At 64.5% G+C, this 56,713-nt stretch carries 51 protein-coding genes (2 of these 51 only partly in view); 21 read left to right on the forward strand and 30 right to left on the reverse strand.

The annotated features are described in order from the left end of the window. Positions 1 to 2,398 carry the 3' portion of a PAS-domain containing protein gene (locus JQ631_RS17730; protein ID WP_212327968.1) on the forward strand. Its footprint begins 470 nt before the window's first position, so 2,398 of the gene's 2,868 nt are visible here — the last part of the coding sequence; its start codon lies off the left edge, out of view; its stop codon occupies positions 2,396 to 2,398. A gap of 138 nt (positions 2,399 to 2,536) precedes the next feature. Here JQ631_RS17730 and JQ631_RS17735 read toward each other — a convergent pair whose 3' ends face one another. Then, positions 2,537 to 4,231 carry a putative bifunctional diguanylate cyclase/phosphodiesterase gene (locus JQ631_RS17735; RefSeq protein ID WP_212327969.1) on the reverse strand — a complete coding sequence of 565 codons (1,695 nt, stop codon included), beginning with the start codon at positions 4,229 to 4,231 and terminating at the stop codon, positions 2,537 to 2,539. A gap of 220 nt (positions 4,232 to 4,451) precedes the next feature. Between JQ631_RS17735 and JQ631_RS17740 the strand changes: the two genes are divergently transcribed. Continuing rightward, on the forward strand, positions 4,452 to 4,712 hold the full coding sequence (locus JQ631_RS17740) for a hypothetical protein (protein ID WP_212327970.1): 261 nt from the start codon (positions 4,452 to 4,454) through the stop codon (positions 4,710 to 4,712). A 6-nt stretch (positions 4,713 to 4,718) separates the two neighbouring features. On the opposite strand, the gene JQ631_RS17745 is transcribed toward JQ631_RS17740, so the two are convergent. The 3 genes from JQ631_RS17745 to mtgA all read right to left on the reverse strand — a co-directional run bounded on the left by JQ631_RS17745 (position 4,719) and on the right by mtgA (position 6,527). Then, positions 4,719 to 5,363 carry a hypothetical protein gene (locus JQ631_RS17745; protein ID WP_212328638.1) on the reverse strand — a complete coding sequence of 215 codons (645 nt, stop codon included), beginning with the start codon at positions 5,361 to 5,363 and terminating at the stop codon, positions 4,719 to 4,721. Between the two features lie 143 nt (positions 5,364 to 5,506). Continuing rightward, the gene (rpmF, locus tag JQ631_RS17750; protein ID WP_007598106.1) at positions 5,507 to 5,689 is read right to left on the reverse strand and encodes a 50S ribosomal protein L32; all 183 of its coding nucleotides are present in this window, start codon (positions 5,687 to 5,689) and stop codon (positions 5,507 to 5,509) included. Between the two features lie 163 nt (positions 5,690 to 5,852). Further along, positions 5,853 to 6,527 (reverse strand): monofunctional biosynthetic peptidoglycan transglycosylase, encoded by a 675-nt coding sequence (mtgA, locus tag JQ631_RS17755; protein ID WP_212327971.1) that lies wholly within the window; start codon positions 6,525 to 6,527, stop codon positions 5,853 to 5,855. Between the two features lie 159 nt (positions 6,528 to 6,686). Between mtgA and JQ631_RS17760 the strand changes: the two genes are divergently transcribed. Both JQ631_RS17760 and JQ631_RS17765 read left to right on the forward strand, forming a co-directional pair. Continuing rightward, positions 6,687 to 7,610 carry a polyprenyl synthetase family protein gene (locus JQ631_RS17760; protein WP_212327972.1) on the forward strand — a complete coding sequence of 308 codons (924 nt, stop codon included), beginning with the start codon at positions 6,687 to 6,689 and terminating at the stop codon, positions 7,608 to 7,610. Positions 7,611 to 7,803: 193 nt separating this feature from the next. Continuing rightward, entirely contained in the window at positions 7,804 to 8,487 is a 684-nt protein-coding gene (locus tag JQ631_RS17765; protein WP_212327973.1) for a DUF1345 domain-containing protein, read from the forward strand. A 54-nt stretch (positions 8,488 to 8,541) separates the two neighbouring features. Here the strand turns inward: JQ631_RS17765 and JQ631_RS17770 are convergent, their stop codons facing one another. Both JQ631_RS17770 and JQ631_RS17775 read right to left on the reverse strand, forming a co-directional pair. Then, a complete protein-coding gene (locus tag JQ631_RS17770) occupies positions 8,542 to 10,356 on the reverse strand; it encodes a caspase family protein (RefSeq protein ID WP_212327974.1) in 1,815 nt (604 codons plus the stop codon). 180 nt (positions 10,357 to 10,536) lie between these two features. Further along, entirely contained in the window at positions 10,537 to 10,965 is a 429-nt protein-coding gene (locus JQ631_RS17775; RefSeq protein ID WP_212328639.1) for a GFA family protein, read from the reverse strand. Positions 10,966 to 11,060: 95 nt separating this feature from the next. Here JQ631_RS17775 and JQ631_RS17780 point away from each other — a divergent pair, with 95 nt between their 5' ends. From JQ631_RS17780 to JQ631_RS17790, 3 genes are all read left to right on the forward strand, one after another. After that, positions 11,061 to 11,435, forward strand: coding sequence for a nuclear transport factor 2 family protein (locus JQ631_RS17780; protein WP_212327975.1), 375 nt, complete (start codon positions 11,061 to 11,063; stop codon positions 11,433 to 11,435). Positions 11,436 to 11,608: 173 nt separating this feature from the next. Further along, positions 11,609 to 12,466, forward strand: coding sequence for a class A beta-lactamase (gene bla, locus JQ631_RS17785; protein WP_212327976.1), 858 nt, complete (start codon positions 11,609 to 11,611; stop codon positions 12,464 to 12,466). 142 nt (positions 12,467 to 12,608) lie between these two features. Beyond that, entirely contained in the window at positions 12,609 to 14,219 is a 1,611-nt protein-coding gene (locus tag JQ631_RS17790; protein WP_249160321.1) for a Na+/H+ antiporter, read from the forward strand. 113 nt (positions 14,220 to 14,332) lie between these two features. On the opposite strand, the gene JQ631_RS17795 is transcribed toward JQ631_RS17790, so the two are convergent. From JQ631_RS17795 to JQ631_RS17815, 5 genes are all read right to left on the reverse strand, one after another. Beyond that, positions 14,333 to 15,160, reverse strand: coding sequence for an N-acetylmuramoyl-L-alanine amidase (locus JQ631_RS17795; protein ID WP_212327977.1), 828 nt, complete (start codon positions 15,158 to 15,160; stop codon positions 14,333 to 14,335). Beyond that, the gene (locus tag JQ631_RS17800; protein WP_212327978.1) at positions 15,157 to 16,053 is read right to left on the reverse strand and encodes a TauD/TfdA dioxygenase family protein; all 897 of its coding nucleotides are present in this window, start codon (positions 16,051 to 16,053) and stop codon (positions 15,157 to 15,159) included. Before JQ631_RS17800 ends, JQ631_RS17795 begins: the two co-directional genes overlap by 4 nt. A 138-nt stretch (positions 16,054 to 16,191) precedes the next feature. Next, a complete protein-coding gene (gene ispG / locus JQ631_RS17805; protein WP_212327979.1) occupies positions 16,192 to 17,475 on the reverse strand; it encodes a flavodoxin-dependent (E)-4-hydroxy-3-methylbut-2-enyl-diphosphate synthase in 1,284 nt (427 codons plus the stop codon). Between the two features lie 12 nt (positions 17,476 to 17,487). Beyond that, positions 17,488 to 18,441, reverse strand: coding sequence for a DMT family transporter (locus JQ631_RS17810; protein WP_212327980.1), 954 nt, complete (start codon positions 18,439 to 18,441; stop codon positions 17,488 to 17,490). Positions 18,442 to 18,476: 35 nt separating this feature from the next. Then, positions 18,477 to 18,971 (reverse strand): Fur family transcriptional regulator, encoded by a 495-nt coding sequence (locus JQ631_RS17815; RefSeq protein WP_212327981.1) that lies wholly within the window; start codon positions 18,969 to 18,971, stop codon positions 18,477 to 18,479. A gap of 156 nt (positions 18,972 to 19,127) precedes the next feature. On the opposite strand from JQ631_RS17815, the gene JQ631_RS17820 reads away from it, so the two are divergent. Genes JQ631_RS17820 through JQ631_RS17830 form a run of 3 tightly spaced genes read left to right on the forward strand, consistent with a single transcriptional unit; the run spans position 19,128 to position 22,327 of the window. Then, entirely contained in the window at positions 19,128 to 19,610 is a 483-nt protein-coding gene (locus JQ631_RS17820) for a MarR family winged helix-turn-helix transcriptional regulator (RefSeq protein WP_212327982.1), read from the forward strand. After that, a complete protein-coding gene (locus tag JQ631_RS17825; RefSeq protein WP_212327983.1) occupies positions 19,603 to 20,766 on the forward strand; it encodes an HlyD family secretion protein in 1,164 nt (387 codons plus the stop codon). The genes JQ631_RS17820 and JQ631_RS17825 overlap by 8 nt, the downstream gene beginning before the upstream one ends. Before the next feature lie 4 nt (positions 20,767 to 20,770). Then, entirely contained in the window at positions 20,771 to 22,327 is a 1,557-nt protein-coding gene (locus JQ631_RS17830) for an MDR family MFS transporter (RefSeq protein ID WP_212327984.1), read from the forward strand. A gap of 71 nt (positions 22,328 to 22,398) precedes the next feature. Here the strand turns inward: JQ631_RS17830 and JQ631_RS17835 are convergent, their stop codons facing one another. From JQ631_RS17835 to pcaF, 5 genes are all read right to left on the reverse strand, one after another. After that, positions 22,399 to 23,460, reverse strand: a complete 1,062-nt coding sequence (locus JQ631_RS17835) for a phosphotransferase (protein WP_212327985.1) — start codon at positions 23,458 to 23,460, stop codon at positions 22,399 to 22,401. Positions 23,461 to 23,666: 206 nt separating this feature from the next. Then, the gene (pcaG, locus tag JQ631_RS17840; protein WP_349644987.1) at positions 23,667 to 24,269 is read right to left on the reverse strand and encodes a protocatechuate 3,4-dioxygenase subunit alpha; all 603 of its coding nucleotides are present in this window, start codon (positions 24,267 to 24,269) and stop codon (positions 23,667 to 23,669) included. 1 nt (position 24,270) lies between these two features. Continuing rightward, positions 24,271 to 24,972, reverse strand: a complete 702-nt coding sequence (gene pcaH, locus JQ631_RS17845) for a protocatechuate 3,4-dioxygenase subunit beta (RefSeq protein ID WP_212327986.1) — start codon at positions 24,970 to 24,972, stop codon at positions 24,271 to 24,273. Between the two features lie 126 nt (positions 24,973 to 25,098). Continuing rightward, positions 25,099 to 25,992 (reverse strand): dioxygenase family protein, encoded by an 894-nt coding sequence (locus JQ631_RS17850; protein WP_212327987.1) that lies wholly within the window; start codon positions 25,990 to 25,992, stop codon positions 25,099 to 25,101. Between the two features lie 53 nt (positions 25,993 to 26,045). Next, a complete protein-coding gene (gene pcaF / locus JQ631_RS17855) occupies positions 26,046 to 27,254 on the reverse strand; it encodes a 3-oxoadipyl-CoA thiolase (protein ID WP_212327988.1) in 1,209 nt (402 codons plus the stop codon). Between the two features lie 306 nt (positions 27,255 to 27,560). Between pcaF and mutS the strand changes: the two genes are divergently transcribed. Continuing rightward, positions 27,561 to 30,299 (forward strand): DNA mismatch repair protein MutS, encoded by a 2,739-nt coding sequence (mutS, locus tag JQ631_RS17860; RefSeq protein WP_212327989.1) that lies wholly within the window; start codon positions 27,561 to 27,563, stop codon positions 30,297 to 30,299. 45 nt (positions 30,300 to 30,344) lie between these two features. Here the strand turns inward: mutS and JQ631_RS17865 are convergent, their stop codons facing one another. The 5 genes from JQ631_RS17865 to JQ631_RS17885 all read right to left on the reverse strand — a co-directional run bounded on the left by JQ631_RS17865 (position 30,345) and on the right by JQ631_RS17885 (position 34,570). Then, entirely contained in the window at positions 30,345 to 31,142 is a 798-nt protein-coding gene (locus tag JQ631_RS17865; protein ID WP_212327990.1) for a hypothetical protein, read from the reverse strand. Positions 31,143 to 31,179: 37 nt separating this feature from the next. Continuing rightward, positions 31,180 to 31,689, reverse strand: a complete 510-nt coding sequence (locus tag JQ631_RS17870) for an OsmC family protein (protein WP_212327991.1) — start codon at positions 31,687 to 31,689, stop codon at positions 31,180 to 31,182. Between the two features lie 54 nt (positions 31,690 to 31,743). Further along, positions 31,744 to 32,529 carry an ABC transporter ATP-binding protein gene (locus JQ631_RS17875; RefSeq protein WP_212327992.1) on the reverse strand — a complete coding sequence of 262 codons (786 nt, stop codon included), beginning with the start codon at positions 32,527 to 32,529 and terminating at the stop codon, positions 31,744 to 31,746. A 4-nt stretch (positions 32,530 to 32,533) separates the two neighbouring features. After that, positions 32,534 to 33,379 carry an ABC transporter permease gene (locus JQ631_RS17880; RefSeq protein ID WP_212327993.1) on the reverse strand — a complete coding sequence of 282 codons (846 nt, stop codon included), beginning with the start codon at positions 33,377 to 33,379 and terminating at the stop codon, positions 32,534 to 32,536. Between the two features lie 219 nt (positions 33,380 to 33,598). Then, on the reverse strand, positions 33,599 to 34,570 hold the full coding sequence (locus JQ631_RS17885; protein WP_212327994.1) for an aliphatic sulfonate ABC transporter substrate-binding protein: 972 nt from the start codon (positions 34,568 to 34,570) through the stop codon (positions 33,599 to 33,601). Positions 34,571 to 34,758: 188 nt separating this feature from the next. Here JQ631_RS17885 and JQ631_RS17890 point away from each other — a divergent pair, with 188 nt between their 5' ends. After that, a complete protein-coding gene (locus JQ631_RS17890; protein WP_212327995.1) occupies positions 34,759 to 37,548 on the forward strand; it encodes a [protein-PII] uridylyltransferase in 2,790 nt (929 codons plus the stop codon). A gap of 5 nt (positions 37,549 to 37,553) precedes the next feature. Here JQ631_RS17890 and JQ631_RS17895 read toward each other — a convergent pair whose 3' ends face one another. Further along, on the reverse strand, positions 37,554 to 38,084 hold the full coding sequence (locus tag JQ631_RS17895; protein WP_212327996.1) for a methylated-DNA--[protein]-cysteine S-methyltransferase: 531 nt from the start codon (positions 38,082 to 38,084) through the stop codon (positions 37,554 to 37,556). A gap of 91 nt (positions 38,085 to 38,175) precedes the next feature. Here JQ631_RS17895 and JQ631_RS17900 point away from each other — a divergent pair, with 91 nt between their 5' ends. From JQ631_RS17900 to JQ631_RS17910, 3 genes are all read left to right on the forward strand, one after another. Beyond that, complete coding sequence (locus tag JQ631_RS17900) at positions 38,176 to 38,538, forward strand: DUF1304 domain-containing protein (protein WP_212327997.1); 363 nt, start codon at positions 38,176 to 38,178, stop codon at positions 38,536 to 38,538. Positions 38,539 to 38,686: 148 nt separating this feature from the next. Continuing rightward, positions 38,687 to 39,913 (forward strand): ABC transporter substrate-binding protein, encoded by a 1,227-nt coding sequence (locus JQ631_RS17905; RefSeq protein WP_212327998.1) that lies wholly within the window; start codon positions 38,687 to 38,689, stop codon positions 39,911 to 39,913. Positions 39,914 to 40,107: 194 nt separating this feature from the next. Beyond that, positions 40,108 to 41,334 (forward strand): ABC transporter substrate-binding protein, encoded by a 1,227-nt coding sequence (locus tag JQ631_RS17910; protein ID WP_212327999.1) that lies wholly within the window; start codon positions 40,108 to 40,110, stop codon positions 41,332 to 41,334. A 58-nt stretch (positions 41,335 to 41,392) separates the two neighbouring features. Here the strand turns inward: JQ631_RS17910 and JQ631_RS17915 are convergent, their stop codons facing one another. Then, the gene (locus JQ631_RS17915; protein WP_212328000.1) at positions 41,393 to 41,818 is read right to left on the reverse strand and encodes a DUF1330 domain-containing protein; all 426 of its coding nucleotides are present in this window, start codon (positions 41,816 to 41,818) and stop codon (positions 41,393 to 41,395) included. 166 nt (positions 41,819 to 41,984) lie between these two features. Here JQ631_RS17915 and JQ631_RS17920 point away from each other — a divergent pair, with 166 nt between their 5' ends. After that, the gene (locus JQ631_RS17920; protein WP_212328001.1) at positions 41,985 to 44,216 is read left to right on the forward strand and encodes a transglycosylase domain-containing protein; all 2,232 of its coding nucleotides are present in this window, start codon (positions 41,985 to 41,987) and stop codon (positions 44,214 to 44,216) included. Between the two features lie 159 nt (positions 44,217 to 44,375). Here JQ631_RS17920 and JQ631_RS17925 read toward each other — a convergent pair whose 3' ends face one another. From JQ631_RS17925 to JQ631_RS17940, 4 genes are all read right to left on the reverse strand, one after another. Then, positions 44,376 to 45,215, reverse strand: coding sequence for a M48 family metallopeptidase (locus tag JQ631_RS17925; protein ID WP_212328002.1), 840 nt, complete (start codon positions 45,213 to 45,215; stop codon positions 44,376 to 44,378). 217 nt (positions 45,216 to 45,432) lie between these two features. Beyond that, a complete protein-coding gene (locus tag JQ631_RS17930; RefSeq protein ID WP_212328003.1) occupies positions 45,433 to 46,761 on the reverse strand; it encodes a polyhydroxyalkanoate depolymerase in 1,329 nt (442 codons plus the stop codon). A gap of 119 nt (positions 46,762 to 46,880) precedes the next feature. Further along, complete coding sequence (locus tag JQ631_RS17935; protein WP_212328004.1) at positions 46,881 to 47,699, reverse strand: ABC transporter permease; 819 nt, start codon at positions 47,697 to 47,699, stop codon at positions 46,881 to 46,883. Between the two features lie 88 nt (positions 47,700 to 47,787). Then, positions 47,788 to 48,591 carry an ABC transporter ATP-binding protein gene (locus JQ631_RS17940; protein ID WP_212328005.1) on the reverse strand — a complete coding sequence of 268 codons (804 nt, stop codon included), beginning with the start codon at positions 48,589 to 48,591 and terminating at the stop codon, positions 47,788 to 47,790. A gap of 135 nt (positions 48,592 to 48,726) precedes the next feature. On the opposite strand from JQ631_RS17940, the gene JQ631_RS17945 reads away from it, so the two are divergent. Continuing rightward, entirely contained in the window at positions 48,727 to 50,037 is a 1,311-nt protein-coding gene (locus tag JQ631_RS17945) for an ActS/PrrB/RegB family redox-sensitive histidine kinase (RefSeq protein WP_212328006.1), read from the forward strand. Between the two features lie 103 nt (positions 50,038 to 50,140). After that, positions 50,141 to 50,695 carry an ActR/PrrA/RegA family redox response regulator transcription factor gene (locus tag JQ631_RS17950; protein WP_283841779.1) on the forward strand — a complete coding sequence of 185 codons (555 nt, stop codon included), beginning with the start codon at positions 50,141 to 50,143 and terminating at the stop codon, positions 50,693 to 50,695. A 127-nt stretch (positions 50,696 to 50,822) separates the two neighbouring features. Here the strand turns inward: JQ631_RS17950 and JQ631_RS17955 are convergent, their stop codons facing one another. Further along, entirely contained in the window at positions 50,823 to 51,314 is a 492-nt protein-coding gene (locus tag JQ631_RS17955; RefSeq protein WP_212328008.1) for an MmcB family DNA repair protein, read from the reverse strand. 238 nt (positions 51,315 to 51,552) lie between these two features. Here JQ631_RS17955 and JQ631_RS17960 point away from each other — a divergent pair, with 238 nt between their 5' ends. Next, positions 51,553 to 53,250 (forward strand): alpha-amylase family protein, encoded by a 1,698-nt coding sequence (locus JQ631_RS17960; protein WP_212328009.1) that lies wholly within the window; start codon positions 51,553 to 51,555, stop codon positions 53,248 to 53,250. A gap of 177 nt (positions 53,251 to 53,427) precedes the next feature. Here the strand turns inward: JQ631_RS17960 and JQ631_RS17965 are convergent, their stop codons facing one another. Then, positions 53,428 to 55,026, reverse strand: a complete 1,599-nt coding sequence (locus tag JQ631_RS17965) for an alpha-amylase family glycosyl hydrolase (RefSeq protein ID WP_212328010.1) — start codon at positions 55,024 to 55,026, stop codon at positions 53,428 to 53,430. Positions 55,027 to 55,198: 172 nt separating this feature from the next. Between JQ631_RS17965 and JQ631_RS17970 the strand changes: the two genes are divergently transcribed. Beyond that, on the forward strand, positions 55,199 to 55,870 hold the full coding sequence (locus tag JQ631_RS17970; protein WP_212328011.1) for an MBL fold metallo-hydrolase: 672 nt from the start codon (positions 55,199 to 55,201) through the stop codon (positions 55,868 to 55,870). 89 nt (positions 55,871 to 55,959) lie between these two features. On the opposite strand, the gene JQ631_RS17975 is transcribed toward JQ631_RS17970, so the two are convergent. Further along, positions 55,960 to 56,328 carry a winged helix-turn-helix transcriptional regulator gene (locus tag JQ631_RS17975; protein WP_212328012.1) on the reverse strand — a complete coding sequence of 123 codons (369 nt, stop codon included), beginning with the start codon at positions 56,326 to 56,328 and terminating at the stop codon, positions 55,960 to 55,962. 131 nt (positions 56,329 to 56,459) lie between these two features. Between JQ631_RS17975 and JQ631_RS17980 the strand changes: the two genes are divergently transcribed. Then, positions 56,460 to 56,713 carry the 5' portion of a hypothetical protein gene (locus tag JQ631_RS17980; protein ID WP_249160322.1) on the forward strand. Its footprint extends 49 nt past the window's final position, so only the first 254 of its 303 coding nucleotides appear in the window; it begins with the start codon at positions 56,460 to 56,462; its stop codon lies beyond the right edge, outside the window.

Below are 56,713 nucleotides of genomic sequence, written 5' to 3' on the forward strand. Positions count from 1 at the left end.
CATGTCGCACGGCCTCATCATGTATGACGCCGACGCCCGCGTCGTCGTCTGCAATGAGCGCTTCCTGCAATTCTACAACCTCGACCCCACCGTCGTGAGACCGGGTATCACGCACAGCACGGCGATCGATCACTGGCTCTCGCGCGGCAACAGAGCAGACATGCCCGGGGAAGAGTTCCGCGATTCCCGGATCAACGACGTCCGGACCAGGAGCCCGAAGATCGTTCTGGTGACGCGATATGACGGCCGCAGGGTGCAGGCCGTGTCGCGGTTCATGCCCGACGGCGGCTGGGTCACCGTGCACGAAGACGTCACCGAACGGCTGCAGCACGAGGAGACACTGAAGCAGCAGAACCTCATGCTGGATGCTGCGCTCGAAAACATGGCGCATGGGCTCGCCTTCTACGACAGCAACATGCGCCTGCGGATCTGCAACTCCACGTACCGGGAGATCTACCGGCTATCGATCGAGGAGAGCAAGCCCGGCGCGCATCTCTCCGAGCTGATCGAGCGATCGATAGCGAACGGCGCCTTCTCCTCCGAATACAGCCCGCAGCAGATCCTGGAAGCCGCCCGCGCCCGGATCGAGAATAACGATTCCTCGCCGATGCGCCGGCGCATGACCAACGACACGATCGTCTCGGTACGCTACTGCGCGCTGCCGGAAGGCGGCTTCGTCGCCACCTATGAGGACATCACCGAGCGCGAACATGCGGTTGAGGAGCTGAGCGAACAGTATCGCCGCTTCGACGCCGCACTAAACAACATGAGCCAGGGCCTGTGCATGCTCGATGCGAGCCTGCGCGTGATCGTCTGCAACCGCCGCTACATCGAGATGTACGGCCTTTCGCCGGACATCGTGAAGCCCGGCATCTCGATGCGCGAGATCATGGAGCACAGCTGCGATCTCGGCATCCATCCGAACACGACCGGCGCAAAGCTCTACGCAGACTATGTCGAGCGGCTGCGCGAGGGCGAGCACACGCTGCACCGTCATTTGAGCGACGGCCGCATCATCAAGCTCAACCACAAGCGGATGGAGCATGGCGGCTGGGTCGTCACTTACGAGGACGTTACCGAGCGTCACAAGGCCCAGGCGCGCGTCGCGCACATGGCGCAGCACGACTCTCTGACGGATCTGCCCAACCGCACACTGTTCCGCGAGAAGATGGGCGAAGGGCTGAACCAGGTCGCGATCGCCGGCGGCGCCATGGCCGTGCTGTACTTCGACCTCGACAATTTCAAAACCGTCAACGACCGGCTTGGCCACGCCGCCGGCGACCGCCTGCTGCGCTGGGTCGCGGCGCGGCTGAAGGAAAACGTCGGCGAGCACGACACTGTCGCTCGTCTCGGCGGCGACGAGTTCGCCGTGCTCCAGCGCGGCCCGCAACCGCAATCGGCGGAGCGGCTTGCACGGCGCCTGGTCGAGATCATCGGCCACCCGCCGCCGCTGGAGAGCCAGTCGATCCATGTCGGTGTCTCCGTCGGCATCGCGATCGCGCCCGATCACGGCCTCGACGCCGACGAGCTGATGAAATGCGCCGACCTTGCGCTGTACCAGGCCAAGGCCAAGGGACGCGGCGCCTATCAGTTGTTCGAGCCCGAGATGGAAGAGCAGGCGCGCAGCCGGCATGCGCTCGAGCACGATCTGCGCGGCGCGCTGGAATCCAACCAGTTCCATCTGGTGTTCCAGCCGCAGGTGCGGCTCGACACCACCGAGCTCACCGGCTTCGAGGCGCTGCTGCGCTGGAAGCATCCATCGCGCGGTTTCGTCTCGCCGGCCGAATTCATTCCGATCGCCGAGGAGAACGGCCTGATCGTCCCGATCGGCGAGTGGGTGCTGCGCACCGCCTGCGCCACGGCGGTCTCATGGCCGGAGGTCACGGTCGCGGTGAACCTGTCGCCGGTGCAGTTCCGCTCGCGCGGACTGGTGGCGATGGTCACGAGCGCGCTGGCGGAAGCGGGCCTGCCGCCGCAGCGGCTCGAGCTCGAGGTCACCGAGACGGCGCTGCTCGACGACAGCGAAGCGACGATCGAGATCCTGCACCAGCTCCGCGCCCTCGGCGTGCGCGTCAGCCTCGACGATTTCGGCGTCGGCTATTCCTCGCTGAGCTATCTGCGCAAGTTCCCGTTCGACCGCATCAAGATCGACCGCTCCTTCGTCGGCACGCTCGGCGAAAGCCCGGAGAGCGTCGCCATCGTCCGCACCATCGCCAGCCTCGGCTCCGTGCTCGGCGTCGAGACCACGGCGGAAGGCGTCGAGACGGTGGAGCAGCTCGACTTCGTCCGCGAATGCGGCTGCACCGCGGTGCAGGGCTATTATTTCGGCAAGCCATGCCCGGCGGCCGAGGTCGAACGCACCATCGAGACCATGAACGCGGTTCGCCGCGTGGCGTGAGCCTCGTTCTCACGCGAATTTCCGCGAAAACAACCCCATGCACAGTAGAAGGACGTTGATTTCAAAGGAGAAATTCGCACCCTCGTCGCGAGATGGTGAAGCATGGCGCAAGTGCGCCTTGGCCGACCCTCTGATGCCTCACCCCGCCGCGGGCAGCGCACTGTCCGGCGGCGGGCACCAAGGGCGATCGGCTGACGCCAGCCCGATCAGGCGGCCCTGGATGTAATCGCAGCCCCAGTCGCGCAGCATGTCGGCGGCTTCTTCGTCCTGCACCCATTCGGCAACCGTCTTGATGTCGAGGCGGCGGGCGAGGTCGATCAGGGTCTGCACGAAGGCGCGGTCGTCGGCCGAGTGGGTGATGTTCTGCACGAAGGCGCCATCGATCTTGACGATATCCACGCCGAGCTTGCGCAAATTGCGGAACGAGGTGTAGCCGGCGCCGAAATCGTCGATGGCGATGCGGCTGCCGAAATTCTTGAGCCGGCCGACGAAGGCGCGGACGTCGTCGATGTCCTGGATCGCGACGGTCTCGGTGATCTCCACAATCAGCCGCTCGGCGACGCCGGGATGGGCCCGCATCAGCGATTCGATTCCGGCCCACCAGTCGGGATCCATCGTGGTATCGGGCGAGATGTTGAGGCTGAGCCGGATATCCGGCGCGGCCGCGAGCTCGGCGACCACGAGCTCGAGCACGCGGTGATCGACCAGGCGGATAAGGCCGAGCCGCTCGGCGACCGGCACGATGTCGGGCGCAAGCAGCACCTGGCCGTCGCCCTGGTCCATCCGCACAAGACATTCGTGGAACGCGCCCTCGCGCGTGGCAGCCGACACCACCGGCTCGTAAGCGAGCTTGATGCGACGTTCGTTCAGCGCGGTGACGATCTCATCGGTGACACGGATGTTGACGCGGCGCTGCGCGTCGCGCTCGGCGTTCGGACGCCATGCCGCGAACGAGCCGGCGCGGCGGCGCTTGGCGTCGTCCAGCGTCTCATGGGCGCGGTTGATTGCCTCGTCGGCATTGCGGGCATAGCGCGGCAGGCTGACCGCGCCGATCGAGACGGTGACCGAGACCGGGCCGGACTTGGTCGGCACAACCTCGTCACGGACGCCGGCAAGGAATCGCTCGGCGGCGACGTTCATGTCGTCGACGGTGCAGTTTTTCAGGATCAGACCGAACTTGTTGCCGGAGAAGCGGCCGAGCACATCGCCACCGCGCAAGCGCGCGCGAATCCGCCTGGCGACGTCGAGGATCACGGCATCGGCAACGTCGAAGCCGAAGGCGTCGTTGACGCGGGCGAGATGATCGATGCCGACCAGCATGAAGGCCGCAGTCGAGCGGAAGCGGCTGGTCTCCTCGATCGCTTCGGCCAGTGCCGCAATCAGATGGGAGCGGTTGAGCTCGCCGGTCAGCGGATCAAGCCGGGCGAGCTTCGTCAGCTCCTCGTCGCGGGCGTGCCGCTCGTTGTTGATGCGGACGGAGCCGATCGCGCGCACCGGACGGCCGTCGGCGCCGGCGAACCAGCGGCCGGTCTCCTCGATCCAGACCACGGCGTCCGAGGCGCTCACGCGCACGCCATATTCCACCCGGTAGGGCGTGCCGTCGGCGCCGTGCACGGCTGATGTCTGCGCCAGCGCGGCGCTCCGCAGCGTCTGCGCAGGCTCGATCAACTTGGCGAACTCGGCACCGGTCGCGAGCCGCTCGGCGGGAATGCCGGGGAAGATGGCGCCGGCCTGCTCGCCCCAGACGATGGCGTCGCTGGCGAGATCCCAGACGAACACGGCCTGGCCCAGGGCGGCGAGGATTTCGGAGGCTTGCGGCAATGCAGGGGTCAAAAGCGCCTCGTTTCGGGACAGCAGGGAGTCCTGAGCCGGCACAGGATACGGCCAGATTCGCCTCCGACCCTAGGCAAAGTTCATAAACAATTTGGAAACCACGTTTTCGCGGCCTGCGGAACGAAATCGGCTCGGCCGGCATAGTCCTTGCGAGACCATCACATGCACCGGCGCCAGCGTCCCAAAACGCGCCAGGTTCAACCGGATTAGCGGTGTTGCGATGGTGAATGCGGATCAGATCGAAGAGACAACGCGGGAGGCGGGTACCGCGCTGGTCCCGCTGATGCCGGTTTTGCAGTGGGCCCGCAAGGCGCCGCTGACGCGCCCCGATCCGAGCTTCGTCACCCAGCTGATCGCCAATGCCGAGCACCTGCCCCAGGCAAACCGGCTTCGCCGCGGCTCGTCCGAGGATGCGCGCATGGCCTATGGCAACAAGCGCCCGCTGCCCAGCGTCAGCTCGCGCACCCGACAGGTGGCGTAGCGCCGCTCAGCGCGGCTCTTCGGGCGAGGACGGCGTGCCGTTGCCCGGCTGCAAATGCGGCGAGGGAATTTCCGGCGACGGCGCGATGCCCTGCACAGGCTTCGGTGCGGGAGGATCCATCAGCACGGATTCGGCAACCGACTGCGCCGAGGGTGCGGGCGGCTCAGGCTGCGGTGCGGGCACGGGACCGAGCTTCGGCTCGAACGTCGACGCCGGCAGCGGCGCCTCGGCCTGGCGCTTCGCCTTGCGTGGCACCGCCACGGTCTCTGCGGCAACATAGGTGATGCGGCGGCGCGCGCGTTGGGCGATGCCACCGAGGAGATCAGCCATCGCGAGCAGCACCAGCAGGAAATAGGTGGAGTTGCCGAATTTGGGCCACATCACGAATTCGGCCGCGGCCGCGCCGAACAGGATCAGCGACAGCAGATGATCCATCAGGAATTTCGCGCCGGGCCGCGCACCCTTGACCACTTCGAGCAGCAGCAGCAGCACGCCGAGCGCCAGCAGCAGGTCGGCGAGCGTGACCGGCCAGGTCTCGCCTGTGATCATCGGCACCTTGAACAGCACGTCCGAGAAGGACACGCTGGGCATCAGGAAGGCGATGATGTTGTACACCGCGAGCGGAATCAGAAGCAGCGGGAAACCGACCATCGGCAAGGTGCCTTCTCGATCAAGACGTCCGGGCAGGACAATGCGGCGGCGAAGCATTGGCTCCGCCGCCGTCACTGTCATATCTCATGGCTGGGCCGAAATCAGGCGGGCGCGATTGGCCCGCCCAAAGAAAAGTCCGGAGCTCAGGACTCTTTCTTCTTCAGGACCTGGCGGCCCTTGTACATGCCGGTCTTGAGGTCGAGATGGTGCGGACGACGGAGCTCACCGGAGTCCTTGTCTTCCACATAGGTCGGCTTCTTGATGGCGTCTGCCGAGCGGCGCATGCCACGACGCGACGGCGAGGTTTTTCTTCTCGGAACGGCCATTTCAGTATCCTCTAGGGATTGGTGTCATCAGGGCATCGTCCGAGGACGGCTCAGCACCCAAACGGGGCGAGCGAAATGCCGATCAAGGCCGGGCTTATAGAGGAAGGCCGGCCGTAAAGCTAGGGTTCTGGGCCGGAAAAAACGCCCGAAAATGGCCCCGAAATCAGCGATTTTCCCGCCAGCAGGTCAGAAGCGAGGAGGCCTGCGCCCTTGCCACATAGGTGCCGGCCAGCCGCCGGACCCCTGGTCCCGGGGTTCTGGCGCTGCGCTTGACCGGATTCGGCAGAATCGAGGCCAGAAGCGCCGCCTCCCGGGAGGAGAGATCGGCCGCCGACTTGCCGAAGGCATAGGCGCTGCCCGTCTCCGCCCCAAACTGCCCCTGCGGTCCGAGTTCCGCGATGTTGAGGTAGATTTCCAGGATCCGGCGCTTCGGCAGGACGAGGTCGATCCACAGCGCCAGCGGGAATTCCAGCGCCTTGCGGATGAAATCCCGCCCCTGCCAGAGGAACAGGTTTTTCGCCACCTGCTGGGTGATGGTGGAGGCGCCCCGGAACGGCGTGCCGTCCTCCTTTGCGTCGTCGATGGCCTCGCGCAACGCGCCCCAATCGATGCCGTGATGCTTGCAGAAATGGGCGTCCTCGGCCGCCACCACCGATCGCGGCAGATGAGGCGACATCTCGGCCAGATCGATCCATTCCCGATGCATCGGCGCGCCCGTCAGCGAGCGCCACGCCATCAGCGTCGAAGCCGGATGACCGGTGCGGTAGAACGGCGCGATCACATAGGGCGTGAGAGCGACGACCACGAGCACGACCAGCAGGATTTTAACGATGCGCACATCGACCTTTCCGGCGCGAAATGAATGTGGCCGCCGATCCCGCCATTAAGTCTGTGATAATTCGGGCCTTTTCCAGCACTTTTTAGGCCTTCCAAACGATTGACTGGGGCGGGCGCATAAAGGATTGTCCGCCGAATTTTAGTTCTGGAGCCCCACTTGATGACCGGCACGTCCCCGTCCGATTTCGCCAAACGTCTGGACAAGACCGCTGATGATACCGAGGCCCTGCTCGGCCGCCTGCTGTCGGACGACATCCTGCACGATGAGATCGCCCGCCCCAAGCGACTGATGGACGCAATGCGCTATTCGAGCCTGAATGGCGGCAAGCGTCTGCGGCCGTTCCTGGTGGTCGAGAGCGCTGCCGTGTTCGGTGTTCCCCGCGAAGCCGCACTGCTCGTCGGCGCCGCCCTCGAATGCATCCATTGCTATTCGCTGATCCATGACGATCTGCCCGCGATGGACAATTCGGACCTGCGCCGCGGTCGTCCCACCCTGCACAAGCAGACCGATGACGCCACCGCGATCCTCGCCGGCGACGGCCTGCTGACGCTTGCCTTCGACATCGTCACCCGCGACGAGATTCATCGCGACGCCAATGTGCGGCTGCTGCTGACGCGTGCGCTGGCGCGCTGCGCCGGCATCGGCGGCATGGTCGGCGGCCAGATCCTCGACCTCGCCGGCGAAGGCCGTTTCGGAGGCAACGAACCGATCGACGTCGCCCGCATTCAGCAGATGAAGACCGGCGCGCTGCTGCGTTACGGCTGCATCGCGGGCGCGATCCTCGGCCAGGCCTCGAAGGCGGAATATCAGGCGCTCGACGATTACGGCCGCGCGCTCGGCGAAGCTTTCCAGATCGCCGACGACCTGCTCGACGTCGAAGGCGACGCGGCCGCGCTCGGCAAGCCGGCCGGCGCCGATGCTGCGCTCGGCAAGACCACGTTCGTGACCCAGCTCGGCATCGACGGTGCCAAGCAGCGCGTCCGCGATCTCTTGGCGCGCGCCGACAGCGCGGTGTCGATCTTTGGCGATCGCGCCGCCGTGTTGCAAGCCGCAGCGCGGTTCGTCGCCGAACGCAAGAACTGAGATCTTTACCTCTCCCCGCTTGCGGGGAGAGGTTGACATTCAAGCGCAGCTTGAATGTCGGGTGAGGAGGAGCCTCCGCGAGTCCAACTCTCACCGTCCTTGCGGAGGCTTCCCCTCACCCCAGCCCTCTCCCCGCAAGCGGGGCGAGGGAGCGGACTACCGCCGCGGCAACTGTGCGAGAGCCATCAACGTCATGGCCACTAACAAGGAAGACCCCGCTCTCGTCCGCTTCCGCCAGATGTCGCGGCCGATGCGGCTGATCTATTCGCGGCCGCGAACCTTCATCTCGCTCGCTGTCGGGATCGTCGTCTGCCTGCTCGTCCCCGGTTCGTACCGGCTGGTGACGCGACTGTTGTTCGGCTGGGATGCGCTGATCGCGGTCTATCTCGTGCTGGTTTACACGATGATGCTGTGCAACGACCACCAGCACATCCGGCGTGCGGCAGCGATGCAGGACGATGGCCGCTTCGTGATCCTGCTGGTGACGGCGGTTGGCGCGTTCGCGAGCATCGCGGCGATCGTCTCCGAACTCGGCGTTCATCACGGCGGCGCGGAGCTGACCATTGCCATCACCACCATCGCGCTTTCGTGGGCCGCCGTGCACACGACCTTCGCGCTTCACTACGCCCATGACTACTACCGCCATCCGCCCGGCGGATTGCAGTTCCCGGGCGGCGACAAGGAAGACCACGCCGACTATTGGGACTTCATTTATTTCTCGTTCGTGATCGGCATGACCGCGCAGGTCTCGGACGTCGGCATCACCGACAAGACCATCCGCCGCACCGCCACCGCGCACGGCATCGTGTCCTTCATCTACAACACGGCGCTGCTGGCACTGACGGTGAACATCGCAGCGAGCGCAATCGCGACATGATCCTCACAGCATTGTCCCGGACTTCGCCGGGACAATGTCAAGGGACCAACGCGCTCAGTTGCAGACCTCGGCATTGGCATCGACGTGGGGGCCCCCGCCGCCACGATACTCGAGATGGCAACCACGCTTGACCGGACGGCAGAGCAGATCGTTGCAGAAGATCTGACCGCTGCCGCCCGCAGCAGCGCGACCGCCGCCAGCCGCAGCGATGCCAGCTCCACCTGCCGCGCCGCCGGACTGACGACGCTGCCGTACGGGACGGTCATCGCTGTCGTCGCGTGTGGCGGTTGCGGGCTTGCTGGTCTTGGCCGGCTTGGCGGCCCGCTGCTTCTCGCACTCATTGTCGTCGTTCAGCGCGTATCCGTCGCCGCAGACGATCTTGGTGCATTTGTCGCCATCGGCCTTGAAGCCGTGTTCGCAGACCAGCGGACAGACGCGCGACTGCCTGGACTTGACCGTGTCGAGTGCATCCGTGCTCGCCACCTTCACGTTGAGCTTGGTGCCGGCGTAGCGATTGAACTGCGTCAGCGACCGCTGTGACGACGTGCTCCAGTTGCCATCAGCCTGACCGGAGAAACATCCGACGCGGCCGAGCTCGGTCTGCACCGAGCGGCTGAGATCGGCCGGCGTGGTCGCGGGCGTCAACGAGGCGACATTGGTGCCGGCAGGGCTCGCCGTGCTCGCGGGCGAGGCGCTCGGCGCCGTGGCCGCAAGATTGACACGCTGCTGCTCGGCAGCGGCAGCCTGCTGCTGCGCCTGCTCCTTGGCCTTTTGCGCGGCAAGCTGGGCCTGCTCGGCCGCCTTCGCGTCGGCGGCGGCCTTGGCCTGCGCATCCTTCTGCGCGCCAGCCGCAGCAAGACGATCGCGCTCGGCCTCCGCCTGCTTCGCCTTCTCGGTCGCCACGGCGTGAACCTGCTCAGCCTGCATCTTGTCGAGCTGGAGCTTGGCAAGGTTCGCGTAGAAGCCATCCGGATGCTGGGCCAGGAAGGCTTCCCACGCCGGCTTGTTGCCGACCTGAAGCGCAAGCTCGTAATCACGGCGGATATCTGCCTGCGGATTGATCGCGGGCGCGGGCGCCACCGCGGCGACGGCCTTGACCGGCACCAGCGGCACGTCTTCACCACCGAGCGAACCGTAAACGAACGGCTCCTGCTTGTTGGCGGTCGACCTGAGCACGTCGTCGCGCACGAAGCCGAAGGCGCGGCGGACGTCGAGGCCCGGCGTCGTCAGATGCTTCGACAGCGCGACCGTGAACGGGCTGTTGGCACCATCGCCATCCTGCGCGGTGAAGCCGGCCTTGGCCGAATAGGCGATCAGCGTGTTGGTACTGGTCGGCTCGACCTGGGCCAGGCCGCGGCCGATGCCGCGCGAAGCCACGGTGCGCCTCATGGTCCTGCCGAACGGATTGTCGCGGCAGGCGTCGAGGATCACCAGACGAAGCTGCTTCGCCGGCTCGACCGCGACCAGAACGCGATCGAGCGAGAGCGCTTCGTCGTAGACGTCGGTGTCGCGCTCGAGCTTGGCATCCACCGGGATCAGATAGTTGGAGCCGTCTACCTCGATGCCGTGGCCGGCATAGTAGACAACGGCGATATCGGCATCGCGGGTCGCATCGGCGAATTCGCGCAGCACGCGCCGCGTATCAAGCGCTGTCAGGTCGTGGCGGGAATCGACGACATCGAAGCCGGCATCCTTCAGCGTCTTCGCCATCACTGCACCGTCATTGACGGGATTGGCGAGCGGGGGCGCATGCTGATACGCCGAATTGGCGAGCACCAGCGCAACGCGCTTTCCGGCGAAAGCAGGCTGGGCGCCAAACATCAGTGCGACAGCGAGAAGAAGCGGGTAAATCCTGAATAAATTGCGCATGACACGCCTTCTAAAAATTCGGGGTAGTTCACACCCTCGGGACGACCTTAGCAAGATCCGCCGCGCCCGCCTGTGATGGAGGTCACGAAGACCGCGCAGGCGACAGGCCGGGACATCCCTTTTGTTAGTCGCGCCAGTGCGTTGGCGGTTCGCGGCCAAATGCGCCGGGGCCCATTTGCCCTAGGGTTCCCCAATGTGTCCCCGATGCTGCGGCAGATCATCCGTGATCTCGTGCCATGGCGCCTTGGAGCCCACGAAAATATGGGCGGTCGGGCGGATCGAGGGAGCATCGACCAGGGTTCCCATGGCGACATGGGCCCATTTTCCTTCGCGGACGCGGGAATAGAGCAGCGAACCGCAGCGAGCGCAGTGGGCGTCATGGGTGGTGTCGTCACCGTAGATGATCCGCTGGTCCCCGCCCCTGACGAGCCGGAGCCGGCTGTACGCGATGCCGGCGAACGGCTTGAAGGCAGACCCCGTGGTCCGGCGGCAGTTCGAGCAGTGGCAATTCAGTGCATAGGAGAACGCGTCCGCGACCTCGTAGCGGACCGCGCGGCAGTAGCATTCGCCGGCAAGGATACGAGCGTTCTGATGTTGCGAACCCGTCACGATGGTGCCCTCGCGCAATTGGCAGAAGACACCCATAGCGCAATTCGATGTGTACGACTAAGTTTGCGCCCAGCCATCATTCAAAGGGATGACCCATGAGCCAGAATCGGTCGAGCGTCGAAGCCGTCGTGCAATCCTATTTTGACGGGCTTTACGAGGGTGACGCCGACAAGCTGGGCGATGTCTTCCATCCGTCCGCCGATCTGCGCTGGGTGGAAAAGGACGAGCTGAAGATCCTGACTGTCCCGGACTGGCTCGCCTGGGTCCGCAAGCGCCCCTCCGCCAAGGCAGAAGGCAAGCCGCGCGAGGATTTCATCGTCACGATCGACCGTTCTGACGACAAGACCGCGTTCATCAAGGTCAAATGCCAACTGCCGCCGCGATTTTTCACGGATTACCTGGTGGCGATGAAGCTCGCCGACGGTTGGCAGATCGTGTCGAAATCGTATCGGTATGATCTGAAGGAGTGAGGCCGCTGCCCGAAATCGGGCACACTCGTTCGTCACTCTCCGTCATCGCGAGCGCAGCGAAGCGATCCAGAATCCTGCCGCGTGGACAGACTGGATTGCTTCGCTGCGCTCGCAATGACGGCGCGGATAACGCCCTCAATGCATCCCCCACCTCCTTTCTCCCAAGAGTCCCCATGCTGCTCGACCGTCGCTCCCTGCTCGCCTCGCTGTGCTGGATGGCCGCTTCACCGGCATTCGCCGCGGAGGCACCGCCTGAACTCGAATCCTATGAGCGCGACAGCGGCGGGCGGATCGGGGTCTATGCGGAGAATCTCGCGACCGGCGCAAAACTGAGCTGGCGGGCCGACGAGCGCTTCGTGATGTGCTCGACGTTCAAGGCATCGCTCGCGGCCTGCGTGCTGGCGCGGGTCGATCGCGGCGAGGACAGGCTGGCCGCGATGATCTCTTTTGGGAAGGCCGACCTGCTCGAGTACGCGCCGGTCGCGAAGCAAAATCTCACGGCCGGTGCGATGTCGATCGCGGATATGTGCAAGGCGGCCGTCGAGCTCAGTGACAACACCTGCGCCAACCTTCTGCTCGCGCGGGTCGGCGGACCCGCCGCGCTCACCGCGTTCTGGCGGTCGATCGGCGACACCGTTTCGCGGCTCGACCACAACGAGCCCGAGCTCAACCGCTCGCCGCCCGGCGACCCCCGGGACACCACGACGCCGGCGGCGATGGCCAACAACCTGAAGCAGCTGGTGGCGGGCGAGGCGCTGTCGCCGGCCTCAAGGGCCCAGCTCACCGAATGGATGGTGGGCTGCAAGACCGGCGCGAACCGGCTGCGCGGCGGCCTGCCGGCAGCCTGGAAGATCGGCGACAAGACCGGCAACAACGGCAAGGACGCATCGGGCGATATCGCGGTCGCCTGGCCCAAGCCCGATTCGCCGATCCTGATCGCGGCCTATACGCAAGGTGGCACGCCGAATTCAGCCCAGCTCGAAGCGGTGTTCGCGCGGATCGGACGCATGGTCGGGGAGCGACTGGGCTAGAGCCCCGTTCCGATTGAATCGGAACGGGCTCTGGATTCCGGCTTCAACGCGTTTTCTTCACGCGAACCGGCGTCCACTTCGCTGGAAAACGCTCCAGCCTGAGAAGATTGACCTCTTGGCCGCTTCCGGGCCAAGACAGGCCATGATCGCAGCGAAATTTCAGACCTTCCTCATCCTGCTCGCCGTGCTGGCAGGCACCGCGCTGGTTGCACGCCGCTTCAACCTCGCGCCTGCGATTCTGCTGATGCTCTCCGGTGTCGGCCTTGCGTTCGTGCCGGGCATGCCGCCGGTGGAACTGCCGCCGGAATTGGTGTTGCTGATGGTGCTGCCGCCGCTGATCTACTCGGCGAGCGTGGCGATGAGCTGGCGCGAGTTCAGGAATAATCTGCGGCCGATCGTGCTGCTCGCGGTCGGCGCGGTGATCTTCACCGCGGCGATGGTCGCGGCGGCCACGCACTACGTGATCGGCTTGCCCTGGAGCATCGGCTTCCTGCTGGGCGCCATCGTCGCGCCGCCCGACGTGGTGGCGCCGCTCGCGATCGCGCGCCGGCTGAACATGCCGCGCCGGCTGCTGGTCATCCTCGAGGGCGAAGGGCTTGCCAACGACGCCACCGCGCTGATCCTCTACCGCTTCGCGCTCGCCGCGATCGTGGTCGGGCATTTCTCGCTGCCGCTGGCAACAGGCGAATTTACCCTCATCGTCGCCGGCGAGATCGCCTTCGGCATCGGCGTCGGCTGGCTCTCGCTGCGCTTTCGCAAATGGTCCGGGGATCCGCAGGTCGAGCTGACGCTGTCGCTGATCACGCCCTACGTCTCCTACTGGCTGCCCGAGCATGTCGGCGGCTCCGGCGTGATCGCAACCGTCGCCTGTGGCCTGTATGTCAGCTGGAACGGACCGCTGCTGATATCGGCGTCGACGCGCCTGCAAGGCATCTTCTTCTGGGACCTCATCATCTATCTGATCGAGGGCTTGCTGTTCCTGTTGACCGGCTTCCAGATGCGCGCGCTCTATGAAAAATCAAAAGCGTTCCCGCTCGACGACATCATGATCGCGACCGCCTTGGTGCTGGTCATCATCGTTCTGGCGCGCTTCACCTGGCTCTATCCCGCGACCTATCTGCCGCGGATGCTGAGCAAGTCGCTGCGCAAACGCGATCCCTCGCCGCCCTGGCAATGGCCGTTCGCGCTCGCTTTCACCGGCGTGCGTGGCGCAGTGTCGCTGGCGGCTGCGCTGGCGCTGCCGTTCACGCTGCCTGATGGCGATGCCTTTCCGTATCGCGACCTGATCCTGTTCGTCGCCTTCGGCGTCATCCTCGTCACGGTGATCGGCGTCGGCCTGACGCTGCCGCCGGTCGTGCGCTGGCTCGGCATCGCGCAAGCCGGCCGCAACGAGCATGTCGCCGAGCATGAGGCCGAGATTGCGGCACGGCGCCAGGCGCTCGACGCCGCGCTGAAATCGCTGGACGCGCTGACCGAAGAGAAAGAAGTGTCGGACGAAGTGATGCGGCTGTTGCGCGCCCGCCACGAGATCCGCGTCAACCAGCTTCCTGACTCACTCGACCCCGCCCGTCACGACGTCTCCGCAGCCGGCACCGCGCTGACCCGCGAGCTGATCGAGGCCGAGCGCAAATTCATCCATGACCTCTTGCGCGACGGCCAGATCACCGACGAGACGCGGCGAAGGATCGAGCGCGATCTTGACCTGGAGGAAGCGAGCCTGGCGAACCGGGAGTATCAGGGCGCGCCGCTGTAGGCCTTCGTCATTGCGGGCGAAGCGAAGCAATCCAGATTGGCTCTGCGGGGGCAGTCTGGATTGCTTCGTCGCTTCGCTCTTCGCAATGACGGTTGTTGAAACAGCGCAGCAATCTAACGCTTTTCGCAATACGCCCGCATCGCCGTCACCACGGCCGTCGCAATCAGTTCCTGCCGATCCGGCGAGTTCATCGCCATCTCTTCGTCGCGATTGATGATGGAGCCGGCTTCGAGCAGGACCGCCGCACTTCGGGTCTGCGAGAGCACGACGAGCCCGTCGTAGCGATAGACGCCGACATCCTTGTCGAGCAACGGGTGCCGGTAGCGGCCCATCACCGGCAGGGAGTATTGCGTGGCGTATTGCAGGCCTTTGTCCTTCAGCTCCCGGCCCAACAACTTGGCGAAGGCGAGGCTGGCGGCGAAGCGCGGATTGCGCTCGGATACGAACAGCGAATGACCGCTGAAGCGGTCGCTGAAATAGCTCCTGGCGCCCTCGAACTCCCATGCTTCGAGCATCTTGTCGGGCACGGAATCGTGGTGGATCGACAGGAAGAAATCGGCATGCGCGGCGTTGGCAGTCCCGACGCGCTTGAGCAGGCTCGCCCGCGCCTTGCCATCGGTCACCAGCACACGGGTTGCGGCAAAGCCCGCGGACTTCAAGTGCTCGCCGATCAGCCGCGCCAGATGCAGGTTGAAGCCGAACTCCACGTCGTTGCGCGCGCTGGTCGCGCCCTGCGATTCCGAGGTATGCCCGACATCGAGGATGATCCTGAACTTGCGGGGATCGCATCTCTCAGGGACGGGTGACGGCTTTGGCGTGGATTTGTGCTTCGCTCTCGCGGACTTCCGCGCAGCGACCGCCCCGCCATGGTCACCTGGCACGACCAAAAGCGGGATCAGCGCAACAGCAATGGCGGCGGTGATGCGCCACGATATTTTCACACCGGCCGTTCCCCCTTCACCGTCACGCGCGTCCCCGAGCGCGTGTGCGGCCAGTAGTCCCACATCGCCCGGTGCTGGGTGCAGCGGTTGTCCCAGAACGCGATGGCGTTCTCAGTCCAGCGGAAGCGGCACTGGAACAGCGGATTCTCGGCATGCTGGTAGAGATAGGCCAGCATCGCATCGCTCTCGTCGCGCGGGACACCGTTGATGTGCCGGGTGAAGCCGCGATTGACGTAGATCGCCTTCTTGCCCGTCACCGGATGCGTGCGCACCACCGGATGTTCGGCGCTCGGATAGGCCGGGCGATCCGCGACGCCGTAATTGGCGTAGAGCCCGCGGTAGATCGGCTCGCCGTCATGCAGCGCTGTCAGACCGTCGAGATAGGCCTTCATGCGGTCCGACAGCGCGTCATAGGCCGCGTACATGTTGGCGAACAGGGTGTCGCCGCCGCGCGGCGGGCACTGCTTGATGTAGAGGATCGAGCCCAGCGGCGGCTCGAGGTCGCAGGAGACGTCGGAGTGCCAGCCCTCGCCGTTGGCGCGCGGCGAATTCCTGTCAGCGTAGATCTTCATCAGCGCCGGATCTTCGTCCTCGTGCGGCGCGGCGGGATGAAAATGCAGCTCGCCGAACTTGCGGCCGAAGGCGAGATGCTGTTTCGGCGTGATGGTCTGGTCGCGGAAGAAGATGACGAGATTTTCGGCGAGCGCGCGGTGGATCTCGTCCATCTGCCTGATAGAGCGGGCATCGCCCTCGACGAGCTTGCCGATGTCGATGCCGGAGATTTCCGCGCCGATGATCGGGGTGAGCTTCTCGACCGCGATGGTCTCGTAAGGCGCGCCGTCTTCCGCCGTGTGGCGGTAGCGCGGACCCTGCTTGCCGGATAGCGAGCTCATGGCGGTTCTCCCGGTCGTCTTGATTGGGAGCATCGTAGCCCGGATGGAGCGAAGCGCAATCGGGGGAGCGGTCGCGCAAAAAAACAGGGCGGGTCGCTCTTCGCTGACCCGCCCTGCGATTTCAATGTTTGAGAGAGCTTACTCCGCCGCGGTCACCGGCGCCTTGGCGCCCTGGCCATAGCGCTGGTCGATGTAGTCGATCACCAGCGCCTTGAAGTCGGCGGAGATTGTCGGCCCGCGCAGCGTGCGGAACTTCTTGCCGTCGACGAAGACGGGCGCGGCCGGCGCTTCGCCGGTGCCCGGCAAGGAGATGCCGATATTGGCGTGCTTGGATTCGCCGGGGCCGTTGACGATGCAGCCCATCACCGCGACGTTGAGCTCTTCGACGCCGGGATATTTCGTCTTCCAGTTCGGCATCTCGTCGCGGATGAAACCCTGGATCGAGCTTGCCAGCTCCTGGAACGTGGTCGAGGTGGTGCGGCCGCAGCCGGGGCACGCCGCAACCAGCGGCACGAAGGTGCGGAAGCCCATGGTCTGCAGCAGCTCCTGGCCGACCTGCACCTCACGGGTGCGGTCGCCGCCGGGCTCCGGCGTCAGCGAGATACGGATCGTGTCGCCGATACCCTGCTGCAGCAGGATGCCGAGTGCGGCGGACGAAGCAACGATGCCCTTGGTGCCCATGCCGGCCTCGGTGAGGCCGAGATGGATGGCGTAGTCGGAACGGCTGGCGAGATCCTGATAGACCGCGATCAGATCCTGCACCGCCGACACCTTTGCGGAGAGGATGATGCGATCCCTGGGCATGCCGAGCTCTTCGGCGCGCGCGGCCGAAAGCAGCGCCGACTGCACCATGGCCTCGCGCGTCACCACGCGGACGTCGCGCGGATTGGCGGACGCGGCGTTCTCGTCCATCAGCCTGGTCAGCAGTTCCTGGTCGAGCGAGCCCCAATTGGCGCCGATGCGCACGGGCTTGCTGTTCTTGTTGGCGATCTCGATGATGTCGCCGAACTGGGTGTCGCGCTTGTCCTTGAAGCCGACATTGCCGGGATTGATGCGGTACTTGGCGAGCGCCTCGGCGCAGGCCGGATAGGCCGCGAGCAGCTTGTGGCCGATATAGTGGAAGTCGCCGATCAAGGGCGTGGTGATGCCGCGCTTGGCAAGGCCGTCGCGGATGTGCGGGACGGCGGCCGCGGCTTCCTCGCGATCCACGGTGATGCGGACCATTTCGGAGCCGGCGCGCGCGAGCGCTGCGACCTGGGCAATGGTGCCGTCGATGTCGGCGGTGTCGGTGTTGGTCATCGACTGCACGACGATCGGCGCGCCGCCGCCGACGGCAACGTTGCCGACCTTGACCTGGGTGGTCTGGTGCCGGGGCGCGGGGCCTGCGATGTCGGAATCGATGGTGTTTTCGAGCTTGTTCATGGGGTCCAAATATCAGGTTTTGGTGACGTTCAGCAATGCATCGCTAGGCGCCGCAGCGACTTGGCTCGGACGGTTAACGAGAAAAAGCCCAGCAATTACAAGGACGGCTGCCGCCCCGAAGGCCAGACTTAGCGTGTCGTGCATGATGAAATAGCTACCCACCACGCCAAACAAAGGGGTGATGAAGGTAAAAGCCGACAATTTGCTGGCCGAATAGGCCTTCACCAGCGCGAACCAAAGCGTGAACGTGGTTCCGACCACCCAGATCGCCTGGAACGCCAGGAGGCCGATCGAGAGCGGCGACGGCGTGTGGGTGATGGATTCCCCGGACAGCCAGGCGGCCGCACCCAGGATCGGGATCGAGATCGCGACCTGGTAGCCGAGCGCCTTCTCGGGCGCAGCGAAGCGCAGCCGCGTCCCCTTGGCGACCAGCGTGGTCGCGGCCCAGAGCGATGCGCCGAGCACGATCAGCAAATCGCCGAGCAGGACGTGCGAATCCACATTGGCCTGCGGGACGCCGATCGCGAGCGCGACGCCGGCAAAGCTCACAGCCAGTCCCAGCCATTGCGTGCCGCCGAGCCGCTCGCCGAGCATCTGGTAGGAGCCGAGCGCAACGAAGAAAGGCGCGGTGTAAAGGAACACGACCGCGCGGGAGGCCGAGGTCAGGCGCAGGCCCTGGAAGATCAGCACGAACTCGATGCCGAACATCAGCCCGGCGATCAGGCCGGGCTTCCACGTGTCGTCATTCTCGAAGAATTTGACGCCGCGAAACGTGCCGATCAGGAACAGCACCGGCAGCGCGCCCATCGAACGGATCATCGCCTGCAGCATCGGCGGCACATCCGGCAGCACCAGCTTCACCGCGATCTGGTTGAAACCCCAGGTCAGGCACAGCATGAGCATCAGGGCGATGGCGCCGGCGCTGAGGGGACGCGCAGCGGACTGAATGGCTTGAGGTGAGGACATGTCTTCCTGAGGTCCGGCTTTGCGCCGTTGTTGCTTTAGGACGTTTTCTGACAATGGGTGCAGACGCCCGTGATCTCGACCACGGACAATTTCGGCGCGAAACCGGACGCGCGCGCCGCGGCGCTGAGCTCCCTGGCAAAGGACCCTGACGGGATCTCGCCGACGAGACCACAGCGCTCGCAGATCAGAAACGCCACCGCAGAGGTCGCGTCGTGGTCATGGGCGGCGCAGGCGAGATAGGCGTTGCGGCTTTCGATGCGGTGCACGAGGCCGTTCGCCATCAGGAAATCGAGAGCGCGGTAGACCGTGATCGGCGCCGGCCGCGGCATCGATTTGGCGAGTTCGTCGATCACCTCATAGGCGCCGAGCGGTCGATGGCTGGAGAGCAAGGCTCCCAGCACCTGGCGGCGGATCGGCGTGAATTTCTGCGCACGAGCCTCGCAAACCGCTTCCGCATGCGCCAGCGCGTCCGCGGTGCAGCGGCCGTGATCATGGTCGGGCGTCGGAAATGCCGGCTTTGCAAGGGTCATTTGGCCCGCCTTCTAGCATTTCGGCCGGGGAACCCAAAGCACGACCGCCATTGCGTCGGTCAGCCATGCTTTTGCTGCGGGACAGCATCGCATTAACCCGCCATGAAATAATCATAAGCTTGCTTATTATAAACAAGCTTATTGGAGACCAAGCTCATGACCCGCGGGTCTGTCGACCATAACTTCCTGTTCACGCTCGGCGAACTCTACCGCCTGTTGCGCGTCTATGCCGACAAGGAAGCCTCCCGCTTCGGCATCACCCGGGCGCAATGGGCCGTGCTGTCCAAGGTCGAGCGCAGCGAGGGCATGAAGCAGTCGGAACTCGCCGAGTTGCTGGAGATGCAGCCGATCACCCTGACGCGGCTGATTGACAAGCTCTGCGACAGCGACTGGATCGAGCGCCGCAGCGACGCCACCGACCGCCGCGTCAAGCGCCTCTATCTCAAGAAGGCCGGCCGCGCGCTGCTCGGCAAGATGAGCGGCCTGAAATCCGAACTCACGGCGAACGCGCTCGACGGCATCAGCCCGGCGGACGCCCACCGTCTCCTCACCCAACTCGAAACCATCAAAGAAAACGTGCGCAACGCGATCCAGACCGCCGGCGCGGAACAAGCACGTAAGGAGCAGCGCTATGGCTGAACAAGTCCTCAAATTCCAGCCCGAGCAGAAGATCGACAACGGCAAGCCGACCAAGAAGGTCGGCACCAATCCGCGCCGTCGCTTCATTGCCGGCCTGCGCCGCTACCGCCGCTTCCTGCTGATGGTGGTGCTGCCGATCGTCGCGATCGCCGTCGGCCTGACGCTCTATCTCAATGGCGGCCGCTATGTCGGCACTGACGACGCCTATGTCGGCGCACAGAAGGTGCTGGTGACGCCCGACATCTCCGGCAAGATCCAGAAGGTCGTCGTCAAGGAGGGGCAACTCGTCAAGCAGGGCGACGAGCTGTTCGAGATCGATCCCGTGCCGTTCCAGCTCGCGGTCGACGACGCCAAGGCCCAGCTCATGCAGGCCAAGACGACCTATGACAACCTTCGCGCCAACATCAAGATCTACGGCCAGATGGCGGACCTTGCCCAACAGGGCATGGACCTGAAGCAGCGCGACGTCGAACGCAAGCAGGCGCTGGTGAACAATAAATACGGCTCGCAGCTCGACCTCGATAACGCCTCGACGGCCTTTGTCACCGCCGGCGCGCAGGCGCAATTCGTCAAGCAGCAGCTTTCCAACGCCAAGACGCAGTTGCTCGGCAATCCCGACCTGCCGCTGGAAGAGTTTCCGCCATATGCGCAGGCCAAGGCCAAGCTCGACACCGCGGAGCGCAATCTCGACCACACCGTGCTGCGCGCCCCGATGGGCGGCGTCGCGACCCAGGTCGAGCAGATCCAGCTCGGCCGTTTCGTCACCGCCGGCATGCCGGTGTTTTCCATCATCGACGTCGCCCATCCCTGGGTCGACGCCAATCCGAAGGAGAGCGACCTCACTCACGTCACCGAAGGTCAGCCCGTCACGCTCGAGGTCGATGCGTTCCCGGACCACGTCTTCAAGGGCAAGATCGGCTCGCTTTCGCCCGGCACCGGCGCGCAATTCGCGATCCTGCCGCCGCAGAATGCCACCGGCAACTTCGTCAAGGTGGTGCAGCGCGTGCCTGTCCGGATCTATTTCGACGAGAGCGACACATACGTGAAGAAGCTGAAGGCCGGCATGAGCGTCTATGCCACCATCGACACCGGCCACAAGCGCTCGCTCGCCGGCCTGCTCGGCCTGTCGGCGACTGCAAATCAGGACAAGGACTAGGCTCATGTCCGGCCCCAATGCCAGCCTGATGGTTCCCGGCCTGCGCCGGAACATGGTGACGATCTGCGCCATGACGGCGACCATCATGCAGGCGCTGGACACCACGATCGCCAACGTTGCGCTGCCCTACATGCAGGGCACGCTGTCGGCGTCGCAGGACCAGATCAACTGGGTGCTGACCTCCTACATCGTCGCCGCCGCGATCATGACGGCGCCGGTGGGCTGGATCTCCAACCGCTACGGCCGCAAGCGCATCTTCATTATCTGCGCAGGCGGTTTCACCTTTGCATCCGTGCTGTGCGGACTTGCGCAGGACATCAACCAGATGGTGCTGTTCCGCCTGCTGCAGGGCGTGTTCGGCGCCGCCCTGGTGCCGCTGTCGCAGTCGGTCATGCTCGACTATTACACGCTCCAGGAACGCGCCACCGCCATGTCGATCTGGGGCATGGGCGTGATGATGGGCCCGATCATGGGACCGTCACTCGGCGCCTGGCTGACAGAGACCTATTCCTGGCACTGGGTGTTCTTCGTCAATCTGCCGTTCGGCATCATCACCGTGCTCGGGCTCGCCGTCTTCATGGACGAGACCGACAAGAATCTCAGCCTGAAGTTCGACTGGTTCGGCTTCGGCGCGCTGGCGATCGCGATCGGCGCACTTCAGCTTGCGCTCGACCGCGGCGAGCAGCTCGACTGGTTCGAATCGGCCGAGATCGTGACTGAGTTCATCATCTCCGGGATCGCCTTCTATTACTTCTTCGTACACTCCTTCACGACCTCGCGCCCCTTCATCCAGTTCGCGCTGTTCCGGGATCGCAATTTTCTCACCGGCTGCATCTTCATGACGGTGATGGGTCTCGTGCTGTACTCGACCATGGCGCTGGCCTCGCCATACCTGCAAAATGTCATCGGCTATCCGATCATGACCGCCGGCGGCCTGCTCGCCAGCCGCGGCTTCGGCACCTTCTTCGCCATGATGATGGTCGGCCGCATCATGCGCTACATCGAAGCGCGCACGCTGATCATCTGCGGTCTGTCGCTCACGGCGGCCTCGCTGTTCCAGATGACCGGGTGGACCGACCAGACCCAGGTGCCGGAGATCGTCGTCGTCAGCGTGATCCAGGGCTTCGGCTTCGGCCTCGTCTTCGTGCCGCTCTCGACGGTGGCGTTCCTGACGCTGCCGAACCATCTGCGCACCGACGGCACCTCGATGCTGACGCTGCTCCGCAACGTCGCGAGCTCGGTCGGCATCTCCATCGTGATCGCCCAGCTGACCCAGGGCACCCGCAGGACCTATGCGATCCTCTCCGAGCACATCAACCCGTTCAACCATGCGCTCCAGATGCCAGACGTCAGCGGCCTGCTGAACCTTTCCACCGATGCCGGCCGCGCCATGGCCGACCGTTTGGTCAGCATACAGGCGCAAATCATCGCATTCGCACACGACTACCAGGTCATCATGTTCTTCATCCTCTGCACCATTCCGCTGGCGCTGATGATCGGCTCGACCAAGGCGTCGCTGCGCAAGCAGGCAGCGGGGCCGGAACATGCGGTGATGGAGTAGTTGCTGTCGTCCCGGCACAAATTCCGTCGTCGTCCTGGACAAGCGAATCGCAGATCCAGGGCGACACTGAACTACAACAACTCCTCGCAGCCCAGATCCTCGACCGCCATCATCACCCGTTCAAGATTATTCCACCAGATCACCGGCGGGATGTTGATGGCCCATTGCCAGACCGGCTTGGTGATGTGCCAGAGCACCGACCATCGATAGTCGCGATCGAGCGCGCCGCGCGTGTATCCGGTGATGCCGCCGGCGAGCAACGTGTCGTGGTAGAGATTGAGCAGGGAGCGTTCAAGCGCCTGCCTCCGCTCGGGATACCATTGCATCGCCATCATATAGGCGAGGTCGTTGGTCGGGACATTGACGTCCCACAGGTCGAAATCGAAGATGCGCACGGTATCGGCAGTGCCGGCGCGGGGCAGCAGGAAATTCCAGGTATGAGCATCACCATGGGTGACGCTGAGATGACGGCGCGAATGGTATCGCTCGGACAGGCGTGCCGATTGGTCGATGAGCCGACGAAAGAGAATGCGTCGTTCCTCGCTGAGGCGGTCGCCGAGCAGATCGGCGAACCGGTCGTAATGGCCGGCAAAAGTCTCCATGTGCTGCGCGCTGTCTTCAGGGCTTGCCCAGGTGCCGATGGTGTCGCCGAGATCGGGGTGGTCCCACCAGGCCGCATGCCAACGCGCGAGCGTGGTGACGATCGCGAATGTCTGCTCGCGGGACGGCGGCAACGGCCAATGAGTCGCGATCTCATGACTGTCGGTGAGGTCCTCGAGCAGGAGATGCCAATTGGGCGCCTCCTCGTCGAAACGTCCGTCGAAACAGCGCGGCACCAACCCCCGCGGCATGTTCGGTGCCAGCTTCGCGTAGAAGGTCACCTCGTGCCGGCCGCCATTGGCGAGCGTCTTGGCAAAGTCGGCATGCGGCGTCTTGAAGATCAGCGATTGCGGCGCGCCAGAGGATTCGCCGACATAGCGCAGGCCGAGCCTGACGATGTGCGACACGACGGTATCGCGCTCGTGCAGCACCTTCACCTCGCGCACCGCACCGGCGTCCAGCGCGCCGGCCTTGCGCAGCGCAGCCGTGAGGTAACCGGGCTCAGCGACCGCCGGCAGTTGTGAGGTTGTCATGAATCGCGCCCCCCGGTGCCGCAGCCATACTGCATGATCACCCGGGCAAGCGCTACACCCTCCCGCTCGTCGTCCCGGACAAGCGAAGCGCAGATCCGGGACCCATACTCCGCAGCAATGGTCTGGCGAAGATAGGCCATGACCATCTCGCCAAACAATGACTGCTGCGGCGTATGGGTCCCGGCTTTCGCCGGGACGACACCGGGTCACACGTCGAAGAACACCGTCTCGTTGTCGCCCTGCAGGCGCAGGTCGAGCTTGTAGACGGCCTTGCCGGCTTCGCGCACCGCGGTCAGCGTGGCGCGGCGGTCGGCGGGCACCAGCGCCAGCACGGGATCGGCGGCGTTGCCGGCCTCGTCGCTGAAATAGATGCGGGTATAGAGATGCCGCAGCATGCCGCGCGCGAAGACCGCGAGAACGATGTGCGGTGCCTGCGGCTTGCCGTCGGGGTCAGGCACGACGCCCGGCTTGACGGTGTCGAAGGAATAATTTCCGTCCTTGTCGGTGCCGCAGCGGGCGAAGCCGCGGAAGCTGGCGTTCGGCAATGAACGCTTGTCCTGCGGATCGGCGTAGCGACCCTGCGCGTCGGCCTGCCAGATCTCCAGCATGGCGTCAGGCACGAGGGCACCGTCGCCGTCGAACACCCGGCCTTCGATGCGGACGCGGTCGCCGGAAACATCCGGCGTCAGGGTCGAGTTGGTGAACGCGTCGTTCCAGGCGTATTCGCCTGATGGCGTCATGCCGTATTTGAAGAACGGACCGACGGTCTGCGACGGCGTGATCCCATCGGGCTTCACAGAATCCTGCACGTTACTTGGTCTCCATGGGGGTGGCGTTCTGGCCGCGCAGCACGATGTCGAAGCGGTAGCACAGCGCCCATTCGGGCTTGGTATTCTCGAGATCGAACGACGAGACCATGCGCATCCGCGCCTTCTCGTCCGGGACCGAGTTGAAAATCGGATCGAACGGGAACAGCGGGTCGCCCGGGAAATACATCTGCGTCACCAGGCGGGTGACGAAGGAATGACCGAACACAGAGAGATGGATGTGGGCAGGGCGCCACGCATTGTGGTGATTGCCCCAGGGATAGGCGCCGGGCTTGATGGTGACGAAGCGATAATAGCCGGAGGCGTCGCTCTGGGTGCGGCCCGCGCCGGTGAAATTGGGATCGAGCGGCGCCGGATGCTGGTCGCGGACGTGGATGTAGCGGCCGCAGGCATTGGCCTGCCATATCTCGACGAGGGAGTCCGGCACGCCGCGGCCATCCTCGTCGCGGACATGGCCGTGCACGATGATGCGCTCGCCGAGCGGCTCGCCGTTGTGCTGGGTGGTGAGGTCGCTGTCGCCCTCACGCACGGTCTCATGGCCATAGACCGGGCCGGTCAGTTCCGACAGCGTGTGACGCATCGGGATCAAGGGCTTGTTCGGGGCGCGCTTGATCGAGCTCTTGTATTCGGGCGACAGCGGCAGCGGGTGCGCCTTGTTGCTGCCTGTGGGATAGATGAAGGTCATTGCCGAACTCCTCCCCGGCCATCCTGGTGCAGCCGGACAACATTTGCGCCAATCATTATAGAATATAACTAATCTAGGGAAGCGGGTTTAGCGCGCTTCCCGCACCCGGTATTTGGGCAAGCAGTCCTATTTGATCGGCGCACGCGGCAGCACGGCCTCGCCGGCTTCGAGGCGGTAGATGTGGTCGAGCGAATACCAGGGCACCGAGACGTCATTCGCGGCCGGATGCGGCGTCTCGTGGCGCACGAACTTGCCGATCAGGGCTTGTGTCACGCCGAACTGCACGTCGCTGTCGATATGGGGGTCGTTGGGATCGTAGACCTGCGAGATCAGCACCTTGAAGCCGGGCTTGAAGATCAGCGCGTGCAGATGCGCGGGACGATAGGGGTGGCGGCTTTGTGCTTTCAGCAGTCGGCCGACGACACCATCGGTCGGAATGGGATAGCCGATCATCATCACCGAGCGGAAAGCGAAGCGCCCGTCGGCATCCGTCGTGAACTTGCCGCGCAGGTTCATGTCGGCCTGCTCCGGGTCCTGGTTCTCGTAGAGGCCCACCGGCGAGGCGTGCCAGACATCGACCTCCGCACCGGCAACGGGACGGCCGTCTCTGTCGACGACGCGGCCGTTGACGAAGAGCGGCGCGCCCGGGGTCTGCGAGCGGACGATCGATCCGCCATTCTCCACCCGCGGCGAGTTCAGCCGCCAGAACGGCCCGAGCAGCGATTGATCGGTTTCGGTATTGCCCTGGTCGCCATTGTTGAGCAGGCACACAAGCGGCGAGACGCCGAGCGAGCCCGCCATCAGCACGACTTCGTTGTGCGTGTCGGTGGTCAGCTTGCCGAGTTCGGCAATGATTGCGGTAGCGTCGCGGAATTCCTTCTCGGTCAGGCGCACGTCACGGACGAAGCCGTGCAGATGCTTGACCAGAGAGATCATGATCTGCCGCATCCGCGGATCGGACGTCCGCTCCATCACCGCAAGTGCGGCGGCCGTGACGTCCTGCTCGCGCTCGATGATCATGCACGGCCCTCGAAAGCCCCTCTCCCACAACGGGGAGAGGGAGAGGAGAAGGCTTAATTCAGCTTCTCGATCGCGACGGCAACGCCCTGGCCGACGCCGACGCACATGGTCGCGAGTGCCAGCTTGCCGCCGCGCTTTTCCATGCCGTGCACGGCGGTGAGCGCGAGGCGCGCGCCGCTCATGCCGAGGGGATGGCCGAGCGCAATGGCGCCGCCATGCGGATTGACGAAATCGGCGTCATCGGCGACGCCGAGCTGGCGCATGCAGGCGATGCCCTGCGACGCGAAAGCTTCGTTGAGCTCGATCAGGTCGAAATCGGTGATCTTCTTGCCCAGCCGCTCCATCAGCTTGCGGGTCGCGGGCACCGGGCCGATGCCCATGATGCGCGGCGGCACGCCGGCCGAGGCGAGACCGAGGATGCGCGCGCGGGGCGTCAGGCCATGCTTCTTCACGGCCGCTTCGGACGCGAGGATCATCGCGGCAGCGCCGTCATTGACGCCGGACGCATTGCCGGCCGTCACGGTGCCGGGATTGCGCACGATCGGCCTCAGCTTTGCCAGACCTTCCAGCGTGGTCTCGGGGCGCGGATGCTCGTCCTTGTCGACGGTGATGGGACCGGCCTTGCCGCCGGGAATGGTGATCGGGATGATCTCTTCGGCGAAATAACCGGCGGCGATCGCCTTGCCCGCGCGCTGCTGCGACCGGATCGCGAAAGCATCCTGGTCGGCCCGCGAGACCTGGAATTCCTCGGCGACGTTCTCGCCGGTCTCCGGCATCGCGTCGACGCCATACTGCGCCTTCAGCAGCGGATTGATGAACCGCCAGCCGATCGTGGTGTCGAAAACTTCAGCGGAGCGCGAGAATGCCTCCTGCGCCTTGCCCATCACGAACGGCGCGCGGGTCATGGATTCGACGCCGCCGGCAATCGCGAGCTCGATCTCGCCGGAACGGATGGCGCGACCGGCCGCACCGACCGCGTCGAGGCCGGAGGCGCAGAGCCGGTTGAGGGTCTGACCTGGAACCGAATCCGGGAGGCCCGCAAGCAGCAGCGCCATGCGCGCGACGTTGCGGTTGTCCTCGCCGGCCTGGTTGGCGCAGCCGAAGAAGACTTCGTCGACCTGCGCCCAATCGAGATTCGGATGCTTTGCCATCAGCGCCTTGATCGGGGCCGCCGCGAGGTCGTCGGCACGCACCTTGGCGAGAGAGCCGCCGAAACGGCCGATCGGGGTCCGCACGGCATCACAGATAAAGACATCACGCATCGTTGTTCTCCCTGAATGCCGCGGTTCGGCGGAAATTCTTCAATGTCGGCGGAGTTTTAGGAGGGCGCCCGCAGCAGGTCAATTGACGGTTTCTTGCGTGTTCCGAAGGGCCAGCACGCCGCCAGCGCATGCCGCGGTGCGGACAACGTGGAAAACCCTCCCTGCCCGGCCAAAGCGATAGGAGCAGCAAGCGAAATTTTGTAGGTTGCCCAGCCTTGAAGCGCGGTCAGGACCGCGCTCCAAGATTCTTGGTTTGACGCGTTTTCTTCACGCGAACCGGTACCCACTTCACTCGAAAACGCTCTCATGACCATGCAACAGCCCATCCCCGTACCGCCACCCGACGATACGCCCGCGCCGCAGGCGGAAGCCGCCGCGCGCGTCACGCCGATGATGGAACAGTATCTGGAGATCAAGGCAGCGCATCAGGGCCTGCTGCTGTTCTACCGGATGGGCGATTTCTACGAGCTATTCTTCGAAGACGCAGAGATCGCGTCCAAAACGCTCGGCATCGTCCTGACCAAGCGCGGCAAGCATCAGGGCAACGATATCCCGATGTGCGGCGTGCCGGTGGAGCGCTCCGAGGATTATCTGCACCGCTTGATCAGCGCCGGGCACCGGGTTGCGGTATGCGAGCAGACCGAGGATCCCGCTGCTGCGAAAGCGCGCGGCAACAAAAGCGTCGTGCGCCGTGGCGTGGTGCGGCTGGTCACGCCGGGTACGCTGACCGAGGACACGCTGCTCGATGCGCGCGCCAATAATTACCTGCTGGCGATCGCGCGGGCGCGTTCGTCGGCCGGCGGCGATCGCTTCGGGCTTGCCTGGATCGACATCTCGACTGCCGAATTCACGGTGACGGAATGCTCTCACGGCGAGCTCGCCGCGACGCTGGCGCGCATCAACCCGAACGAAGCCATCGTCACCGACGCGCTTTATAGCGACAACGAGCTCGGCCAGACCTTGCGCGAGCTGCCGGCCGTGACGCCGGTGACGCGCGACGTCTTCGACGGCGCCACCGCCGAAAAGCGCCTCTGCGACTACTTTGCCGTCGCGACCATGGACGGGCTGGCGCAGCTGACGCGGCTGGAAGCCACAGCTGCGGCCGCCGCCGTCACCTATGTCGACCGCACCCAGGTCGGCAAGCATCCGCCGCTGTCGCCGCCCGCACGCGAAGCCTCCGGCGCGACCATGGCAATTGATCCCGCCACCCGCGCCAATCTCGAACTGACGCGCACGCTTGCGGGCGAACGCCGCGGCTCGCTGCTCGATGCGATCGACTGCACCGTGACCTCGGCGGGCTCGCGCCTGCTGGCACAGCGGCTGGCGGCGCCGTTGACCGATGCGCCCGCGATCGCCCGGCGGCTCGATGCCGTCAGCGCCTTCGTCGCGGATTCAGCCACGCGCGAGGACATCCGCAGCATCCTGCGCGGCGCGCCCGACATGTCGCGGGCGCTCGCCCGTCTGTCGGTCGGCCGCGGCGGCCCCCGCGACCTCGCTGGCCTGCGCGACGGGATCATCGCCGCCGATCAGGTGCTGGGCCGGCTTGCCGAGCTCGACCAGCCGCCGCAGGAGATCGCCGCCGTGATGGCGGCACTGCAAAGGCCGTCACGCGAGCTGGCCGAGGAATTTGCCACTGCGCTCGACGATCAGCTGCCCCTGATCAAACGCGACGGCGGCTTCGTTCGCGCCGGCTACGAACCGGCGCTCGACGAAGCACGCAACCTGCGCGACGCCTCGCGCCTGGTCGTGGCATCGATGCAGGCGCGCTACGCCGACGATGCCGGCGTCAAGGGCCTCAAGATCCGCCACAACAACGTGCTCGGCTATTTCGTCGAGGTCACCGCGCAGCACGGCGACAAGCTGATGACGGCACCGCTGAACGCGACCTTCATCCATCGCCAGACGCTGGCGGGCCAGGTGCGCTTCACCACGTCCGAACTCGGCGAGATCGAAGCCAAGATCGCCAATGCCGGTGACCGCGCGCTCGGCCTCGAGCTCGAAATCTTCGAGCGGCTCTGCGCCAAGGCGATCGAGATCAGCGACGATCTGCGGGCCGCCGCGCAGGGTTTTGCGCTGCTCGACGTCGCGACGTCGCTCGCAAAGCTCGCGGTCGACGACAATTATGTGCGGCCGGACGTGGATGATTCCCTCGGCTTTGCGATCGAGGCCGGCCGCCATCCCGTGGTCGAGCAAGCGTTGAAGCGCAATGGCGAGCCGTTCATCGCCAATGCCTGCGATCTCTCACCTGGCCCTGCGCAAAAATCCGGCCAGCTCTGGCTGCTCACCGGCCCCAACATGGCCGGTAAATCGACCTTCCTGCGTCAGAACGCGCTGATTGCGCTGCTCGCACAGATCGGCAGCTTCGTGCCGGCGACGCGCGCGCGGATCGGCATCATCGACCGCCTGTTCTCGCGCGTCGGCGCCGCCGACGATCTCGCGCGCGGCCGCTCCACCTTCATGGTGGAGATGGTCGAGACCGCGGCGATCCTCAATCAGGCCGGCGAGCGCGCGCTGGTGATCCTCGACGAGATCGGCCGCGGCACTGCGACCTTCGACGGCCTCTCGATTGCATGGGCTGCGATCGAGCATCTGCACGAGAGCAACCGCTGCCGCACGCTCTTCGCCACGCATTATCACGAGCTGACCGCGCTCTCGGCCAGGCTGCCGCGCATGTTCAACGCGACCGTGCGCGTGAAGGAGTGGCAGGGCAATGTCGTGTTCCTGCACGAGGTGCTGCCCGGCTCGGCCGATCGTTCCTACGGCATCCAGGTCGCCAAGCTCGCCGGCCTGCCGCCGGCGGTGATCAACCGCGCCAAATCGGTGCTGGCGAAACTCGAAGCCCAGGACCGCGGCCAGACCGCCCGCGCTCTCGCTGACGATCTCCCTCTGTTCGCAGTCCCCTCGCGCGCCGCCGCTGAAGCCGCGCCGCCGACCGAGGCCGAGCTGCTGATGGACGCGGTCAAGGCGCTGCACCCCGACGAGATGTCGCCGCGTGAGGCACTCGATGCGCTCTATGCGCTGAAGGCCAAGCTGCCGAAGCAGTAAAACGTGCCTCCGCAATCGTCATTGCGAGCGAAGCGACGACGGAGGCTAGTGAGGGAGCCGCTTCCGCCGTCCGTTCCACCACAGCGTCAGATTCCACGCGATGCAAGTGGCTAGCCCCATGCTCAGCCCGATCACCGAGCCGAAATTGGCGGCGCCGACATGCAGCACGGCGATCGCCATCCCGAAACCGAGCAAGCCCCAGGCCGAGTTGGCGAGCACGGCGGCGGTCGGCGGCCCGCCGATGCGCGGGTGCAGGATCACCATCATGCTGGTGAAGACGATCGGGTAGAGCGCGATCACGCCGGAGACGCGCGGACCGACCCAGCCCGAGGTCGAGACCACGATCGCGACCAGCGTCGCGACGAGCGAGGCGCGGAATGGAATGTCGTACCAGCGGCGCGTCACCAGCGGCATCTTCACGTGGCGGTATTGCGCGAGCAGCGGAATGCAGATGGCGAAGGCGACCAGGTTGACGGCGAGCCCGGCCGTCAAGGTCCAGTCGAACAGGCGGATGATGGACGCCAGCACGATCCACACTGCGATTGCGCTTCCGACGCTCACGGCAAAGCTGTGCCGCTGCGCCAGCACGACATAGGTCAGCCCGAGGAAGATCGTCGCCGCGTTGACCGGAAGGCTCGACAGCGCGCCCTGGGCGATGAAGGCAGCGTCATGGTCGATCGCAAGGAAGACATAAGACGGCCCCGCCGAGATCGGCAGCGTCGCCACCAGCGCACCGATCACCGGGCCGGAGCGCTCGGTGATGACCGACGCCGACACCACGAAGGCGGCCGCAACCGCCATGCGCAGCAGAAGGAAGAGGATGGTGGACAGTTCGGCCGGCATTTTGTTCTTGTTGCCTTCCCTCAAGGGAAGGTGGCAGCTACATCCGCTGCATCGACACCGAAACCTTCGGGCCGTTCTTGATGGTCTGATAGACCACGCAATAGCGCTCGGTGAGTTTCAGCAGCAGATCGAGCTTGTCCTGCGGCGCGTCGGTGTCGACCTCGAAGCGCAGGCGTATCTCGGCGAAGCCGACCGGGGTCTCCTTGTCGACGCCGAGCGTGCCGCGGAAATCGAGGTCGCCCTCGGCATAGACGTTGCCGGTCTTGAGCGGGATCTCGACTGCGGTCGCGACCGATTTCAGCGTGACGCCGGCACAGGCGACCAGCGCTTCGAGCAGCATGTCGCCGGAGCAGAGCTCGAGGCCGGAGCCGCCGGTGGCCGGATGCAGGCCAGCCATCGCGATGGCACGGCCGGTCTCGACCTTGCAGGCGATGCCTTCGCTGTCGGTCGAGCCCTTGGCCTTCAGCGTGATCATCGCGGTCTTGGGGTCGGTCTTGTAGCGTTCCTTGATTGGGGCCTGCATCTGGCGCAGTTCTGCGGCGTCCATCTCGTTCTCTCCCGGAAAAATCGCTTCCCGATGTACCGGCTCAGAGCGCCATTGTCACCACCACATGGCCTGACCGGGACCCTGGGTTGCGTCCCGGTCGGGCACGTTGCGGTCAAGCGAACGGTCGAGTGATGTCAGCACACTTCGCTTGAAATTCTCGAACAACGGCGAATTGCGATCGCGCGGCCGGCCGAGATTGATTTCGATCTGGTCGAACAGCCGGCCCGGCCGTGGCCGCATCACCAGCACGCGGTCGGCCAGCACCACAGCCTCGTCGACATCATGTGTCACGAGGATCAAGGTCGGGCGCGTGTCGGCCCAGAGATCGAGCAGGTGATCCTGCAGGTCGCGGCGGGTGAAGGCATCGAGCGCCGAGAACGGCTCGTCGAGCAGCAGCACCTCGGGTTGCGGCACCAGCGCGCGTGCAATCGCGACGCGCTGCCCCTGCCCGCCGGAGAGCTCGCGCGGCCAGGCCTGCGCCTTGTCGGCGAGGCCAACGCGGGCGAGCGCGCGCGCGACCTTTTCGCGCCGCTCGGCCGCCGGGAGATCGGCAAGACCAAAGCCAATATTGTCGGCGACGCTGAGCCAGGGCAGCAGCCGCGGTTCCTGGAAGATGATGCCGATCTTGGCATGCGGCGAACTGATCGCCTCTCTGTCGAGCGTGACGGTGCCGGAGCTGGCGCGATCGAGGCCGGCGATGGCACGGAGCAGCGTGGACTTGCCGCAGCCGGAACCACCGATGATGGCGAGGATCTCGCCCTGTCTGATCTCGGCGGAGAAGCGCGCCAGCGCCTGCACGCCGTTGGGATAGGTCTTGCTGACCCGGTCGAGCGCCAGCATTGCCTCAAGCTCCCTTCGTGCGGGCGAAGGCATCCTGCCAGCGCAGGAATGGCGCGGCGGCGACCTCGATCAGCCAGTCGGTGAGCTTGCCGAGAATGGCGAAGATCACGATCGCGGCCATGATCTGCGCGGGCTTGCCCAGTTGCTGGCCGTCGAGCAGGAGATAACCGAGGCCTTCGGAGGCGCCGATCAGCTCGGCCGCGACCACGAACATCCAGCCGAGTCCAAGGCCGACGCGCAGCGACACGACATAGGCCGGCAGCACCGCGGGCAGCAGGATGCGGCGGATCATCGCGAACCCGGACAGCCGGAACACGCGGCCGACTTCGAAGATCTTGCGGTCGACCGAGAGGATCGCACCCATCACGCCGAGATAGACCGGGAAGAACACGCCAACCGCGATCAGCACGATCTTGGAGGTCTCGAAGATGCCGAGCCAGAGGATGAACAGCGGCACCCATGCCAGTGACGGGATCGCGCGCAGCGCCTGCACTGTCGGATCGAGCAGCCGGCGCGCCAGCGACCAATAGCCGGAGATGGCGCCCAGCAGCGTGCCCGCGACCACGCCAAACGCGAAGCCGAGACCGACGCGCCACAGCGTCGCGGCGATGTGCCGGACCAACTCACCGGAGCGGGCAAGATCGGCGATGGTGGCGAACACCCGCGAAGGCGGCGGCACCAGGCGCCCGTTGGACCAGCCGGACCAGACCACGAACTCCCAGCCAACCGCCAGCACCAATGGCAGCAGCAGACCCAGCATCGGCCGCGCGTAGCGCGACAGCCGCGAGGGCGCGGCGGCGCTCTCGGCCGTATCAGAGGATTGCTGCAAAACTGGCGCGTCGGAGATCATGGCCGGTAGGAAGCGCGTCTGGGGCGGGAATGCAATATTACTCTTGCCGCGGGCTACGGCCGCTCTCTTCCTTCTCCCCTTGTGGGAGAAGGTGGCGCGAAGCGCCGGATGAGGGGTTCGCTCCACTCGCACAACCGTTCGTGAGGATAGATACCCCTCACCCGGCTTCGCGTTCCGCGAAGCCACCCTCCCCCACGGGGGGGAGGGCTAAGACCGACCTCAATTCGTCGGCAGCGGGACCTGATCGTCGATCAGGGCATCGAGCGTCGCCTTCACGTCGACCTTGGCGTCGACGACGCCGGCCTGTTGAAGCGCGAGGCCGGCGGCGAGGATCGACTCGCGCTGGGGCGCGCCGATGCGGCTGTGGGTGAGCTCGGTGCGCTCCTTGAGCTGCTTGTCGACGACGGCGTCGGGCAGCTTGGTGATCGCGATGAAGGTCTTCTTCAGCTCATCGTAATTCGCCAGCGAATACTTTCGCGCATCCTCATAGACCGCGAGCACGCGCCGGGCGGCGTCCGGATGATCCTTCAGGAACTGCTCGCGCACATTGAGGATGCCCCAGGTGTTGGCGTCCGCCTTGCGATAGAACAGCTTGGCACCCTCCTCGACCTCGGCCTGCGCCATCATCGGATCGAGACCGGCCCACGCGTCGACATCGCCGCGGATCAGCGCGGTCTTGCCGTCGGCGTGCTGGAGCAGCACGGGCGTGATGTCCTTTTCGGTGAGGCCGGCACTGAGCAGCGCGCGCACCAGGAAGATGTGCGGATCGGTGCCGCGCGTCACCGCGACGCGCTTGCCCTTGAGATCGGCAACGCTCGCGATCTTGGAATCCTTTGATGTGACCAGCGCGGTCCACTCAGGACGCGAGTAGACGTAGATCGACTTGATGGGGTTGCCGTTGATGCGTGCGACCAGCGCGGCCGAGCCGGCCGTCGAGCCGAAATCGATCGAGCCGGCGTTGAGGAATTCGAGCGCCTTGTTCGAGCCTGCCGACTGCACCCAGGTGATGGTGATGCCGTCCTTCGCAAACTCTTTCTCGAGCAGCCCCTTCTGCTTCAGGACCATCGACACCGGATTGTAGGTCGCCCAATCGATGCGGATTTCCTTGAGCGGATCCGCAGCCTTGGCCGCGGGGGCCACAGCGAGCACAACGGCTCCCGCCAGCAGAATACGTCGTGTCATCTTGATCATGCCCAGCCTCCTCAGAAATTTCATTGTTTTTCAATGAGTTATGTTTTGAGGTCAACAGGAAAATCCACCCCTTGAAAGCGCGCGGCCTGAGAACAATTTTGCCCGATGCCGGCCTTTTCCAGCATGGAACGACTATTGCCAGAGAATGGCTGATGACAGCGCCTGTCGCCTCTTATATCCGGTGAAGCATGGACAGCGTTGCGACCGAGCATAAGCCTGAGGTGGATGATCGTTTCGACACCGCGCGGATCACCGCGGCGGTCGATGCGCTCGCCGAAAAACATCAGGGGCGCGAGGACGCGTTCCGCACCGCAGTCGCGCAATTGCTCAAGGCCGAGCTGATCGCGGCGCGCGCCGCAGCGCAGGCGATCCTGCTGAAGGACCGCCACGGCCGCCGTTGCGCCGAGCGTCTCTGCCACGTGCAGGACGAGATCATCCGCATCCTCTATTCGGCCGCGACCCGCCATCTCTACCGCTCGCCGATCCCGAGCGGCGCGGAACGCATGGCGGTGGTGGCGACCGGCGGCTACGGGCGCGGCCTGATGGCCCCCGAATCCGACATCGATCTCTTGTTCATCCTGCCCTACAAGCAGACTGCCTGGGGCGAGCAGGTGGCCGAAGCCATTCTCTATTGCCTCTGGGACATGGGGTTGAAGGTCGGTCACGCCACGCGCTCGGTCGATGAATCTATCCGCCAGGCGCGCGGCGACATGACGATCCGCACCGCGATCCTGGAGACGCGCTTCCTCACCGGTGATCAGCCGCTCTATGACGAGCTGGTCGCGCGCTTCGACAAGGACGTGGTGCAGGGCACCGCGTCCGAATTCGTCACTGCAAAGCTTGCCGAACGCGAGGAGCGGCACCGCCGCGGCGGCCAGTCGCGCTATCTGGTCGAGCCCAACGTCAAGGACGGCAAGGGCGCGCTACGCGATCTGCACACGCTGTTCTGGATCGCAAAATACGTCTATCGCGTGCGCGATACCGACGAGCTGGCCGAGCGCGGCGTGTTCGACGCGCAGGAGTATCGCAGCTTCCGCCGCTGCGCCGACTTTCTCTGGTCGGTGCGCTGCAATCTGCATTTCCACTCCGGCCGCGCCGAAGAGCGCCTGTCCTTCGACCTCCAGCGCGAGATCGCGATCAGGCTCGGCTACACCTCGCATCCCGGCATGCAGGACGTCGAGCGCTTCATGAAGCACTACTTCCTGGTCGCCAAGGAAGTCGGCAACCTCACGGCCATTCTCTGCGCCAAGCTCGAGGACCAGCAGGCCAAGCCCGCGCCGGTGTTGAGCCGGATGATGGCACGGCTGCGCCCCACGCCCGTCAAGCGACGCGTGCCGGAAAGTGACGACTTCATCGTCGACAACAACCGCATCAACGTCGCCGCGCCCGACGTCTTCAAGCACGATCCGGTCAATCTGATCCGCATCTTCCGTCTGGCGCAGAAGAACAACCTCGCCTTCCATCCGGATGCAATGCGCGACGTGACGCGCTCGCTCGGCCTGATCAACGCGCAGATGCGCGAAAATCCCGAGGCGAACCGGCTGTTCATGGAGATCCTGACCTCCGACAACGCCGAGATCGTGCTGCGCCGAATGAACGAGACCGGCGTGCTCGGTCACTTCATCCGCGCCTTCGGCAAGATCGTCTCGATGATGCAGTTCAACATGTATCATCACTACACGGTCGACGAGCACCTGATCCGCTGCGTCGGCTTTCTCCAGGAGATCGAGCGCGGCGGCCTCGATGAGTTCACGCTTGCCAGCGACCTGATGCGCAAAATTCGCCCCGAGCACCGCGCGGTGATCTACATCACGACGCTGCTGCACGACATCGCCAAGGGACGGCCCGAGGACCATTCGATCGCAGGCGCCAAGGTCGCGCGCCGGCTCTGTCCGCGGCTCGGCTTCAGCGCGGCCGATACCGAGCTGGTGGCCTGGCTGATCGAAGAGCATCTGACGATGTCCACGGTCGCGCAGTCGCGCGATCTCTCGGACCGCAAGACCATCGAGAATTTTGCCGCCGTGGTGCAATCGGTCGAGCAGATGAAGCTGCTGACGATCCTGACCACCGCCGACATCCGCGGCGTCGGCCCGGGCGTGTGGAATGGCTGGAAGGCGCAACTGCTGCGCTCGCTGTATTACGAGACCGAACCGGTGCTGACCGGCGGCTTCTCGGAAGTCGACCGCGGCAAGCGCCTCACCGCTGCCTACGCCGAATTCCGCAACGCCTTCGCCGAGTGGCCGGCGGACGAACTCGACGCCTATATCGGCCGGCACTATCCGGCCTACTGGCTCAAGGTCGAACTGCCGCGCAAGATCCGTCATGCGCGTTTCGTGCGCTCCAGCGAACAGGCCGGCCACAAGCTCGCGATCAATGTCGGCTTCGACGAGGTACGCGGCGTCACCGAGCTCACCATTTTCGCCGCCGACCATCCCTGGCTGCTGTCGATCATCGCCGGCGCCTGTGCGTCAGCCGGCGCCAACATCGTCGACGCGCAGATCTACACCACGACCGACGGCCGCGCGCTGGATACGATCTCGATCTCCCGCGAATACGACCGCGACGAGGACGAGGGCCGACGCGCCACCCGCATCGGCGAGATGATCGAGGACGTGCTGGAAGGCAAGCTGCGCCTGCCCGAAGTGGTGGCGCGGCGCACCGTGCGCAGCAAGGCCAAGCCGTTCGTGATCGAGCCGGAAGTGACGATCAACAATCAATGGTCCGACCGCTATACCGTGATCGAGGTCTCCGGCCTCGACCGCACCGGCCTGCTCTACGAGCTGACCACGGCGATCTCGAAGCTGAACCTCAACATCGCCTCCGCCCACGTCGCGACCTTCGGCGAACGCGCCCGCGACGTGTTCTACGTCACCGACCTCCTCGGCGCCCAAATCAACGCGCCGACCCGCCAGGCCGCGATCAAGAGCGCGCTGACTCATGTAATGGCCGGCGACAAGGCGGTCCAGCCGGCGGCGTAAGCGGGCTAAATCTCCACCCCCTCATGCCGCAGCAGCCAGCGCTTGCGCGCGAGACCGCCACCATATTTCACCAAGGAGCCGTCGGCTCCGATCAGGCGATGGCACGGCAGCACCACGCTGATCGGGTTGGAGCCGTTGGCGTGGCCGACGGCGCGAATGGCCTTGGGCATCTCGATCTTTGCGGCCAGCGCGCCGTAGCTCATCGTGGTGCCCACGGGAATCTTCGCGAGCGCCGCCCAGACCTTTTGCTGGAACGGCGTGCCGGCGATACGCCATTCGATCCGCGCGAGCTGACCGAGGTCACCCGCGAAGTAAGCCGACAGCGCGGTCTTCATGTCCGTCGGCGCAGCCTGATCGACCAAATTCACGGCGCCATGATGCAGGCGCAGCAGCTCGCGCATGCGGTGCTCGTAATCGTCCCAATCGAGCGCGCGCAACGCGCCATCGGCATCGGTGACAAGCAGCGCGATCCCGATCGGCGTTGCCAGCCGATCGAGGCCGAAGCTTGCAAGGGTTTTGCTTGATCGCGCGGGCATTGCGGCACCATCCCTTCGAAACACGCTTCGCACTTGCCATGCCTGACATGCTAACGTCCACCCGAAAGCTGACGCTTTTGGGGGGCTCAACTTGATTCTCATCGCCAATCTTCTGGTGGCGCTGGTCGCCGCACTGCACGCCTACTTCCTGATCCTGGAGATGTTTCTCTGGGACAAGCCGCTGGGCCTGAAGACATTCCGCAACACGCCTGACAAGGCCGAGATCACGAAGGTGCTGGCTGCCAATCAAGGGCTGTATAACGGCTTTCTCGTCGCCGGCCTGGTCTGGGGTCTCATCCACGGCAACCCGGCCTTCGCGTTCCAGATCAAAGTGTTCTTCCTGCTCTGCGTGATCGTCGCCGGCGCCTACGGCGCTGCCACCGTCAGTACGCGCATCCTGATCGTGCAAGCGCTCCCGGCTGCGATCGCACTGGCTGCATTGTTCCTTGCCTGAATCTCTGGCCTGAGACGCTACGGCGCAGCGCCGCGATCCTTGCGCGCGGCCTGCCCTTCCTCCACACTCTTCGGCAGCGATGGCGACCGTTGCAACCAGCGGGAAAAGACCGTCGGCCGGAAAATTCCGTCAGGAGGAACAAGCCAACATGAAGACTCGCAGAGCCTATTTAGCTGCCACGGCGGCGCTCGCCTTCGCGTTCTCCGCCAGCCAAGCCCTCGCACAGAAAAAATACGACACCGGTGCGAGCGACACCGAGATCAAGATCGGCCAGACCGTGCCGTTCTCCGGCGCCTATTCCGTCTACGCCAACATCGGCAAGACCCAGGCTGCTTACTTCAAGATGATCAACGACCAGGGCGGCATCAACGGCCGCAAGATCAACCTGATCCAGTATGATGACGCCTATTCGCCGCCGAAAACCGTCGAGCAAGTCCGCAAGCTCGTCGAAGGCGACGAAGTGCTCTTCACCTTCCAGATCATCGGCACCGCGGCGAACGCAGCCGTGCAAAAATATCTCAACGGCAAGAAGGTCCCGCAGCTCCTCGCCTCGACCGGCGCTGCGCGCTTCAACGATCCGCAGAACTACCCATGGACCATCGCCTATAATCCCAACTACGTGTCCGAAGGACGCATCTACGCCAAGTACATTCTGAAGGAGCATCCGAACGCCAAGATCGGCGTGCTCTACCAGAACGACGACATGGGTCGCGATTACCTCGCGGGCCTCAAGAGCGGCCTCGGCGACAAGGCCGCCAGCATGATCGTCGGCGAAGTCTCCTACGAGGTCACCGATCCCACTGTGGACTCGCAGGTGGTGAAGCTGAAGTCGATGGGTGTCGATCTGTTCTACGACGCCTCGACGCCGAAATTCGCGGCACAGGCGATCAAGAAGCTCGCCGACCTCGGCTGGACTCCGGTGCACATCCTCGACATCAATGCGAGCCCGGTGTCGGCGACGCTGAAGCCGGCCGGCCTCGACATCTCCAAGGGCATCGTCTCGACCAATTACGGCAAGGACCCCGGCGATCCCCAGTGGAAGGACGACGCGGGCGTGAAAGCCTTCTTCGCCTTCATGGATAAATACTTCCCCGAAGGCGACAAGCTCAATACCGTGAACACCTACGCCTATTCGGTGGCCGAATTGCTCACTCAGGTGCTGAAGCAATGCGGCGACGACCTGACGCGCGAGAACATCATGAAGCAGGTCGCCAACGTCAAGGGCTACACGCCGAGCCTCGCATTGCCAGGCATGTCCATCAGCACCGGCCCGAACGACTACCGCGTCAACAAGCAGATGCAGATGATGAAGTTCAACGGCGAACGCTGGGAGCTGTTCGGACCGATCATCGAGGACTCCGGTCCGGCAGGTTAGTTAATAGATTGGGTGGGTTAGGCTTGCGGCTGCGCGATGCGTAGTCCGCTACCGCAACCCACCCTACGAACTGCCAGCGCCCACCCATCTTGCGTTGCAATAATGGTTCCTCCACACTCGCCCCAGCGATGGCGGCGGGTGCGCAGCGGTGCGTCCGGCAGACCATCTGCAATAACAAGCTGAGGAAATTGCGAATGAGGAATGGAGTTCTGCATCTGGCCGCGGCAACGGCGCTGACCCTGGCGCTGTCGGTCTCTGCGGCCAATGCCCAGAAGAAATATGATCCGGGCGCCAGCGACACCGAAATCAAGATCGGACAGACCATGCCGTTCTCGGGACCGGCGTCGGCCTATTCGTCGATCGGCAAGACCCAGGCCGCCTATTTCAAGATGATCAACGACCAGGGCGGCATCAACGGTCGCAAGATCAACTTGATCCAGTATGACGACGCCTATTCGCCGCCGAAAGCCGTGGAGCAGATCCGCAAGCTGGTCGAGAGCGACGAGGTGCTGCTGACCTTCCAGATCATCGGCACGCCGGTGAACGCGGCTGTGCAGAAATATCTCAACTCCAAGAAGGTGCCGCAGCTGTTCGCGGCGACCGGCGCGTCGCGGTTCACCGATCCGAAGAACTTCCCCTGGACCATGGGCTTCAACCCGAACTACTTCGTCGAAGGCCGCATCTACGGTCAGTACATCCTGAAGGAGCATCCGAATGCCAAGATCGGCGTGCTCTATCAGAACGACGATCTGGGCAAGGACTATCTGAACGGCCTCAAGGCCGGCCTCGGTGACAAGGCCGCCAAGATGATCGTGACCGAAGCCTCTTACGAAGTCTCCGATCCCACCGTCGATTCGCAGATCCTCAAGATCAAGGACGCCGGTGCCGACCTGTTCTTCAGCGCAACGACGCCGAAGCAGGCCGCGCAGGCGATCAAGAAGATCGCCGAGATGGGCTGGCATCCGACCCAGATCGTCGACATCAACGCCACCTCCGTCGGCGCGGTGCTGAAGCCGGCGGGCCTCGACGCCGCCAAAGGCCTGATCAGCGTCAATTACGGCAAGGAACCGCTGGATCCGACCTGGAAGGACGACGCCGGCTTGAAGAAGTATTTCGACTTCATGGCCAAGTACTATCCCGACGGCGACAAGGACTCGAATTTCAACACCTATGGCTACAGCACGGCGCAATTGCTCGTGCACGTGCTGAAGCAGTGCGGTGACAATCTCACCCGCGAGAACGTCATGAAGCAGGCCACTTCGTTGAAGGACTTCGCGACCGACACCGCGCTGCCCGGCATCAAGGCCAATACCTCGCCGACCGACTATCGCGTCAACAAGCAGCTTCAGATGATGAAGTTCAACGGCGAGCGCTGGGAGCTGTTCGGCCCGATCCTGGAGGATACGGCTCCGGCGGGTTAGTCGAAGGGCTCTGGAATGCAATCGGCGGCCTGCGGGCCGCCGATTTTATTTGGAACATCTATTCCGGTATCTCGCCAAAATTCTTCCCCACCGGCAGCACCGCGTGGCGGATCAGCCGAGAGTCCTCCACAGCCGCCTGTCGATGCTTCACTGCCTCGCGATAGACGGGGTCGCGGATCATCTCGACGAAGGCTGAGACGCTCGGGTATTCGGCGATGAAGCAATGGTCCCAGCGCTCCTCTTGCGGGCCGATCAGCATCAGCTCGAACCGGCCCTGCCAGACGATGCGGCCGCCGAGGCGCTCGAACACCGGGCCGCTCTCGCGGCCATAGGCGGCATAGGCTTCCGCGCCGCTCGCCTTGCGGCCGTCGGGATAGGCCGCCTCTTGGCGCAGCCGCACCAGGTTGAGCATGTGGATCGGGCCTGGGCGGTCGCTGTCCCGGAATTGCGCGAAAATCTCCTTGGTCGGATCGATATGGCCCATGCGGGTTCCCTCTTCTTTATCGCCGCGATCCTAGCCCTGCGGTCCGACGAGCGGAACTGCGGCCTTGGAAGGCCGCATCCCCTAATCAGACGTTAAGCACGGGGTAACCGAGCCTTAAACAGCGACCGCTAGCGTGCGGCGGGGCGGGATGACCGGGCGTTTGCGTATGGGGTCGGCAAAGAAAAAGGGTGGGCGGAAGGAGCCGTTGTTCGGCTTGCCCGCGGCGCTCGCCGATCTGCGCCTGACGGCGGCCGACCGCATTCCCGGCGGCGGCGACGACAGACCAAAGAAATCCGCGAGCAAGCGCAAGGCCGAACCTGTCGACGACGAGCCGCCGCGCGAGCGCAAGGCTCCGGCCAAAGGCGGCGGCGCCAAGCGACGGTCGAAATCATCGATCAGGCCCGGCCTCGGCCGCCTCATCTACTGGGGCGCCGTGCTGAGCCTGTGGGGCGTGATCGCCGTGATCGGCGTCGTGATCTGGGTTGGCGCCCATCTGCCGCCGATCCAGTCGCTGGAGATTCCCAAACGTCCGCCGACCATCCAGATCGTCGGCATGGACGGCACCCCGCTGGCGCAGCGCGGCGAGATGACCGGCGCCAACGTGTCGCTGAAGGACCTGCCGCCTTATCTGCCCAAAGCTTTCATTGCCATCGAAGACCGCCGCTTCTATTCGCATTTCGGCATCGATCCGATCGGTATCCTGCGCGCGCTCGTCACCAACGTGCTCCATCGCGGCGTATCGCAGGGCGGCTCGACGCTGACGCAGCAGCTCGCGAAGAACCTGTTCCTGACCCAGGAACGCACCATGCAGCGCAAGCTGCAGGAGGCCGAGCTCGCGATCTGGCTGGAGCGCAAGCACTCCAAGAACGAAATTCTGGAGCTCTATCTCAACCGCGTCTATTTCGGTTCCGGCGCCTACGGCGTCGAAGCCGCTGCGCAGAAATATTTCGGCAAGCCGGCCAAGAACGTCACGATCGCAGAAGCCGCGATGCTGGCGGGCCTCGTCAAATCGCCCTCGCGCCTCGCGCCGAACCGCAACCCCGAAGGCGCTGAAGCGCGCGCAAAAGTCGTGCTCGCGGCGATGGCCGACGCGCAGTTCATTACCGAGGCACAGGCCCAGGCCTCGATCGGCCATCCCTCCTACAATGTGAAGCCGGTGGGCGCGGGCACCGTGAACTACGTCGCCGACTGGATTGGCGAGGTGCTGGACGACCTCGTCGGCCAGATCGACGACAGCATCAAGGTCGAGACCACGATCGATCCGAAGCTGCAGGCCGTGGCGGAGGCCGCCGTCATCGACGAGCTCGCCGCCAAGAGCGTGAAGTTCAATGTCAGCCAGGGCGCGCTGGTGGCGATGACGCCTGATGGCGCGGTGCGCGCCATGGTCGGCGGGCGGAACTATTCCGAGAGCCAGTACAATCGCGCGGTCACCGCCAAGCGCCAGCCGGGTTCGTCCTTCAAGCCGTTCGTGTACCTGACCGCGATGGAGCAGGGGCTGACGCCCGACACCGTCCGCCAGGACGCGCCGATCGAGGTCAAGGGCTGGAAGCCCGAGAACTACACCCATGAATATTTCGGCGCGGTGACGCTGACCCATGCGCTGGCGATGTCGCTCAACAGCGTCGCGATCCGCCTCGGCCTCGAGGTCGGGCCGAAGAACGTGGTGCGCACCGCACATCGGCTCGGCATCACCTCCAAGCTCGAGCCCAACGCCTCGATCGCGCTCGGGACCTCGGAAGTCTCCGTGGTCGAGATGGTCGGCGCCTATGCATCATTCGCCAATGGCGGCTTCGCCGCCGTGCCGCATGTGGTGACGCGGATCAAGACGCTCGACGGCAAGCTGCTCTACATGCGTCAGCCCGACGAGCATAATCAGGTGATCGAGCCGCGCTATGTCGGCATGATGAACACGATGATGCGGGAGACGCTGATCTCGGGCACGGCGAAGAAGGCCGAGATCCCGGGCTGGCAGGCGGCCGGCAAGACCGGCACCAGCCAGGATTATCGCGACGCCTGGTTCATCGGCTACACCGCCAATCTCGTCACCGGCGTCTGGCTCGGCAACGACGACAACTCGCCGACCAGGAAGGCGACCGGCGGCGGCCTGCCGGTGGAAGTCTGGACCCGCTTCATGCGCGCCGCCCATGAGGGCGTTCAGGTGGCCGCGCTGCCGAACCTGCAGACCAATTGGGGGCCGTCGAACCTCGTGCAGATCTCATCGCAGATCTCGCCGCCGGCACAGGCGGCAGCGCCGGGACTTGCGCCCGGACCAGCACCGGTCAGCAATGGCGGCTATCGCGCACCGCCGCCGACGCGCACCAATGTCAATGCGCGGCCGGAGGCAGCCGCCGGGCTCGATGGCTGGCTGATGGACCGGCTGTTTGGCGGGAATCGGTAGACCCCAAAACAAAAAACGCGAAAACAACCCCATGCACAGTAGACCGCGGGCTGCGGCGTGATGCGCGGTGGATTGCTCGAAGGTCTTGATACGACGGCGCAAAATGCGATCGCCCGCTTTCGCGGGCGATGACGACGTCTTCCGGGCTAGCAGCGGGGCCTAGTCCTCGACCCCGTACCGGTGCAGGTCGTTGCCGTAAGTGTCGAGCCACTTCTTGGCGCGCTCCATCGACGGACAGATCTTGCCGCAGACGCGCCAGAAGCGGGCGGAATGGTTCATCTCGACGAGATGGGCCACCTCATGCGCGGCGAGATAATCGAGCACATAGGGCGGCGCCAGGATCAGACGCCAGGAGAACGACAGCGACCCGGCCGAGGTGCAGGAGCCCCAGCGGCTGGACTGATCGCGGATCGAGAGCCGCTTCACCTTGACGCCGAGCTCGGCGGCATGGGTTTGCGACGAACGCTGCAGATCCTTGCGCGCCTCGCGCTTGAGGAAGTCGCTGACGCGGCGATCGACATGCTCGAGCCCACCGGCGACGCAGATAATGCGTTCACCGCTGTCGCGAATTTCGGTCCACACCGTGCCGCGCGCGCCGGAGCGATGCACGATGCGATGGGACACGCCGCGCAGCGGTATCACTGTGCCAGGCTGAAACGGAGCCGCCTTCGGCAAGCGACCAAGACGCGCGGCGATCCAGGCGCCGTGACGCTGCGCGAAGTCCTTGGCTTCAGCGAGTGTGCCGCGCGGCGGGATCGTGAGGATCGCTTCGCGGTCGCTCGGATGAATCCTGAGCGTGTAACGGCGCGCTCGGCGGTGCCTGCGCAGCCGAATCGCAAAGAATTGCGATCCATGGGTGATGAGAAGGGTCTTCGGTTCGTGAGGCCGACGGTAGAGGAGCGCGCGAGTGGCCATGTCTGTCAGTCCGGGGAGCAAGAGTTGGCCCGGATTCTGCCATAACCGCCGCCACGGAAAGCGCTCGGCGCAAAAACAAATCATTTGCCCAATATACAGGGGTCTGGCGTCCGGGAGACCCTACAGACTGGGGTTGGAACCAGCTTTTTTCGCCCCCACTGGACGCATGCGCCACCCCCAAGGGGTGAGGGGTGACTCACTCCTAGAACGCTACCTAAATACCTCGAATCTGACGGGAACCCGGCCCTCCCGGAGCCTGCGGCAGGGCCTCAGATTTCGACGGGAAAGCCGAAAAACCTGGTTATTCGGCCGCAAGCGCCTGTCTTGCGATCGGATTCGCAGCCGAGACCATGAAGTCATGGATGCGCGGCACGATTTCCGATTTGAAGCGCGAGCCGTTGAACACGCCGTAATGTCCAACGCCCTTCTGAACGTAATGAACGCGGCGATGATCCGGAATCGAGCTGCACAATGCGTGCGTTGCTTCAGTCTGACCGAGACCTGAGATGTCGTCGTTCTCGCCTTCGACCGTCATCAACGCAACGCGCGTCACCTTGGAGGGATCGACGCGAGTTCCACGATGCATCATCTCGCCCTTCGGCAGCGAGTGCTTCACGAACACGGTGTCGACGGTCTGGAGATAGTACTCGGCCGAAAGGTCCATGACAGCGAGATACTCGTCGTAGAAGTCGCGATGCTTGTCGACGAGGTCGCCGTCGCCCTTCACCAGATTGGCGAACAGGCGCTTATGGGCGTCCATATGACGGTCGAGGTTCATGCTGATGAACCCGTTGAGCTGCAGGAAGCCCGGATAGACGTCGCGCATCATGCCCGGATGCGGGAACGGCACCTTGGTGATGACGGTGTTGCGGAACCAGTCGATGCCGCGCTCCTGCGCGAGCTGGTTCACCGCGGTCGGGTTGCGGCGGGTGTCGATCGGACCGCCCATCAGCGTCATCGAGCTCGGCACGAAGGGATCGCGGCGCGCTTCCATGATCGAGACGGCGGCGACGACGGGCACGGAGGGCTGGCACACCGCCAGCACATGGGTGTTGCCGCCCAGCACATGCAGCATCTCGATGACGTAATCGATGTAATCGTCGAGATCGAAGCGGCCTTCGCTCAGCGGCACCATGCGGGCGTCGGCCCAGTCGGTGATGTAGACCTCATGCGCGGGCAGGAAGGCCTCGACCGTGCCACGCAGCAGCGTCGCGTAATGGCCGGACATCGGCGCCACGATCAGCACGCGCGGCTGCGGGGTGCGCAGCGGGCGGGCGAACTTGCGATCGAAGTAGAGCAGGTTGCAGAACGGCTTTTGCCAGACCGAGCGGACCTCGACGGGGACGCGGGTGCCGTTGACGTCGGTTTCGTCGAGGCCCCATTCCGGCTTGCCGTAGCGGCGCGTGGTGCGCTCGAACAATTCGCAGGCCGCAGCCATCGATTTGCCGATCTCGGTGCGCGCCCAGGGATTCAGCGGATTCTGAAACAGCAGCTTGGTCGCATCGGAGACCGCGCGTGCCGGATTGAGAGAGGCCTGAGCCATCTCGTACATCCAGTACATCGGCGTGGTCAGGACCGGGCTGCCTTCTGCCGCCAGGGGCGGCGCGCCGCCAAACTCACCAATAGGCATGGTCGATTCCTCTTCGCATCGCAGCATACTGCCGAATGCGTAATATTGCGTCAATGCATGGTTCCGTACATCTACGTGGCCAGGAGGGCCAAACCCGCAGGAATCCACGAGAAAATGCGTTATTCTCCACCGGCGAGCAGCGAGCCGTGCTTCCGGGCACTGCGAAGAAGGGCAAGGAAGGCCCCGAAGGAAGCCACCAGAAGCACTGCATTGATGGCCAGCGCGTCCAGCATCAAATCGGTCCGGAAGCTGTTCTCGATCAGCAGCGCCCGCATCCCCTCGAACACGTAAGTCGGCGGCAGCGCCCAGGCGACATATTGCAGCCAGGGCGGCAGGACGCTGACCGGATAATAGATGCAGGCGAGCGGCATGATCGCGAACATCAGGGTCCAGACGATGCTCTCGGCGCCAAGGCCGTTCCGCAACACCAGACCCGAGACGAAGATGCCGACCGACCAGCTGGTGAAGATCAGATTGCAGAAGAAGGCGATCAACGGCACGCCGAGCGCGTAGACGTTGAAGTGAAAGAGGACGATCGCGAGCACCGTCATCGGGATGACGCCGATCGCCAGCCGGATCAGGCTCATCACCATCAGCGAGAGCAGAAACTCGATCGGCCTCAAGGGGCTCATCATGAGGTTGCCGAGGTTGCGCGCCCACATCTCCTCGAGGAAGGAGATGGAGAAGCCGAGCTGGCCGCGGAACAGGATGTCCCAGAGAATGACGGCGCCGATCAGCGTGCCGCCGGCGCGCGCGAAGAAGTTTGCATTCTGGGCGATATAGAGCTGGAGGAAGCCCCAGGTGATGACCTGGAGCGCCGGCCAGTACAACAGCTCGAGCAGCCGCGGCCAGGATGACATCAGCAGATACCAGTAGCGCAGGATCATCGCACCGATGCGCTGGACGGAGATGCCGCGGTGGAGGGAGACGTCGGTCATGACGCTCCCCCGTTGCTGTCATCCCGCGGCGCGACATCGTCGCGAGCCCGGGATGACGGGATTCGATCCGGGCTGTGGCTCCCATCCCTCATCGCGCCCCCTCCTTCGCGCCGTTGGTGCGGCCGCGCGCGACGTCGAGGAAGACCTCCTCCAGCGTGGTGCGGTTGTAGCGCGCCATGATGGCCTCGGGCGTGTCGTCGTCCTCGACGCGGCCGCGCTTCATGATGATGACGCGGTCGCACAGCCGCTCGACCTCGAGCATGTTGTGCGACGCCAGCAGGATGGTGGCGTTGTTGTCCTTGCGATAGCGCTCCAGATGCGCCCGCACCCAGTCGGCCGTGTCAGGATCGAGCGAGGCGGTCGGCTCGTCGAGCAGCAACAGTTCGGGCGCGTTGATCAGCGCCTTCGCCAGCGCGACGCGGGTCTTCTGCCCGGCGGAGAGCTTGCCGTTGGCGCGGTCGATGAACTCGTTGAGATCGAGATCGTCGGCCAGCTTCGCGATACGGTCGGCAAGGTGCCTGACCGCATATAACTTGCCGAAAATGGTCAGGTTCTGCCGCACGGTCAGCCGCATCGGCATGTCGACATAAGGGCTCTCGAAATTCATCCGCCCCAGCACCGCCGCGCTGTCTTCCGGCATCCGATGCCCGAGCACGCGGACGCGGCCGGAGGTCGGCAGCACCAGCCCCATGATCATCGCGATGGTGGTGGTCTTGCCGGCGCCGTTGCCGCCCAGGAGCCCGGTGATGCTGCCGCGGGGAAGCGAAAACGAGATGCCGTCCACTGCGCGGGTCTGCTTGTAGACCTTGACGAGGCGTTCGACCTCGATGGCCGCGGACGAAATGTCATCCGCGACAGTAGGCCGGCTTGAAGCATTGTCATTCCCGGTCATGCTAGAGGCGTTCTTCCGCCATTGCGCAGGAGAGCGCAAGACTTGATCTTCCTGATGAAAATGGCTCCTCACCGGACCGGATGGACCGGCCCGACGTGTTTGTGATCGGACACGCGCACAGCTAGATTGACCGTGATGACCGAGACCGCCGCTTCAGACTTCCGCCCCTCACAACGACACATCCGCCTGGACACCATCCTGCGGCTGCGCTGGCTCGCGGTGCTGGGCCAGCTCGCCGCGATCTTCATCGTGGCGCAGGGGCTCGAGTTCGACGTCGAGATTGTCCCCTGTGTCAGCATCATCGCCGTGTCGGCGGTGCTCAATCTGGCGCTGCAGACCGTGATCAATCCGATGCAGCGGCTGGAGCCGCTTCACGCCGCCGGATTGCTGGCGCTGAACATCGTTGAGCTGGCCGGGCTGTTGTTCTTCACCGGCGGCTTGCAGAACCCGTTCTCCTTCCTGTTCCTCGCGCCGGTCTTGATTTCGGCCACCGCCTTGCCGGCCCGGCTCACCTTCGGCCTCGGCATTCTCGCCGTGGCTTGCGCCTCGATCCTGTTCTTCTTTCATTTCCCGCTGCCATGGGATTCCGAAGATCCCGTGGTGCTGCCGCCGATCTATCTCATCGGTGTCTGGCTTTCGATCGTGCTCGCGATCGGCGTCACCAGTCTCTACTCGTTCCAGGTGACCGAGGAGGCGCGCAAGCTCGCTGACGCGCTGGCCGCGACCGAGCTGGTGCTGACACGCGAGCAGCATCTGACCCAGATCGACGGCCTCGCTGCCGCTGCAGCGCACGAGCTCGGCACGCCGCTCGCCACCATCTTCCTGATCTCGCGCGAGCTCGAGAAGACGGTGAAGGAGCCGGTGTTCGCCGCAGACCTCAAGACCTTGCGCGAACAGACGCAGCGCTGCCGCGACATATTGAGCAAGATCACCCAGCTCTCCTCCGCCGGCGCGCCGTTCGACCGCATGAAACTGTCCGAGCTGATCGAGGAAGTGGTGGCGCCGCACCGCGATTTCGGCGTCGACATCAAGGTGCGGATCGCGGTGACGGCGACACCAGAGCCGGTCGGATCGCGCAATCCGGCCGTGCTCTACGGCGTCGGCAATATCGTCGAGAACGCCGTCGATTTCGCGAACACCACGGTGGAAGTGAACGCGTGGTGGAACAACGACACGATCGAGATCGTGATCTCCGACGACGGCCCGGGCATTCCGCCCGACCTCTTGAACCGGATCGGCGAGCCCTATCTGTCACGGCGGCGCACCCAGGATGCCGGCGGCGGTCTCGGACTCGGCGTGTTCATCGCCCGCACGCTGCTCGAACGCACCGGCGCCAAGGTCTCGTTTACCAACAGAACCTTCCCCGAGCACGGTGCAGTGGTACAGGTCGCGTGGCCGCGGGTGCGTTTTGAGGCTATCGAGACGCTTGAAGAAACAATAGGATAGGGCGCGACCTTGCGTCGCACGTGAGGCCCGATCGACTATTTGCGGCCTTGGCACCGCCTGATTGCGACGCCATATGTAGATGTGCAGGAGAGAGGACCAAACCTTGAACGCCATCGCCGAACTGAACGAACAGACCGACCGCTCGCTTCTCATCGTGGAAGACGACAAGCCGTTCCTGGAGCGCCTGTCGCGCGCCATGGAAACACGTGGCTTTGCGGTGACGTCATGTGACACGGTCACGGATGGTCTTGCGCAGATCGGCAAGTCCGCGCCCGCTTTCGCGGTGGTCGATTTGCGTCTTGGCGACGGCAACGGTCTCGACGTCGTCTCGGCACTGAAGAAGAAGCGTCCCGAAGCCCGCGCCATCGTGCTGACCGGTTATGGCAACATCGCCACCGCCGTCACCGCGGTGAAGATGGGCGCGATCGATTATCTCTCGAAGCCCGCAGATGCCGACGACGTCGTCGCCGCCCTGCTCTCGACCAGTGCTGAAAAGTCCGAGCTGCCGGCGAACCCGATGTCGGCCGACCGCGTGCGCTGGGAGCACATCCAGCGCATCTACGAGATGTGCAACCGCAACGTCTCGGAGACGGCGCGCAGGCTCAACATGCACCGCCGCACGCTGCAGCGGATTCTGGCCAAGCGCGCACCGAGGTAACGGTGCCGTAGGGTGGGTCGAGCGACGCGAAACCCACCATCTTCGCGGCCTGCACTGAACGCGATGGGTTTCGCTTCGCGCTACCCATCCTACGAATTCTGCTACGAATTCTGCGTCTGCCGCGCCGCTACTCCCAAAAGTCCGCGTGCCCTTGCGGATCGACAAGGCGGTTGATCCGCAACGCCGCCGCCATTCCGAACCGCACCGTCATCTGCTTGCGCGTCGCGGCCGCGATCTTGTGCTCGGGCGCTTCGCAATGCATGTGCGCGCCATAGGCGTCGGCGATGATCAGGCCGGTGTCCGCCGGAAATATCTCGCAAGGCAGGTCCTGAGTGAAGGCGAAGAACAGCCGGTCGCAATGAGCCCGGTACTCGTGCCATTTCTGATCGGCGCGCAGATCCTCGACTGACGATTTGATCTCGACGATCCAGATCTCGCCGCGCTCGTTCAGCGCCACGAGATCGGCGCGCCGGCCCGACGGCAGCGGCAATTCGCTGATGCAGGAAAAGCCGAGCGAACGCAGCAGCCGCGCCGTGCCGCGCGCGATGGCGAGCGCTGTTTCCGACTGGCGGCGATCGGGCCGCGGAACGAGGGCGATGTTGCGGGCGGGGCTGTCCATGGAGGGGAGAGTAGCAGATTCCGCCTCAACCGTCATTCCGGGGCGCGCCATTCGGCGCGATGGTCGCGCAAGCAACTCCGAATCCGCGCAAAACTACTTCCTGTGGTTATGGGTCCCGGGCTCGCGCTTTGCGCGCCGCCGGACGACGGCCAGTGCCCGGAAAGCGCGGGAACCTCCCCTCCCCGACGCACTTATCACGCAACCGCCCACCTCGGCGGGAGCATCGAGGCTGCGCCGCATGATCGACGATCTCTGGTATAAGAACGCCATCATCTATTGCCTCTCCGTCGGCACCTATATGGACGCCAACGGGGACGGTGTCGGCGATTTCAAGGGATTGCTGCGCCGGCTCGATTATCTGCACGGCCTCGGCATCACCACGATCTGGCTGATGCCGTTCCAGACCTCGCCCGGCCGCGATGACGGTTACGACATCGCCGATTATTACAGCGTCGATTCCCGCTACGGCACGCTCGGCGATTTCGTCGAATTCACTCATGGCTGCTCGCAGCGCGGCATTCGCGTCATCATTGACCTCGTCGTCAATCACACCTCCGACCAGCATCACTGGTTCAAGGAAGCGCGGCGCGACAAGAACTCTCCCTATCGCGACTGGTATGTCTGGTCGGACAAGAAGCCGGCCAATGCCAACAAGGGCATGGTGTTTCCCGGCGTGCAGAAATCGACCTGGACGCGCGACAAGGAAGCAGGTGCGTATTATTTCCACCGCTTCTACGATTTCCAGCCCGATCTCAACACGTCGCACCCGCATGTGCAGGCGGAGATCCTGAAGATCATGGGGTTCTGGATCCAGCTCGGCGTCTCCGGGTTTCGCATGGACGCGGTGCCCTTCATCATCGCGACCAAGGGCGCGAAGGTGAAGACGCCGGTCGAGCAATACGACATGCTGCGGACCTTTCGCGAATTCCTGCAATGGCGGGAGGGCGACGCCATCATCCTCGCCGAAGCCAATGTGCTGCCTGATACCGACATGGAGTATTTCGGCAGGGATGCCGACCGCATGCACATGATGTTCAACTTCCACGTCAACCAGCATCTGTTCTACGCGCTGGCATCCGGCGATTCGCGTCCGCTGGCGAAATCACTGAAAGCGACGAAGCCGCGACCGGCATCGGCGCAATGGGGCCTGTTCCTGCGCAATCACGATGAGCTGGACCTCGGCCGCCTCACCAAGGCGCAACGCGACACCGTGTTCAACGCGTTCGGTCCCGACAAGGACATGCAGCTCTACGACCGCGGCATACGCCGCCGGCTTGCGCCGATGCTCGGCGGCGACCGCAGACGGATCGAGCTTGCCTATAGCCTGATGTGCACGCTGCCGGGAACGCCTGTGATCCGCTACGGCGACGAGATCGCGATGGGCGATGATCTCTCGCTGCCGGAGCGCAATTGCGCGCGCACGCCGATGCAATGGTCGACCGAGCCGCAGGGTGGCTTCACCAAGAGCAGCAGGCCGGCGAACCCCGTCATCGACAAGGGGCCTTACGGCTACCCGCACGTCAACGTCGCCAAGCAGCGGCGCGATCCGAATTCGATGTTGAACTGGACCGAGCGCATCGTCCGCATGCGCAAGGAGGTGCCCGAAATCGGCTGGGGTGACTTTACGATCATTGCGACCCGCGATCCCGCCGTGTTCATCATCCGCTACGACTGGCGCAACAATTCCGTGCTGTTCGTGCATAATCTCGACGAGAAGCCGCGCGAGATCGCGTTCTCGGCGGGGCTTCCCGACGATGCCGGCGCGCTCCTGATCAATCTGCTCGCGGAAGACCACAGCCGCGTCGACAAGCGCGGTCAGCATCGCGTGGTGCTGGAGCCGTACGGCTATCGCTGGTACCGCGTCGGCGGGCTGGATTATCTGCTGAAGCGGAGCGATGTGGACGGGAAGAAGGGGCGGAAGGGACGCGGAAGGTAATTCCAACGTCGTCCTGGCGAAAGCCAGGACCCATTACCCAAGAGCTCGTTATCACGCGCAGCCGCTAACCACGAGTCTTCGCCGAACTCCACCCTGTGGCAATGGGTCCCGGATCTGCGCTTCGCTTGTCCAGGACGACGGCAGAGAACAACGCTGGCTCTGCCTTCTTCTGCTCACCTACGGCGGCACTACTACCACGCCCTCATTGCCGCGCAGATCCAGCACGCCCTCCAGCCGCTCGCCCTCGCGATCCAGGAACGTCGACAGCAATATCTCGCTGCCGAAGCGGATCGCGCTGGTGGTGACGGAGATCGGCTCGGGGCCGAGGTTGAGCACGATGATGAGTGCCCTGCCCTCGGCCTCGCGGCGATAGACCAGCAAATCGCCTTGCGCGGCGATCGGATGATAGTCGCCGGCGACCAGCGCCGGTGAACTCTTCCGCAACGCGATCAGGCGCTTGTAGAGGCTCAGAATCGAACGCGCGTCGGCGTCGAGATTGGCGACGTTCTCGTGAACATGGTCCTCCGGCAACGGCAGCCATGGCTTCGCTTCCGAGAAGCCGGCGTATGTGGACGAATCCCACTGCATCGGCGTGCGGCATCCGTCGCGCCCGACGCCGATGCCCGGCACGTTCTTCTCGAAGGGGTCCTGCACATCCTCCGGCGCGATCGCGAGCTGATGCATCCCGATCTCGTCGCCGTAATAGAGCGTCGGCGTGCCACGCAGGGTCAGCAGCAGCATGGCGGCGACGCGGGCCTGCTCGGGCCCGACGCGGCTGGCGACGCGCGGACGATCGTGATTGCCGAGCACCCAATTCGGCCAGGCACCGCGCGGCAGCGCCTTCTCGTAATCCTCGATGATCTTCTCGATCGAGCGCGCGCTCCAGAAGGTCGAGAGCAGGGCGAAATTGAACGGCATCTGCGCGCCGGTGAGATCGTTGCCGTAATAGGCCATCAGGCGGTGCAGCGGCAGATAGATCTCGCCGATCAGCACGCGGGCCGAATACGCATCGGTGACGCGCCGCATCTCGGCGATGACGTCGTGCACCTCCGCCTGGTCGGTGGAGTATTGCGTCAGGATCCTTTCGTTCGGGGGCCGGCCCTCGACATATCGCGGGTTCGGCGGGTTGTCGCGAAATTCGGCGTCCTTGATCAGATGCCAGATCACGTCGACACGAAAGCCATCGACACCCTTCTCCAGCCAGAACCGCATCACGTCGTAGATCGCGGCACGGACTTGCGGATTGCGCCAGTTGAGGTCGGGCTGCTGGGCGAGAAAGGCGTGGTAGTAATATTGGCCCGTGGCCTCGTCGAGACGCCACGCGCTGCCGCCGAACTCGGACAGCCAGTTGTTCGGGACGCCGCCGCCGGGCGCAGGGTCGCGCCAGATGTACCAGTCGCGCTTGGGATTGTCGCGCGAGGCGCGGCTCTCGACGAACCAGGGGTGCTGGTCGGAGGTGTGGTTCGGCACGAGATCGAGGATCAGCTTGAGGCCGTTGCTGTGGGTGGCGGCGAGCAGCGCATCGAAATCCGCCATCGTGCCGAACAGCGGCTCGATGCCGGCATAGTCCGAGATGTCGTAGCCGAAATCGGCCATCGGCGAGGGAAAGATCGGCGACAGCCAGATCGCGTCGACGCCGAGCGATTTCACGTAAGGAAGACGCCGCAAAATGCCGGCGAGATCGCCGACGCCGTCGCCGTCGCTGTCCTGAAAGGAGCGCGGGTAGATCTGATAGAAGATGCCGTCGCGCCACCAGTTCTCGCTGCCCTGAGTCATGCCGGAAAGACCATCCAAAATCTGCTTCTCGCGCGGGAGAACGCAGAAGCAACGCCCCGGTTCAAACTGGCGAGCGAATTGGGACGGTCGTGTGACGATCTCCGCGTCTGTTCCGCGGGCCGACCACGACTATTTTGCTTGGCGGCGCAGCAAAAATCGGCATTGTGAGGCCATGACCGAACAAACCGACACAAAACAGGCCAAGGCCGGCGCGATCATCGTTCCGGTGACGCTGTTCGAGCAGAACTGCACCATCATCTGGGACGAACCCACCAAGAAGGCCGTCGTGATCGATCCCGGCGGCGACGTGCCGAAGATCCTCGAGGCGATCAAGCAGACCGGTGTCACCGTGGAGAAGATCTGGCTGACTCACGGCCATATCGACCATGTCGGCGGCGCGGCCGAGTTGCGCGATGCGCTGAAGGTGCCGATCGAGGGTCCGCATGCCGCGGACAAATTCCTGCTCGACAGCGTGGTCGAGAGCGGCGGACGCTTCGGCATGACCGGCGTGCGCAATTTCGAGCCGGACCGCTGGCTCGACGAAGGCGACAGCGTCTCGATCGGCGGCCTGACCTTCGACATTTTCCACTGCCCCGGTCATTCGCCGGGTAGCGTGGTGTTCTTCAACAAGGATTTGCGGTTTGCCCATGTCGGCGACGTGCTGTTCGCGGGCTCGGTCGGGCGTACCGATCTGCCCGGCGGCAATCACGCCACGCTGATCAACTCGATCATGACAAAGCTGCTGCCGCTCGGCGACGATGTCGGGTTCATCTGCGGCCACGGCGCCGGTTCGAGCATCGGCCAGGAGCGGATGACCAACCCGTTCATTACGGGCGAGATGTAAGGCCTTTTTTTCTTGCGCATGATCTCCGCGCAAACGCGTTCCGCGTTTGTCGCAAAGGAAAACCGCTTCACGCTTTTCTGCATCATGCGCTACTCGGCGGCGTCCGCAAGCGCCGCCGCTTCGCTCAGGTTTCGCTCACCCCATTCACGAATGGCCGCGACCACGGGCACAAAGCTCTTGCCCTTGCGCGTGAGGCGATACTCGACCTTCGGCGGGACCTCGCCGAAATCCTTGCGGTCAATCAGGCCGCTCGCCGTCAGCGCCTTCAATTCGCGGCTGAGCACCCGCGGGGTGATCTCGGCGCTGCCCGAGGTGCCGCGCAGCAGGCCGCTCCTGATCTCGCCGTAGCGGCGTGGGCCGTCCTTCAAGTCCCAGACGATACGCAGCTTGTATTTGCCGCTGATCATCTTTTGAAACGCTGCGACCGGGCAGGAGCGTGCGGGGGAAGCCTTTGCCATGTCGTCTTCTCCATGTGCGGAATGAGGATAAGAGCGGCGGCGAAAAAGTCCATACTATCAATTTTGTCCATACTTGCAGGATCGCTTGCAGGGCGCAGATGATGGTGCACATGGCGAACAGGGAGCGTCACATGAAGCACTTCATGATCAAGTACGAATTCAAGAACGGAGCGACGGAGGCCTGGCACCAGGAGATCGGCCGCTTCATCAAGGCGATCGACAGCGATCCGGAGCTGAAGGGGCGGATCGGCTATCGCGTCCTGAAGAACCGCGACGACGGGCATTATTTCCACCTCGCCAGCGTCGCCGATGAAGAGGCGCAGAAGGCGCTGCAATCGCGCGACTTCTTCAAGCACTATTCGGCGATGACGCGGCAGGTCTCCGG

Source organism: Bradyrhizobium manausense (genome assembly GCF_018131105.1).
GTDB lineage: Bacteria > Pseudomonadota > Alphaproteobacteria > Rhizobiales > Xanthobacteraceae > Bradyrhizobium > Bradyrhizobium manausense_B.

Excerpts from the sequence above, each read along its gene's own strand:
- JQ631_RS17740 (WP_212327970.1), top strand. The coding sequence starts at position 4,452 with ATGGTGAATGCGGATCAGATCGAAGAGACAACGCGGGAGGCGGGTACC.
- JQ631_RS17745 (WP_212328638.1), bottom strand. The coding sequence starts at position 5,363 with ATGGTCGGTTTCCCGCTGCTTCTGATTCCGCTCGCGGTGTACAACATC.
- rpmF (WP_007598106.1), bottom strand. The coding sequence starts at position 5,689 with ATGGCCGTTCCGAGAAGAAAAACCTCGCCGTCGCGTCGTGGCATGCGC.
- JQ631_RS17760 (WP_212327972.1), top strand. The coding sequence starts at position 6,687 with ATGACCGGCACGTCCCCGTCCGATTTCGCCAAACGTCTGGACAAGACC.
- JQ631_RS17765 (WP_212327973.1), top strand. The coding sequence starts at position 7,804 with ATGGCCACTAACAAGGAAGACCCCGCTCTCGTCCGCTTCCGCCAGATG.
- JQ631_RS17770 (WP_212327974.1), bottom strand. The coding sequence starts at position 10,356 with ATGCGCAATTTATTCAGGATTTACCCGCTTCTTCTCGCTGTCGCACTG.
- JQ631_RS17780 (WP_212327975.1), top strand. The coding sequence starts at position 11,061 with ATGAGCCAGAATCGGTCGAGCGTCGAAGCCGTCGTGCAATCCTATTTT.
- bla (WP_212327976.1), top strand. The coding sequence starts at position 11,609 with ATGCTGCTCGACCGTCGCTCCCTGCTCGCCTCGCTGTGCTGGATGGCC.
- JQ631_RS17790 (WP_249160321.1), top strand. The coding sequence starts at position 12,609 with ATGATCGCAGCGAAATTTCAGACCTTCCTCATCCTGCTCGCCGTGCTG.
- JQ631_RS17800 (WP_212327978.1), bottom strand. The coding sequence starts at position 16,053 with ATGAGCTCGCTATCCGGCAAGCAGGGTCCGCGCTACCGCCACACGGCG.
- ispG (WP_212327979.1), bottom strand. The coding sequence starts at position 17,475 with ATGAACAAGCTCGAAAACACCATCGATTCCGACATCGCAGGCCCCGCG.
- JQ631_RS17810 (WP_212327980.1), bottom strand. The coding sequence starts at position 18,441 with ATGTCCTCACCTCAAGCCATTCAGTCCGCTGCGCGTCCCCTCAGCGCC.
- JQ631_RS17815 (WP_212327981.1), bottom strand. The coding sequence starts at position 18,971 with ATGACCCTTGCAAAGCCGGCATTTCCGACGCCCGACCATGATCACGGC.
- JQ631_RS17820 (WP_212327982.1), top strand. The coding sequence starts at position 19,128 with ATGACCCGCGGGTCTGTCGACCATAACTTCCTGTTCACGCTCGGCGAA.
- JQ631_RS17825 (WP_212327983.1), top strand. The coding sequence starts at position 19,603 with ATGGCTGAACAAGTCCTCAAATTCCAGCCCGAGCAGAAGATCGACAAC.
- JQ631_RS17830 (WP_212327984.1), top strand. The coding sequence starts at position 20,771 with ATGTCCGGCCCCAATGCCAGCCTGATGGTTCCCGGCCTGCGCCGGAAC.
- JQ631_RS17835 (WP_212327985.1), bottom strand. The coding sequence starts at position 23,460 with ATGACAACCTCACAACTGCCGGCGGTCGCTGAGCCCGGTTACCTCACG.
- pcaH (WP_212327986.1), bottom strand. The coding sequence starts at position 24,972 with ATGACCTTCATCTATCCCACAGGCAGCAACAAGGCGCACCCGCTGCCG.
- JQ631_RS17850 (WP_212327987.1), bottom strand. The coding sequence starts at position 25,992 with ATGATCATCGAGCGCGAGCAGGACGTCACGGCCGCCGCACTTGCGGTG.
- pcaF (WP_212327988.1), bottom strand. The coding sequence starts at position 27,254 with ATGCGTGATGTCTTTATCTGTGATGCCGTGCGGACCCCGATCGGCCGT.
- mutS (WP_212327989.1), top strand. The coding sequence starts at position 27,561 with ATGACCATGCAACAGCCCATCCCCGTACCGCCACCCGACGATACGCCC.
- JQ631_RS17865 (WP_212327990.1), bottom strand. The coding sequence starts at position 31,142 with ATGCCGGCCGAACTGTCCACCATCCTCTTCCTTCTGCTGCGCATGGCG.
- JQ631_RS17870 (WP_212327991.1), bottom strand. The coding sequence starts at position 31,689 with ATGGACGCCGCAGAACTGCGCCAGATGCAGGCCCCAATCAAGGAACGC.
- JQ631_RS17875 (WP_212327992.1), bottom strand. The coding sequence starts at position 32,529 with ATGCTGGCGCTCGACCGGGTCAGCAAGACCTATCCCAACGGCGTGCAG.
- JQ631_RS17880 (WP_212327993.1), bottom strand. The coding sequence starts at position 33,379 with ATGATCTCCGACGCGCCAGTTTTGCAGCAATCCTCTGATACGGCCGAG.
- JQ631_RS17885 (WP_212327994.1), bottom strand. The coding sequence starts at position 34,570 with ATGATCAAGATGACACGACGTATTCTGCTGGCGGGAGCCGTTGTGCTC.
- JQ631_RS17890 (WP_212327995.1), top strand. The coding sequence starts at position 34,759 with ATGGACAGCGTTGCGACCGAGCATAAGCCTGAGGTGGATGATCGTTTC.
- JQ631_RS17895 (WP_212327996.1), bottom strand. The coding sequence starts at position 38,084 with ATGCCCGCGCGATCAAGCAAAACCCTTGCAAGCTTCGGCCTCGATCGG.
- JQ631_RS17905 (WP_212327998.1), top strand. The coding sequence starts at position 38,687 with ATGAAGACTCGCAGAGCCTATTTAGCTGCCACGGCGGCGCTCGCCTTC.
- JQ631_RS17910 (WP_212327999.1), top strand. The coding sequence starts at position 40,108 with ATGAGGAATGGAGTTCTGCATCTGGCCGCGGCAACGGCGCTGACCCTG.
- JQ631_RS17915 (WP_212328000.1), bottom strand. The coding sequence starts at position 41,818 with ATGGGCCATATCGATCCGACCAAGGAGATTTTCGCGCAATTCCGGGAC.
- JQ631_RS17920 (WP_212328001.1), top strand. The coding sequence starts at position 41,985 with ATGGGGTCGGCAAAGAAAAAGGGTGGGCGGAAGGAGCCGTTGTTCGGC.
- JQ631_RS17925 (WP_212328002.1), bottom strand. The coding sequence starts at position 45,215 with ATGATTTGTTTTTGCGCCGAGCGCTTTCCGTGGCGGCGGTTATGGCAG.
- JQ631_RS17930 (WP_212328003.1), bottom strand. The coding sequence starts at position 46,761 with ATGCCTATTGGTGAGTTTGGCGGCGCGCCGCCCCTGGCGGCAGAAGGC.
- JQ631_RS17935 (WP_212328004.1), bottom strand. The coding sequence starts at position 47,699 with ATGACCGACGTCTCCCTCCACCGCGGCATCTCCGTCCAGCGCATCGGT.
- JQ631_RS17940 (WP_212328005.1), bottom strand. The coding sequence starts at position 48,591 with ATGACCGGGAATGACAATGCTTCAAGCCGGCCTACTGTCGCGGATGAC.
- JQ631_RS17945 (WP_212328006.1), top strand. The coding sequence starts at position 48,727 with ATGACCGAGACCGCCGCTTCAGACTTCCGCCCCTCACAACGACACATC.
- JQ631_RS17955 (WP_212328008.1), bottom strand. The coding sequence starts at position 51,314 with ATGGACAGCCCCGCCCGCAACATCGCCCTCGTTCCGCGGCCCGATCGC.
- JQ631_RS17960 (WP_212328009.1), top strand. The coding sequence starts at position 51,553 with ATGATCGACGATCTCTGGTATAAGAACGCCATCATCTATTGCCTCTCC.
- JQ631_RS17965 (WP_212328010.1), bottom strand. The coding sequence starts at position 55,026 with ATGACTCAGGGCAGCGAGAACTGGTGGCGCGACGGCATCTTCTATCAG.
- JQ631_RS17970 (WP_212328011.1), top strand. The coding sequence starts at position 55,199 with ATGACCGAACAAACCGACACAAAACAGGCCAAGGCCGGCGCGATCATC.
- JQ631_RS17975 (WP_212328012.1), bottom strand. The coding sequence starts at position 56,328 with ATGGCAAAGGCTTCCCCCGCACGCTCCTGCCCGGTCGCAGCGTTTCAA.